General features: G+C 62.5%; 54 protein-coding genes and 2 riboswitches (2 of these 56 only partly in view). Of the genes, 19 read left to right on the top strand and 35 right to left on the bottom strand.

The window, feature by feature from the left end; translation table 11 throughout:
* The 3 genes in view from ACX80C_RS13440 to ACX80C_RS13450 are tightly spaced (at most 6 nt apart) and all read right to left on the bottom strand, a layout consistent with a single transcriptional unit that may run on beyond the window.
* On the bottom strand, window positions 1-15 hold the beginning of the coding sequence (locus tag ACX80C_RS13440; RefSeq protein ID WP_459326959.1) for a carbohydrate ABC transporter permease. The gene continues 816 nt to the left of window position 1, outside the view; the window shows 15 of its 831 coding nt (coding positions 1-15); its start codon is at window positions 13-15; the stop codon falls past the left edge of the window.
* The gene (locus ACX80C_RS13445) at window positions 12-962 is read right to left on the bottom strand and encodes a carbohydrate ABC transporter permease (protein WP_459326960.1); all 951 of its coding nucleotides are present in this window, start codon (window positions 960-962) and stop codon (window positions 12-14) included. The genes ACX80C_RS13440 and ACX80C_RS13445 overlap by 4 nt, the downstream gene beginning before the upstream one ends.
* Before the next feature lie 6 nt (window positions 963-968).
* Entirely contained in the window at window positions 969-2,231 is a 1,263-nt protein-coding gene (locus ACX80C_RS13450) for an ABC transporter substrate-binding protein (RefSeq protein WP_459326961.1), read from the bottom strand.
* 267 nt (window positions 2,232-2,498) lie between these two features.
* Between ACX80C_RS13450 and ACX80C_RS13455 the strand changes: the two genes are divergently transcribed.
* Entirely contained in the window at window positions 2,499-4,361 is a 1,863-nt protein-coding gene (locus ACX80C_RS13455) for a glycerophosphoryl diester phosphodiesterase membrane domain-containing protein (RefSeq protein ID WP_459326962.1), read from the top strand.
* Between the two features lie 7 nt (window positions 4,362-4,368).
* On the opposite strand, the gene ACX80C_RS13460 is transcribed toward ACX80C_RS13455, so the two are convergent.
* Window positions 4,369-4,596 (bottom strand): hypothetical protein, encoded by a 228-nt coding sequence (locus tag ACX80C_RS13460; RefSeq protein WP_459326963.1) that lies wholly within the window; start codon window positions 4,594-4,596, stop codon window positions 4,369-4,371.
* Between the two features lie 426 nt (window positions 4,597-5,022).
* Here ACX80C_RS13460 and ACX80C_RS13465 point away from each other — a divergent pair, with 426 nt between their 5' ends.
* From ACX80C_RS13465 to ACX80C_RS13475, 3 genes are all read left to right on the top strand, one after another.
* Entirely contained in the window at window positions 5,023-6,192 is a 1,170-nt protein-coding gene (locus ACX80C_RS13465) for an RtcB family protein (RefSeq protein ID WP_459326964.1), read from the top strand.
* Between the two features lie 185 nt (window positions 6,193-6,377).
* On the top strand, window positions 6,378-6,716 hold the full coding sequence (locus tag ACX80C_RS13470; protein ID WP_459327015.1) for an ATP-binding protein: 339 nt from the start codon (window positions 6,378-6,380) through the stop codon (window positions 6,714-6,716).
* A 44-nt stretch (window positions 6,717-6,760) separates the two neighbouring features.
* On the top strand, window positions 6,761-7,303 hold the full coding sequence (locus tag ACX80C_RS13475; RefSeq protein WP_459326965.1) for a hypothetical protein: 543 nt from the start codon (window positions 6,761-6,763) through the stop codon (window positions 7,301-7,303).
* A 116-nt stretch (window positions 7,304-7,419) separates the two neighbouring features.
* On the opposite strand, the gene ACX80C_RS13480 is transcribed toward ACX80C_RS13475, so the two are convergent.
* Window positions 7,420-7,647 (bottom strand): hypothetical protein, encoded by a 228-nt coding sequence (locus ACX80C_RS13480; protein ID WP_459326966.1) that lies wholly within the window; start codon window positions 7,645-7,647, stop codon window positions 7,420-7,422.
* Between ACX80C_RS13480 and ACX80C_RS13485 the strand changes: the two genes are divergently transcribed.
* Window positions 7,628-8,407 (top strand): SDR family oxidoreductase, encoded by a 780-nt coding sequence (locus ACX80C_RS13485; protein WP_459326967.1) that lies wholly within the window; start codon window positions 7,628-7,630, stop codon window positions 8,405-8,407. The two genes, ACX80C_RS13480 and ACX80C_RS13485, sit on opposite strands and share 20 nt — an antisense overlap.
* Here ACX80C_RS13485 and ACX80C_RS13490 read toward each other — a convergent pair.
* Both ACX80C_RS13490 and ACX80C_RS13495 read right to left on the bottom strand, forming a co-directional pair.
* Window positions 8,404-9,249 (bottom strand): NAD(P)H-binding protein, encoded by an 846-nt coding sequence (locus ACX80C_RS13490; protein WP_459326968.1) that lies wholly within the window; start codon window positions 9,247-9,249, stop codon window positions 8,404-8,406. The genes ACX80C_RS13485 and ACX80C_RS13490 overlap by 4 nt on opposite strands.
* 88 nt (window positions 9,250-9,337) lie before the next feature.
* Window positions 9,338-10,324 (bottom strand): AraC family transcriptional regulator, encoded by a 987-nt coding sequence (locus tag ACX80C_RS13495; RefSeq protein ID WP_459326969.1) that lies wholly within the window; start codon window positions 10,322-10,324, stop codon window positions 9,338-9,340.
* Window positions 10,325-10,430: 106 nt separating this feature from the next.
* Between ACX80C_RS13495 and ACX80C_RS13500 the strand changes: the two genes are divergently transcribed.
* Window positions 10,431-10,889 (top strand): anthrone oxygenase family protein, encoded by a 459-nt coding sequence (locus ACX80C_RS13500; RefSeq protein ID WP_459326970.1) that lies wholly within the window; start codon window positions 10,431-10,433, stop codon window positions 10,887-10,889.
* Here ACX80C_RS13500 and ACX80C_RS13505 read toward each other — a convergent pair.
* The 6 genes from ACX80C_RS13505 to ACX80C_RS13530 form a co-directional block, all read right to left on the bottom strand.
* Window positions 10,886-11,656, bottom strand: coding sequence for a methylenetetrahydrofolate reductase (locus tag ACX80C_RS13505; RefSeq protein ID WP_459326971.1), 771 nt, complete (start codon window positions 11,654-11,656; stop codon window positions 10,886-10,888). The genes ACX80C_RS13500 and ACX80C_RS13505 overlap by 4 nt on opposite strands.
* Entirely contained in the window at window positions 11,657-13,030 is a 1,374-nt protein-coding gene (locus ACX80C_RS13510; RefSeq protein ID WP_459326972.1) for an L-serine ammonia-lyase, read from the bottom strand.
* Entirely contained in the window at window positions 13,027-14,139 is a 1,113-nt protein-coding gene (gene gcvT, locus ACX80C_RS13515) for a glycine cleavage system aminomethyltransferase GcvT (RefSeq protein ID WP_459326973.1), read from the bottom strand. Before gcvT ends, ACX80C_RS13510 begins: the two co-directional genes overlap by 4 nt.
* 8 nt (window positions 14,140-14,147) lie before the next feature.
* The gene (gene gcvP, locus ACX80C_RS13520) at window positions 14,148-16,961 is read right to left on the bottom strand and encodes an aminomethyl-transferring glycine dehydrogenase (protein WP_459326974.1); all 2,814 of its coding nucleotides are present in this window, start codon (window positions 16,959-16,961) and stop codon (window positions 14,148-14,150) included.
* 50 nt (window positions 16,962-17,011) lie between these two features.
* A riboswitch (glycine riboswitch) is annotated at window positions 17,012-17,116 on the bottom strand.
* Between the two features lies 1 nt (window position 17,117).
* Window positions 17,118-17,220, bottom strand: a riboswitch (glycine riboswitch).
* A 69-nt stretch (window positions 17,221-17,289) separates the two neighbouring features.
* Window positions 17,290-17,577, bottom strand: coding sequence for a hypothetical protein (locus ACX80C_RS13525; RefSeq protein WP_459326975.1), 288 nt, complete (start codon window positions 17,575-17,577; stop codon window positions 17,290-17,292).
* Window positions 17,578-17,613: 36 nt separating this feature from the next.
* Window positions 17,614-18,675: an NAD(P)-binding domain-containing protein gene (locus ACX80C_RS13530; protein WP_459326976.1), complete on the bottom strand. Its 1,062-nt coding sequence runs from the start codon at window positions 18,673-18,675 to the stop codon at window positions 17,614-17,616.
* Between the two features lie 281 nt (window positions 18,676-18,956).
* Here ACX80C_RS13530 and ACX80C_RS13535 point away from each other — a divergent pair, with 281 nt between their 5' ends.
* Window positions 18,957-19,601 carry a hypothetical protein gene (locus ACX80C_RS13535; protein ID WP_459326977.1) on the top strand — a complete coding sequence of 215 codons (645 nt, stop codon included), beginning with the start codon at window positions 18,957-18,959 and terminating at the stop codon, window positions 19,599-19,601.
* A 16-nt stretch (window positions 19,602-19,617) separates the two neighbouring features.
* On the opposite strand, the gene ACX80C_RS13540 is transcribed toward ACX80C_RS13535, so the two are convergent.
* From ACX80C_RS13540 to ACX80C_RS13560, 5 genes are read right to left on the bottom strand one after another with little or no spacing between them, the layout of a single operon-like run.
* On the bottom strand, window positions 19,618-20,022 hold the full coding sequence (locus ACX80C_RS13540) for an NUDIX domain-containing protein (RefSeq protein ID WP_459326978.1): 405 nt from the start codon (window positions 20,020-20,022) through the stop codon (window positions 19,618-19,620).
* Window positions 20,023-20,032: 10 nt separating this feature from the next.
* The gene (locus tag ACX80C_RS13545) at window positions 20,033-20,929 is read right to left on the bottom strand and encodes an META domain-containing protein (protein ID WP_459326979.1); all 897 of its coding nucleotides are present in this window, start codon (window positions 20,927-20,929) and stop codon (window positions 20,033-20,035) included.
* Window positions 20,926-22,371, bottom strand: coding sequence for a phytoene desaturase family protein (locus tag ACX80C_RS13550; protein WP_459326980.1), 1,446 nt, complete (start codon window positions 22,369-22,371; stop codon window positions 20,926-20,928). Before ACX80C_RS13550 ends, ACX80C_RS13545 begins: the two co-directional genes overlap by 4 nt.
* Window positions 22,364-23,461, bottom strand: coding sequence for a lipid II:glycine glycyltransferase FemX (locus ACX80C_RS13555; protein ID WP_459326981.1), 1,098 nt, complete (start codon window positions 23,459-23,461; stop codon window positions 22,364-22,366). The genes ACX80C_RS13550 and ACX80C_RS13555 overlap by 8 nt, the downstream gene beginning before the upstream one ends.
* On the bottom strand, window positions 23,458-24,912 hold the full coding sequence (locus ACX80C_RS13560) for a hypothetical protein (RefSeq protein ID WP_459326982.1): 1,455 nt from the start codon (window positions 24,910-24,912) through the stop codon (window positions 23,458-23,460). Before ACX80C_RS13560 ends, ACX80C_RS13555 begins: the two co-directional genes overlap by 4 nt.
* Window positions 24,913-25,147: 235 nt before the next feature.
* On the opposite strand from ACX80C_RS13560, the gene ACX80C_RS13565 reads away from it, so the two are divergent.
* The gene (locus ACX80C_RS13565) at window positions 25,148-26,233 is read left to right on the top strand and encodes an inositol-3-phosphate synthase (protein WP_459326983.1); all 1,086 of its coding nucleotides are present in this window, start codon (window positions 25,148-25,150) and stop codon (window positions 26,231-26,233) included.
* A gap of 36 nt (window positions 26,234-26,269) precedes the next feature.
* Here the strand turns inward: ACX80C_RS13565 and ACX80C_RS13570 are convergent, their stop codons facing one another.
* Window positions 26,270-26,917 (bottom strand): MerR family transcriptional regulator, encoded by a 648-nt coding sequence (locus tag ACX80C_RS13570; protein WP_459326984.1) that lies wholly within the window; start codon window positions 26,915-26,917, stop codon window positions 26,270-26,272.
* 80 nt (window positions 26,918-26,997) lie between these two features.
* On the opposite strand from ACX80C_RS13570, the gene ACX80C_RS13575 reads away from it, so the two are divergent.
* Window positions 26,998-27,489, top strand: a complete 492-nt coding sequence (locus tag ACX80C_RS13575; protein ID WP_459326985.1) for a DUF2306 domain-containing protein — start codon at window positions 26,998-27,000, stop codon at window positions 27,487-27,489.
* Here ACX80C_RS13575 and ACX80C_RS13580 read toward each other — a convergent pair.
* The 6 genes from ACX80C_RS13580 to ACX80C_RS13605 form a co-directional block, all read right to left on the bottom strand.
* On the bottom strand, window positions 27,486-28,676 hold the full coding sequence (locus ACX80C_RS13580; RefSeq protein ID WP_459326986.1) for a glycine C-acetyltransferase: 1,191 nt from the start codon (window positions 28,674-28,676) through the stop codon (window positions 27,486-27,488). The genes ACX80C_RS13575 and ACX80C_RS13580 overlap by 4 nt on opposite strands.
* 11 nt (window positions 28,677-28,687) lie before the next feature.
* Complete coding sequence (gene tdh / locus ACX80C_RS13585; RefSeq protein ID WP_459326987.1) at window positions 28,688-29,731, bottom strand: L-threonine 3-dehydrogenase; 1,044 nt, start codon at window positions 29,729-29,731, stop codon at window positions 28,688-28,690.
* A gap of 74 nt (window positions 29,732-29,805) precedes the next feature.
* The gene (locus ACX80C_RS13590; RefSeq protein WP_459326988.1) at window positions 29,806-31,497 is read right to left on the bottom strand and encodes a formate--tetrahydrofolate ligase; all 1,692 of its coding nucleotides are present in this window, start codon (window positions 31,495-31,497) and stop codon (window positions 29,806-29,808) included.
* A gap of 110 nt (window positions 31,498-31,607) precedes the next feature.
* Entirely contained in the window at window positions 31,608-32,390 is a 783-nt protein-coding gene (locus tag ACX80C_RS13595) for a phosphatase (protein WP_459326989.1), read from the bottom strand.
* A 21-nt stretch (window positions 32,391-32,411) separates the two neighbouring features.
* Entirely contained in the window at window positions 32,412-33,659 is a 1,248-nt protein-coding gene (mshA, locus tag ACX80C_RS13600; protein WP_459326990.1) for a D-inositol-3-phosphate glycosyltransferase, read from the bottom strand.
* Between the two features lie 253 nt (window positions 33,660-33,912).
* Window positions 33,913-34,227: a hypothetical protein gene (locus tag ACX80C_RS13605; protein ID WP_459326991.1), complete on the bottom strand. Its 315-nt coding sequence runs from the start codon at window positions 34,225-34,227 to the stop codon at window positions 33,913-33,915.
* Between the two features lie 454 nt (window positions 34,228-34,681).
* On the opposite strand from ACX80C_RS13605, the gene ACX80C_RS13610 reads away from it, so the two are divergent.
* Complete coding sequence (locus tag ACX80C_RS13610; protein WP_459326992.1) at window positions 34,682-35,848, top strand: DUF418 domain-containing protein; 1,167 nt, start codon at window positions 34,682-34,684, stop codon at window positions 35,846-35,848.
* Here ACX80C_RS13610 and ACX80C_RS13615 read toward each other — a convergent pair.
* Window positions 35,826-36,464 carry a histidine phosphatase family protein gene (locus ACX80C_RS13615; RefSeq protein WP_459327016.1) on the bottom strand — a complete coding sequence of 213 codons (639 nt, stop codon included), beginning with the start codon at window positions 36,462-36,464 and terminating at the stop codon, window positions 35,826-35,828. The genes ACX80C_RS13610 and ACX80C_RS13615 overlap by 23 nt on opposite strands.
* A gap of 5 nt (window positions 36,465-36,469) precedes the next feature.
* On the bottom strand, window positions 36,470-37,918 hold the full coding sequence (locus ACX80C_RS13620) for a CCA tRNA nucleotidyltransferase (RefSeq protein WP_459326993.1): 1,449 nt from the start codon (window positions 37,916-37,918) through the stop codon (window positions 36,470-36,472).
* Window positions 37,919-38,162: 244 nt separating this feature from the next.
* On the opposite strand from ACX80C_RS13620, the gene ACX80C_RS13625 reads away from it, so the two are divergent.
* The 5 genes from ACX80C_RS13625 (at window position 38,163) to trxA (ending at window position 43,523) form a co-directional block, all read left to right on the top strand.
* Window positions 38,163-38,642, top strand: coding sequence for an NUDIX hydrolase (locus ACX80C_RS13625; RefSeq protein WP_167996071.1), 480 nt, complete (start codon window positions 38,163-38,165; stop codon window positions 38,640-38,642).
* 63 nt (window positions 38,643-38,705) lie between these two features.
* Window positions 38,706-40,430, top strand: coding sequence for a murein biosynthesis integral membrane protein MurJ (murJ, locus tag ACX80C_RS13630; RefSeq protein WP_459326994.1), 1,725 nt, complete (start codon window positions 38,706-38,708; stop codon window positions 40,428-40,430).
* A gap of 86 nt (window positions 40,431-40,516) precedes the next feature.
* The gene (locus ACX80C_RS13635; protein WP_459326995.1) at window positions 40,517-42,016 is read left to right on the top strand and encodes an ABC transporter substrate-binding protein; all 1,500 of its coding nucleotides are present in this window, start codon (window positions 40,517-40,519) and stop codon (window positions 42,014-42,016) included.
* Between the two features lie 128 nt (window positions 42,017-42,144).
* Entirely contained in the window at window positions 42,145-43,194 is a 1,050-nt protein-coding gene (gene trxB, locus ACX80C_RS13640) for a thioredoxin-disulfide reductase (protein ID WP_459326996.1), read from the top strand.
* A 5-nt stretch (window positions 43,195-43,199) separates the two neighbouring features.
* Window positions 43,200-43,523, top strand: a complete 324-nt coding sequence (gene trxA / locus ACX80C_RS13645) for a thioredoxin (protein WP_459326997.1) — start codon at window positions 43,200-43,202, stop codon at window positions 43,521-43,523.
* A gap of 2,630 nt (window positions 43,524-46,153) precedes the next feature.
* On the opposite strand, the gene ACX80C_RS13650 is transcribed toward trxA, so the two are convergent.
* The 8 genes from ACX80C_RS13650 to rpmH all read right to left on the bottom strand — a co-directional run bounded on the left by ACX80C_RS13650 (window position 46,154) and on the right by rpmH (window position 51,849).
* Window positions 46,154-47,428 (bottom strand): ParB/RepB/Spo0J family partition protein, encoded by a 1,275-nt coding sequence (locus tag ACX80C_RS13650; protein ID WP_459326998.1) that lies wholly within the window; start codon window positions 47,426-47,428, stop codon window positions 46,154-46,156.
* A gap of 91 nt (window positions 47,429-47,519) precedes the next feature.
* Window positions 47,520-48,617 (bottom strand): ParA family protein, encoded by a 1,098-nt coding sequence (locus ACX80C_RS13655; RefSeq protein WP_459327017.1) that lies wholly within the window; start codon window positions 48,615-48,617, stop codon window positions 47,520-47,522.
* A 114-nt stretch (window positions 48,618-48,731) separates the two neighbouring features.
* Window positions 48,732-49,370: a 16S rRNA (guanine(527)-N(7))-methyltransferase RsmG gene (gene rsmG / locus ACX80C_RS13660; RefSeq protein WP_459326999.1), complete on the bottom strand. Its 639-nt coding sequence runs from the start codon at window positions 49,368-49,370 to the stop codon at window positions 48,732-48,734.
* A gap of 38 nt (window positions 49,371-49,408) precedes the next feature.
* The gene (locus tag ACX80C_RS13665) at window positions 49,409-49,951 is read right to left on the bottom strand and encodes a Jag family protein (protein WP_459327000.1); all 543 of its coding nucleotides are present in this window, start codon (window positions 49,949-49,951) and stop codon (window positions 49,409-49,411) included.
* The gene (gene yidC, locus ACX80C_RS13670; protein ID WP_459327001.1) at window positions 49,948-50,910 is read right to left on the bottom strand and encodes a membrane protein insertase YidC; all 963 of its coding nucleotides are present in this window, start codon (window positions 50,908-50,910) and stop codon (window positions 49,948-49,950) included. Before yidC ends, ACX80C_RS13665 begins: the two co-directional genes overlap by 4 nt.
* A 13-nt stretch (window positions 50,911-50,923) precedes the next feature.
* The gene (gene yidD / locus ACX80C_RS13675; protein WP_459327002.1) at window positions 50,924-51,277 is read right to left on the bottom strand and encodes a membrane protein insertion efficiency factor YidD; all 354 of its coding nucleotides are present in this window, start codon (window positions 51,275-51,277) and stop codon (window positions 50,924-50,926) included.
* Entirely contained in the window at window positions 51,274-51,645 is a 372-nt protein-coding gene (gene rnpA, locus ACX80C_RS13680) for a ribonuclease P protein component (RefSeq protein WP_459327003.1), read from the bottom strand. Before rnpA ends, yidD begins: the two co-directional genes overlap by 4 nt.
* A gap of 66 nt (window positions 51,646-51,711) precedes the next feature.
* Window positions 51,712-51,849 (bottom strand): 50S ribosomal protein L34, encoded by a 138-nt coding sequence (rpmH, locus tag ACX80C_RS13685; RefSeq protein ID WP_022892375.1) that lies wholly within the window; start codon window positions 51,847-51,849, stop codon window positions 51,712-51,714.
* Between the two features lie 458 nt (window positions 51,850-52,307).
* On the opposite strand from rpmH, the gene dnaA reads away from it, so the two are divergent.
* From dnaA to recF, 4 genes are all read left to right on the top strand, one after another.
* Window positions 52,308-53,708 (top strand): chromosomal replication initiator protein DnaA, encoded by a 1,401-nt coding sequence (gene dnaA, locus ACX80C_RS13690; protein WP_459327004.1) that lies wholly within the window; start codon window positions 52,308-52,310, stop codon window positions 53,706-53,708.
* A gap of 463 nt (window positions 53,709-54,171) precedes the next feature.
* The gene (gene dnaN / locus ACX80C_RS13695) at window positions 54,172-55,296 is read left to right on the top strand and encodes a DNA polymerase III subunit beta (RefSeq protein WP_167995485.1); all 1,125 of its coding nucleotides are present in this window, start codon (window positions 54,172-54,174) and stop codon (window positions 55,294-55,296) included.
* A gap of 36 nt (window positions 55,297-55,332) precedes the next feature.
* Complete coding sequence (gnd, locus tag ACX80C_RS13700; RefSeq protein ID WP_459327005.1) at window positions 55,333-56,223, top strand: phosphogluconate dehydrogenase (NAD(+)-dependent, decarboxylating); 891 nt, start codon at window positions 55,333-55,335, stop codon at window positions 56,221-56,223.
* A 10-nt stretch (window positions 56,224-56,233) separates the two neighbouring features.
* A protein-coding gene (gene recF / locus ACX80C_RS13705) for a DNA replication/repair protein RecF (protein ID WP_459327006.1) crosses the window boundary here: on the top strand, window positions 56,234-57,237 show its 5' portion. Its footprint extends 175 nt past the window's final position; only the first 1,004 of its 1,179 coding nucleotides appear in the window; it begins with the start codon at window positions 56,234-56,236; the stop codon falls past the right edge of the window.

Here is a 57,237-nt window from a genome sequence, read left to right on the forward strand (position 1 = left end):
TTCGGCACGCATCATGACTCCTTCGTTGCGCGACGGAGCACGCGGATCTGGATCAGCCCGATGATGAGTACCAGGAGCAGCAGGAACACGGACGCCGCGGACGCGAGGGCGGGGCGGGCTTCACCTGTGAGCTTCCAGATGAGGAACTCGGGCAGGTAGCTTGATGCACCCGGACCGCCCGCCGTCATCGTGTACAGCAGGCCGAACAGACCGGTAAGCATGCCGATCGTGGTGGTCACGAAGACAAACTGGATGGTCTGGGACAGGCCTGGAATGATCACGTGCCAAATGGTCTGGGGAAGGTTGGCGCCGTCAATCTTTGCGGCGTCGAGCAACTGGCCGTCCAAGGTCGAATAACCGGCCAGGAAGATCACCAGAGCCATGCCGAACGTGGCCCAGATGTGTACGGCAAGGACGCTCGGCAGTGCCGTCTCCGGCCGGCCCAACCAGTCGACAACAGGCAGTCCCAGCGCCTCACCGATACCGTTCAGCGGGCCGTTGGCGCCGAGAACTATGTTGAACAGCGCGCCGATGATGATTGGTGAGAGGACAACGGGTAGGAAGTAGACGCTGCGGTAGAAGCGGTGGCCGGGGATCTTCAGGAAGATGAAGGTCGCCAGGATCCCCGCGACGAAGACTTCGATCGGCACGAACAGCAGCACAACCAGGACGTTCCGTGCCGAGGCCTGGAATCGTTCCATGTTCAGCAACTCGATGTAGTTGTCCAGTCCGATGAACACACCGTTCAGGGGCCCGTCACCTGTGAAGGAGAAGTTGACGCCCATCAGCAGGGGGTAGATGCGGAAGACAACCAGCACCAGCAGGGTGGGAATGATCAGGAGGAACGGTGTGACGCGTTCTGAGGTCCAGCGCTTCCTGCGCCGCGTCTGGACGGGTGGCTGTTTCCCGGAGACCGGGCCCGTGCGGACCCGGCTCTCTGCGATTGCGTGCTTCGTGCTCACTGTGGATCAGCCTTCCGATGCAGCCAACTGGCTCGCGGCGTCGTCGGGGGTAACTTCGCCGTTGAGCAGTTGCTGGCCCAGGCGGTGGAGGAGGTCCAGCGTCTCTCCGCTCAGAACAGTGTGAAGAAGCGGCTTTCCTTCGGGCAGTGCCTCGACAATGCTCTTGGCCGCTTCGATGTCGGTCTCGAGTTCAATGGTCGTGTCTGAGGCAATTTGGCCGCCGGCAACGGAATACTCGGCCAGCGCCTCGTTGTCCACGGTTGCCTTGATCCAGTCGGAGCCGACGTCGAGCTTGTCAGGGTTCAGCACGCTGTAGCCGGTACCGCCCTCGACAGGCAAGGCGGGTGTGGCGCCTTCGTTCACCGTGACCGGCATCATGAATCCGAGGTCCTCACCGAGGAACTCGTCGAACTGCGCCCAGTGCGCGGTGTCGGAGGAAAGTCCGATCACCATGGCGGCGTCACCGCCGGAGAAGATGTCGAAGGAATCATTGAACATTGCGGTGGAGTTGGCGCCGTCCTGGTACCAGCCCTGCTCCGCCGTTTCCTGCCACAACTGCAGAACCTGCTTGGCATGCTCGCTCTCCCAGTCACGCTCGCCGTTGATCCAGGCGTCGTATTCCTCGGGGGTGAAGATGCCCGAGCCGAAGCCCGAGAGGAAGAATTCAATGCCGAGGCCTTCCTTGTTGCCCATCGCGAAGCAGGAGGCTTCGGTGTTCCCGGCAATGGCGTCGCAGGCTGCGCTCAGATCTTCCCAGGTGGCGGGCGGGTTTTCCGGGTCCAGTCCGGCCTGCTCGAAGAGGGCCTTGTTGAAGTAGATGGGGAAGCCCTGGAGGAAGGTCGGCGCGGAGTAGGTTTCGCCGTCGGCCTCGAACGCCGGCCAGCCGGCGAGCCTGTCGCGCAGGTCCTGCAACTCGCCCGTGACAGGGGTCAGGAGGTCTGTGCGGGATTTCAGCTGGGTGCCGCCGTTGAACAGTGCGAGGTCGGGGCCCGTTCCGGCCTCGATGGCGCTGCCAAGGAGTGTGTAGTACTGGTCGAACGGCTGCGCGACAATCTCGACCTCAACGTCCGGGTGCGTTTCGGCGAAGGCCGCCTTCACGTTTTCGGTGTAGGCCTCGGCAGCGGCGTCTGCAGCGCCCCAATTCCAGATGACGAGCTTGTCGCTCACCGCGCCCCCGTCCGCGCCGCCGGTAGGGCTGGCCCCGCCGCAGCCGGAGAGTGCGATAACGGTTGCGATTCCTAGTGCGGCTGGTGCCATATACCGCTTCATTGCGATGCCTCTCGTAGAACTAGTTTCTATATTGGAACGTTTCGGCCCGTGCGATCCCACGAAATCCTTCGCATCATCGGGTTCAGCAAACATACTACGTATCATGTAAGCGTGTCAACGGTTTTATCAGTAAGGGATGGGAGGATGGACGGATGAGATAAAGGCAGCGACTGGACGACGCCGGACCCCACACATGGTGGGTCCCTCGACCAGCGGGGCCTAGAGTATTTGGAAGCATCGGCGACGCCGGTAAGTAACCATGGGGGCGTGGATTTGGCATTACATAAGGCACCTATTGGTGCGGCACGAGGGGGTCAAACCCGCATTCGCGTGCGGTCAAGCCTGTTGGTTGCGCTCCGTCACACCAGGGCGGGCCTCATCCCCCAATTCATTGCCGCCCTCGCAGTACAGGCGGTCACCGCGCTGGCGGTCGCGCCCGCTATCGCCGTCCTGTTCCAGCTGGTGCTGAGCAGTGCCGGCGTTGCAAGCATCACCGACCGGAACCTGACTGAGGTTCTAAGCCAACCTACCGCCGTCGTACTGCTTGTCCTTCTGGCGATGATCGCCCTGACGGCAGTAAGCCTTCAACTGATCACCGTCATTGTGATCGCAAACAGGCAACAATGCGGGAAACCCTTGCAGCTGCGGCCAGTGCTAGCTGATGTGGGGCGGGCTCTGAGGAGCGTGCTGCACTACCAGTCGCCGCTGCTGCTCATCTACGTGTTCCTCATCATGCCGCTCGGGGGTTTTGGGTGGTTCTCGAGCATCACGCGCGACATCGCAGTTCCGCTGTTCATCAGCGGCGAGATGATGAAGACTCCGGTCAGTGCGGTGCTCTACGGCGCAGCAATCGCGGTGGCGGTTTACCTGAACCTCCGGCTCATTTTCACTTTCCCGCTGATGGTAATCGAGGGCAAGACCGCGTTCCGCGCCGTCGCCGCCAGTGTCGCGGCCACCCGGGGACAGTCTGTTCGCGTGGCACTGTTGGTGCTGGGGGTAGCGGCCGTAGGGCTGATCGCTACTTCGGTTCTTGCTGGGGCTTTTCTCCTCGGGACGAGCTGGGCGGATCAGGCCTTCCCGGCGATTTCACCGATCCTGGCTTCTGTCGGCTATGGAGCGGTTGCTGTCGGGTCCGCCGTCATTCTCTGCATGGCCGTAGTGGTGATCGTGCACGCGCTCACCGCCGCCCACCGACAGGAAACAGCGCACGCAGGCCTTCCCGCAGCACCTACACCGCGCGACCGGCCCAAACGCGCTACCGGTTCAGCAATAGTCGGAGCGGGGTTGGTGAGCGTTCTTGTGCTCACGTCGGCGTCAGCATTCCCTTCGGCCGGCCCCACCGCCCCGGAAGCGGCCCTTGATGAGGGCGGCACTGCTGTGATCGCTCACCGCGGGTTCGTTGGCGGCGGGGTTGAGAACACGATAAGCGCTCTTGAGGCGGCAGCCGCCGTACAACCGGACTTCGTGGAGATCGACGTTCAGGAAACGCGCGACGGCGGCTTCATCCTCAGCCACGACACCAACCTGTGGCTGGTGTCCGGCCGGAACGTCAACACCTACGAACTGACACTCGAAGAAGCAACCAATACAACCGTCAGCGTGGGCGGCTTCAGCGACACGATGTCTTCCATGAGGTCGTACGTCGCGCGGGCCGAAGAGCTGGGTGTCACCCTGATGATCGAACTCAAGCTTCACGGGCACGAATCCCCCGGCTACGTGGACAACTTCCTTGCTGAGCTCGACGCCATGGGCTCAACCTCCAAGCACATCTATCACTCACTCAGCGTTGACGCGGTGCGGGAGCTGAAGACCAAGCGGCCGGACCTCACCGTTGGCCGGACCGTCGCGGCAAGCATCGGCAATGTGACCCACGTGCCGAGCGATTTCCTTCTGGTGGAGCAGTCATTCTTCAGGGAAGAATTCATTGAGTACACGCGGGCACACGATCAGCCGCTCCTTGTGTGGACGGTCAATGACACCGGGTCCATTCGCAACTTTCTTCGTCTCGGGGTAGACGGGATTGTCACCGATCATCCCGATGTGGCATTGCGTGAGCGGGAACAGATCTCCGAAGAGCGCGGGGCATCGCCGTGGCTGCGGGACGCGGTGGATGAGTTCACCCCGCTGTGAGCCCTGATCAGAACATGCCGCGATAGGCCTGTTCCCGCAGGGTTGCCCGTTGATGGTCCGTGAGCGCAAGCCACTGACCCCGCGTGAGGCTGAAGAACGGGAGCAAGCGTTGGTCTTCGAGGGATATCGATGACGGCGCGGGCGAGCGTCGTCGTCGTGATGGTGTAACGAAGCGAACACACAAGACCACCAGGGTGAGCAACAGGACCAGCGCACCGACGATTTCCACGTTCATGGTTCCTCCAGCGGACGTAGCGGCGTTCCCAGCCGCCGCTGGGAGACGCCTCATCGTCCCGCGTGCACCTTGGGGAAAGACTGTCGCCTTGGGAAGCGCACCCAGATGCTCACCCATTGGGAGTCTTCAACCACTGTGCTACGCTGGCCGGATGGAAATAGCGGGCAGGCTGGGTTCCAGCCTCGGTAACGAAAGCGAACGGTATTTCAAGCCGTCCGCCGCTTTCGTGTGCCCGCAACCATTTACCGGGCAACTCCTTAAGCGGCACAACTGCTGCAGCCCGAACTACGGCAAACGCTCGGACTTGCGACAGCGCTAAGCGCCGCACTAAAGAGCCCCGTTTTACCCGGCCGGCATCGGCCTCTCTTCGCCTCCATCAGGCAAAACTCAGCATTTCGCACACCCAGCACAACCATTGGATCAATCATGGAAAAGGTCAGCTCCACCTACATCAACTTCGCCAGCATCCTTGACGAGAAGACACGCGAACAGAACCTCAAGACGGCATCGATGCCGTTCATCTTCCCGCACCTGGCGAGCATGCCCGACGCGCACCTCGGAAAGGGTGCCGCCGTTGGCTCAGTCATTCCGACTCTCGGCGCGATCATTCCCGCCGCGGTGGGTGTGGACATCGGGTGCGGCATGACCGCGGTACGCACACAGTTCTCGGCGCGCGACCTTGATGGTCTTGACCGGAAGACGCTGCGCCAGTCGATCGAGCGGTCCATTCCCCTGTCCGCGGGACACAGCAACCGGAAGATCGTGGCTTCGGCTGAGCCGAGAGTCGAGCGGCTGACCCGTGAGGCGGAGCAGGCCGGGTTCGATCCCGCGTCCTACACCGGCCAGTGGGCGCATCAGCTCGGCACCCTGGGTTCGGGCAACCACTTCATCGAGGTGAGCCTGGACGAGGACGACGGCGTTTGGCTGTTCCTCCACAGTGGGTCACGTGGGGTGGGTAACAAGATCGCGCAGCGGCACATCAAGGTTGCGCTGGAACAGTGCCGCAAGCGGTACATCGACCTGCCCGACAACGATCTTGCGTACCTGGTTGAGGGCGATGACGAGTTCTGGCACTACATCCGCGAGCTGCGGTGGGCCCAGAACTTCGCGCTGCTGAACCGTGAGGAGATGATGGACCGGGTGATCAAGGACCTGTCCCACTGGACCGGCACCCAGGTGCAGGAGCAGGAAAGGATCAACTGCCACCACAACTACACCGCCCAGGAGACGCACTATGGCAGGAAGGTGTGGCTCAGCCGAAAGGGTGCGATCGATGCCTCACCGGGGCGTCCGGGCCTGATTCCCGGGTCGATGGGCACGGCGTCGTACGTTGTCGAGGGCCTGGGGTTCCCGCCCGCGCTCAACTCGGCACCGCACGGTGCCGGGCGCGAGTACAGCCGGACGGCAGCCCGGAAGGCCTTCACTCGTGACCAGCTGCGAGACGCGATGCACGGCATCGAGTACCGCGACACGGATGCCTTCATCGATGAGATCCCCGCGGCGTACAAGGACATCGACGTGGTCATGGAGGACGCCCACGACCTGGTCCGGATCCGGCACACCCTCCGCCAGATCGTGAACGTGAAGGGCGACTAAGGAACACAACAGCACGACGACGGCGGCCTGCGGCACCCAGCCGCAGCCCGCCGTCGTCGCGCCCCACTCGAGACGATCAGGAAATATGTGGTCGTATTTAGTTTTTACAATACAAACGTATAGTTCTCGATATGGACCGGACATCGAACCCATATGCCCCTGGATCAGGCCTGCGTCCACCGGCGATGGAGGGACGCGGTGCCGAGACCGAGACTTTCGCGGTTCTCTTGCAGCGCGCAAAGCACGGTCTCCACAATCGCGGAATGGTCCTTTCCGGTCTTCGTGGCGTGGGAAAGACGGTTCTCCTGAATCATTTTCGCGCTTCAGCGGAGGGAGCCGGTTGGGTTACCGTCTACCTCGAAGGCAAGACATCGGCGGCTGGGCAGGAGTCACTCAGATCCCGACTGGCGCGGGAGCTCGTAACCGCCGCACGTCGCTTGAACAACCATCGATGGGTCAGCGTTGGAAAGATGCCCTCGAAACGATCGCATCTTTTAGCGTCAGCGTCGGGGTCGCAGGCGTAACACTCGGTGTCGAAGCCCAGCCCGGACGTGCTGATACAGGTCAAATGTCCATTGACATCGAAGAGCTCGTAGAGGACATCTCGCTTGCCATGCGGGAAGAGAATGCCGGATTCGCGATGTTCATCGATGAGATGCAGGACCTCGACGATGACCTTCTATCGGCATTGATTGCCGCACAGCACGCGGCCGGGCAGAGGGATTGGCCGTTCTACGTCATCGGCGCAGGACTACCCAACCTTCCGTCCATCCTCAGCGCGTCCCGAAGCTACGCGGAACGCCTCTTCGATTACCGTCGGATCGGTCCTCTCTCCCCTGATGCGGCACGAGCCGCCCTCAGTCGACCCGCCCAGGCCTTCCGCGCCGGCTACACCTCCGATGCCCTCGACCTATTAGTGAACGCGGCGGACGGGTACCCCTACTTCCTCCAGGAGTATGGACGCTCCATTTGGGACTTGGCGCCCGAACCACTCTTCACCGCCACAGACGCGAACTGGCTGTCGATGCGGGAATGGCACACTTGGACACGGGGTTCTTCCCGTCCCGGTGGGATCGTGCAACCAAGAGCGAACGACTCTACCTGCGGGTGATGGCGGAAGATGACGCCAAAGAGTCATCAACCACCGAGATCGCTCGTCGCCTCAACACGAAACCAAGCAGCCTCGCCGCCGCACGCGCGCAACTCCTTGCCAAGGGCCTGATCTACTCACCCGACCATGGGAAAGTTGCCTTCACTGTGCCAGGGATGCCCGACTACATACGCCGCCAGCACAATCCATAACAGCATCTGCGGAATGCGATGGGCGGCATCGAGTACCGCGACACGGATGCCTTCATCGACGAGATCCCCGCGGCGTACAAGGACGCCGTCGTCGAGCTGTCTCGCCCGCTCAGGGCAGGCGTAGGCTGAGCCCATGTCTCGCGTACTTGTCATCGGTGCCACCGGGCTTGCCGGCCGCGAAGTGGTGAAGGAGTGCCTGCACCGCGGGCTCGGCACCCGCGGGCTGAGCCGCCGCCCGGACAAATCCAAGGCCCGGCACGACGGCGCCGAGTACCTTGCCGGGGATGCCTCCACCGGTGCGGGATTGGCTGAGGCAATGCACGGTGTCGATGTTGTAATCGACGCCATGGACGGCAAGTTCGGCACGACCCGGAAACAGCTGCCGGTCGCTGCCCGGCACATTGCCGAAGCGGCACGCTCGGCTCAGGTTCCGCGCGTCGTCGTTCTCTCAATCGTCAACGTGGATCAGGTGCGGTTCGCTTACTACCAGGCGAAGGCGGCTCAAGAGCAGGCGTACCGGGATTCCGATGGAGAATCTGTGGTTGTTCGGACAACCCAGTTCCACAACCTTGTCACCGGGATTTTCGACGGCGGCAGGAAGGTCGGCATCACACCCGTGCTTCGGGGCGCCCGCTTCCAGACCATTGCGACCGCCGACGCCGCAAAAGCCCTGGTGGACGCGGCACTGAACTCCGGGCCGAAGAACGTCACGGTCGGGGGACCCGAACAACTCGACATGGCCGTGATGGCGCGGATCTATCGACAGTTCACGGGCGTACGGGGGCCGAAAATTCCGCTTCCTGCCCCCGGTGCGCTCGGCCGCTACTGGCGCAACGGCGCGAATTTGGTCCAGGACGGGGCGGCGTGCGGAACCACCTATGCCGAATGGCTCGAAGAGCGCGAACGAGCCTAGCGGCCAGCCAGCCTGGAAGTGGCCCAAACGCCGGTGGCAGCAGCCTCACGGGCAAAGTCACTGAGATCCCTCGGCTCGCGGCCGAGCGCACGCCGAACACCGTCCGTGACGCTGGCGTTACGCCCGTCGAGGATCATAGTGAACAGCTCGAGGAAGTCACCGGGAAGTCCCGCTTCAGCGAGGATGGCCCGATACTCCTGCGGCGAGACCGGCGCGTACCGGATGGTCCGCCCGGTCGCTGCACTCAACTCTGCCGCGACGTGCGCGAAACTCAGCAGCCGGGGGCCGCTCAGCTCGTACACTTCGCCGTGGTGCCCCTGCTCAGTCAGGGCGGCCACAGCCACGTCGGCAATGTCGTTCGCGTCGACGAAGGGTTCAACTGCATCGCCGGCCGGTATGGCGATCTCTCCGGAGAGCACCGGTTCCAGGAAGAAGGACTCGTCGAAGTTCTGATTGAACCAGTTGCACCGGAGGATGGTCCACTCTGCGCCGGAGTCCTCCACGGACTTCTCGCTTGCCCTGGCGGCCGGTTCACCGCGGCCGGAGAGCAGGACGAGGCGCTGAACGCCATGCTCCACCGCAACCTGGCAGAATTCGGCAATGAGATCGGACGCCCCAGGGAAGGCAAGGTCCGGGTAGTAGGTGATGTAGGCAGCACGTGTTCCGGCTAGCGCATGCGCCCACGTCTCCTGGTGGTCCCAGTCGAACGGGATTTCAGCGTTCCGGGATCCGCTGCGGACGTTGAACCCCTTGGCCGTCAGCCGCTCTGCCACGCGGCGGCCGGTCTTGCCGGTCGAGCCGATAACGAGGATCGGTGAATTGTCTGTGCGTGAAGTTTCCATGGATTCATTCCAGTTCACGCCCGCCAGACCTTCCATGGTTCAGCGGCTCAGGTTCATGCGCGTCCGTCGCATGTTCCGTCGGCAGGGGCTATTCGGCGGCAGTGAGTGAGCCCGCCGTGACGCCGAGTGTCCGACGGCGGTGTTCCAGCGGACTCATCCCACGCTCGCGCTTGAAGGCCGCACTGAACGCGAAGGGGCTGCTGTAACCCACGCGGCGCGCAACGGCGCTGAGGGTGGAGTCCGGTTCCATCAGTAGATCCGCGCCGAGCGAGAGCCTCCGGCTGGTGAGGTAGTTCATGGGAGATTCGCCCAACAGGGTGGTGAATTTGCGGGCGAAGGTTGCCCGGGAGACCCCGGTTCGTTCCGCCAGGCGTGCCACCGTCCAGCCAAGCTCGGGGTTCTTGTGCATCACGCGCAGTGCCGCACCGACCACGGGATCGCTCTGGGCCAGGCACCACTGGGGCGCTCCGGATCGCGGTGACGACAGCCAGGAGCGTACGATCTTCACCAACAGGAGATCAAGTATGCGGTCGAGCACCAACTCCTGCCCTGGGCGGTCGAGGCCCATTTCCGCGGACAGGAGCCGTACCAGCGCGACGTCGTCGTCGGCGGGGGTGTGAACAAGGACGGGCGGCAGCGCCGCAAGCAGCCGCATCCCGATCTCGGTGCGCTGCTGGTAGGTTCCGCTGAGCATGACGGCGGAACCGCCGTCGGGCTTCTTGCCCCAACGCCGCGTACCCGGCGAGATATCACCTGCCATCGACTCCCCGGACACGTTCGTACACACCTGTCCCGGGCGGACAACTGCGTGCGGCGGCGTGTGCGGTGTGTCGGCGATCGTGTACGGGTGTGGCCCTCGAAGGACCGCAACGTCCTGCTCCCGGAGGAGGACGGGCTCTTCCGAATCCCGCAGGATCCACGCCTCGCCTGAAACCATGGTCACCAGGGACAGCGGCGCCTCGTCTTCGATCCGTAGCCCCCAGGGTGGATGGAGCACCGATTCAAGGAGGAACGCCCCGTGCGCCCTGGGGCCATCCATCAGGCTCGCCAGGGTGTCGTCCATCAGCGTGATCACGCCCTCACCTTAGACGATCGCGCATGGAGCAGCACCGCTGGAGCATGGAACCAATCGACGTTGCCCGGTTGGATGGAGAGGGAACCACTATTGAGGAGACACCACCATGCTGCAGCTGACGCTGAGCCTTGCAACGATCTGCACAGGGCTCATGACGGGCCTTTTCTTCGCCTTCTCGGTCGCCGTGATGCCTGGGCTGCGCCACGTCGATGATGCCGCGTTTGTCGGGTCGATGGTCGCCATCAACAGGGCCATTCAGAACCCGCTGTTTGCGCTGATTTTCTTCGGCGCATTCCTGTTTCCGGCGCTGGCTCTGCTGCTCGATCTTTCCGGCCCGCAGGTTGCGGCCCTCCCGATCGGGCTTGGCCTCGTGCTCTACTCGGTGGGTCTCGGAATCACGTTCGCGGTCAACATTCCTCTGAACCTGCGGCTTGAACGAGGGCACAATGATCAATCCGTTCGCCGCGGATTCGAAGCCAGGTGGGTCCGCTGGAACACCGTCCGCAGCGTGCTGTGTGCTGCGGCGTTTCTGGCCCTTGTGGTGAGCCTGAACGCAACAGCCTAGACCCCGAGCCGCTCCACGTCGTTGAAGCTGTACACGTGCAGCCCGGCAAAGCCGCCTGCCTCTTCAATCGAACGGACCAGTCGCGCAGGGTTGTACGACGACGGCGCCAGCACGTTGCGCAGCAACGATCCGCTGCGCTGTGCGAACTTCAGCGACGGCCCCACGCCGATCTTCCCCGCGAGGGAGATCAGGCGCGTCCTGCGCACACGCCCGGGTACGCCCGCCCACACGGGTAGGGTGACGCCGTCGGACCTCAAGCGGTTCAGGTAATCGCCAAGGACTGGCCCTGAGAAACACATCTGCGTCACAGCCCAGCCAGCCAGTTCCTGCTTCTTGAGCAACAGTTGCGTCAACTCAGGCCCTTGAACCGTGGGGTGGCCTTCGGGATAAGCCGCTACGCCGAGTTTGAACGAGCCCAGTCCGGCAATCTCCTCCATGAGAGGCAGGCTCCAGGCATAGGGACCCTCGGGCGTGCGCGCGTCACCGGCGATCACGAAGATGTCCTTCACTCCGGCCTCGTTCAGCCGCTGCGTGAACTCCCGCAACTGCTGGCGGGAAGCGATGGACCGGGCGGCGAGATGCGGCACCGCACGGTATCCCTGTTCAGCCAGTTCGACTGACTGCCGAACTGTCGCAGCAGGACCGTGGTGCGGCAGGCAGGTGACTGTAATGGTCGAGCCATCCGGAACGCACAGACGAAGACGGGCAACGATGTTGCTGCTCGGGATGATCTCAATGCGGGCGGGCAGCCCTGTGGAAGTCTTCAATCAGCATTCCACGACGTTCAGGGCGAGCCCGCCGCGTGCGGTTTCCTTGTACTTGTCCATCATGTCGGCGCCGGTCTCGCGCATGGTCTTGATGGCGGCGTCGAGTGAGACGAAGTGCTGGCCGTCGCCTCGCACGGCCATCCGCGCCGCGGTGATCGCCTTCATCGCCCCGACTGCATTCCGTTCGATGCATGGAATCTGCACCAGCCCACCGACCGGGTCGCATGTCAATCCGAGGTTGTGCTCGATGCCGATCTCGGCGGCATTCTCCACCTGCTCCGGTGTTCCGCCGAGCACCTCCGCGAGGCCGGCGGCCGCCATGGCGCACGCCGATCCGACTTCCCCCTGGCATCCGACCTCGGCGCCGGAAATAGAGGCGTTCTTCTTGAAGAGGGCGCCGACTGCGGTGGCGGCGAGCAGGAAGCGGATGACGCCGTCGTCGTCGGCTCCCGGCACAAAGTCTGTGTAGTACTTAAGGACAGACGGAATGATGCCGGCCGCTCCGTTGGTGGGCGCGGTAACCACCCGGCCACCAGCCGCGTTCTCCTCGTTCACTGCGAGCGCGAACAGCGTGACCCACTCCATGGTGCTGAGGTGGTCGTTGGGGTCGGCTTCCTTGCGGAGAAGTTCCAACTGGCGGGCGGCACGACGACGGACGTTCAGTCCACCGGGCAGCACACCACTGTTGGTGGAGCCCCTTCGGATGGTGTCCTGCATGACCTCCCAGATCTTCAGGAGGCTCTTCCGGACGTCTGCCTCCGATCGGGACACCAGCTCATTGGCCATCACGATCTCGGAGAAGGACTTGCCGGTGGCAGCCGCAATCCCGAGCAGCTGCTCACCGGATTCGAAGGGGTAGGGCACCGCCAGCGGCGCGTTGTCCGCAAGATCGGCACCGATCTGGTCCTCGTCCAGCACGAATCCACCGCCGACCGAGTAATATTCACGGGCGAACAGAAGCATGCCATCCTCGGCATATGCCTCAAAGCGCATGCCATTCGTGTGGTAGTCGAGCCGCTGCTTGCGGTGCAGAATCAGGTCCTCGTTGGGATCGAAGGCGACGTCCTGCGTACCCGCAAGCCGAAGCACCTTCGACTCCGAGATCTCTTCGACGCGGGGTTCTGCCCGTTCGGGATCGGTGAGGTGCGGCTGCTCACCCTCAAGCCCGAGGATGACAGCCTTAACCGTGCCGTGCCCGTGCCCGGTAACACCGAGGGAGCCGAACAATTCTGACCGCACCCGGCGGGTCTCACCGAGCAGCGCCTTGGCCTTGAGGATTTCTGTGAACAGGTAGGCAGCCGTCATCGGGCCGCCGGTATGCGAACTTGACGGACCTATCCCGATCTTGAAGAGGTCAAAGGCGCTGATTGTCATGCTTTGCCAGGGCGCTTGTAAAAGGGCAACTCGACAACGGTGAACCCTTCGGGGCGTCCGCGCAGGTCAACCTGCAACTCCGTGCCGGGCTCGGTGAGTTCGGTCTCGACGTAGGCCAGCGCGATCGGGTGGCCGAGGGTCGGGCTGGGCAGGCCGGAAGTCACGGTGCCGACAGTGCGTCCATCCAGGACGACGTCGTACCCGGCGCGTGCCGAGCGGCGGCCGGACGCGCGCAGGCCAACCAGTTTCCGTGCCAGCGTCTGTCCCTTCAGCGGCTCGAGTACGGACCGTCCAACAAAGTTGTCCGTCTTCTTCAGGCTGACGACACCGCCGAGGCCGGCTTCGAAAGGATTGGTGTCCAGTCCCAGCTCGTGCCCGTACAGGGGCATTCCCGCTTCGAGCCGGAGCGAGTCGCGCGAGGCAAGGCCACAGGGGGCGAGCCCGTGATCAGTTCCAGCCTCAGCCACGGCCTTCCACAGCTGTGCCGCCTGGCCGTTTTCGATGAAGAGTTCGAAGCCGTCCTCGCCGGTGTAGCCGGTGCGGGCCAACAGTACCCGCTGGCCGGCCAGCTCGACGTGGACTGCCGCGTAGTACTTCAGGGAGGTGATGGCCTCCTGGTCCCCGGCCGCTGCGATGCCAAGCAGGATCGCTTCAGCGTTGGGGCCCTGGACGGCGATGAGGGAGGTTTCCTCGGACTGGTCCTGCACAGTCACATCGAAGTTGGCGGCGCGCTGCTGGAGCTCGGCAGCGACGGTGTCGGCGTTCGACGCGTTGGGAACCACCAGGAACCGGTCATCTGCGAGGCGGTAGGTGATGAGGTCGTCAATCACGCCGCCGTCCTCATTGCAGATCAGCGAGTACTTGGCCTTGCCGACGGCGATGGCAGCCAGGTTGCCCACCAGCGCGTAGTTGAGGAACTCGGCCGCCTGCGGACCGGTAACGAGAACCTCGCCCATGTGCGAGAGGTCGAAGAGGCCTGCCGTGCGGCGAACGGTGTGGTGTTCCTCGAGTTCGCTGCGGTACTTCAGCGGCATCTGCCAGCCACCGAAGTCCGTGAAGGCTGCACCGAGCTCCTGGTGCTGGGCGTAAAGAGCGGTCTGCTTTGTCATGGCGATCCTTAGTCTTCAAACGCTTCGATTGGAGGGCACGAACACACAAGGTTCCGGTCACCGTGGGCGCCGTCGATCCGGCGTACCGGCGGAAAGTACTTGTCGTGGCGCAAGGTCCGAAGTGGGTACGCCGCCGTTTCACGCGGGTAGGCCTGCGACCAGCTGTCGCTGATGAGGGCCTGTGCCGTGTGGGGGGCCTGGCGGAGCGGGCTCTCCTCGAGTTCCCACTCGCCGTCACCGACGCGGTCGATCTCACCCTTGATCGCGATCATCGCGTCCACGAAGCGGTCCAGCTCGCCGAGGTCCTCTGACTCCGTAGGCTCCACCATCAGCGTGCCGGCGACCGGGAAGCTGAGGGTCGGTGCGTGGAAACCGTAGTCGATGAGGCGCTTGGCGACATCCTCGGCCGTAACGCCGGTCTTTGCGGTCAGCGCCCGCAGGTCGAGGATGCACTCGTGTGCAACCAGGCCGTTTTCACCGGAGTAGAGCACCGGGAAGTGCTCATTCAGGCGGGATGCGACATAGTTCGCGGCCAGCAGTGCGGACTTGGTCGCCGCCGTCAGGCCCTCGCTGCCCATCAGCGCCACATAAGCCCAGGAGATTGGCAGCACGCCGGCCGAACCGTAGCGCGAGGCGGAAATCGGCACGCCGGCCGGGTTGCCGTGTCCATTGTTCGCATCCCCCGGCAGGAACGGCGCGAGGTGCGCAGCAACCGCAACGGGCCCGACGCCGGGTCCGCCGCCGCCGTGCGGGATGCAGAAGGTCTTGTGCAGGTTCAGGTGCGACACGTCGCCTCCGAACTCGCCCGGCTTGGCGAGGCCGACCAGCGCGTTGAGGTTCGCGCCGTCGATGTAGACCTGTCCGCCTGCGCCGTGGACCTGGTCGCACACCCAGCGGACATCTTCCTCGAACACGCCGTGGGTGGAGGGGTAGGTGATCATGATGGCGGACAGGGTGTCCTTGTTGGCCTCGATCTTGGCCTTGAGGTCATCGTGGTCAATGTTGCCGTTTTCGGCGGTCTTGACCACCACCACTTTCATGCCGGCAAGCACTGCCGACGCCGCGTTGGTGCCGTGTGCCGACGAGGGGATGAGGCATACGGTGCGGGCTTCGTCGCCGCGGGAGAGGTGGTAGTTGCGGATGGCCAGCAGTCCGGCGAGCTCGCCCTGCGATCCGGCGTTCGGCTGGATCGAGACCGCGGCGTAGCCGGTGATTTCCGCGAGCCGGCCCTCGAGGTCCTCGATCAGCTGGCGCCAGCCCTCGGTCTGGTGCGTGGGAGCGAAGGGGTGGATGGTTGCGAACTCGGGCCACGAAATGGGTTCCATCTCCACTGTGGCGTTGAGCTTCATGGTGCATGAACCCAGCGGGATCATGGTCCGGTCCAGCGCCAGGTCGCGGTCGGAGAGGCGGCGCAGGTAGCGGAGCATCTGCGTCTCGGAACGGTGGAGCGAGAACACCGGGTGGGTCATGTACGACGACGTCCGCTGCAACTCGGCGGGAATCGTTCCCTCGGCGACGCCCGGCAGTTCGACGCCGAAAACCTCGGCGAGAGTCTGCAGGTGTGCGTCGGTGGTGGTTTCGTCGCAGGAAATGCCGATGAGGTTTTCACCGGCCGGCCGCAGGTTGATGCCCCGCTCTTCGGCTTTGGCGAGGACGTCAGCTGCGTTGTCCACCTTCACGAGGAGGGTGTCGAAGAACTGCTGGTGCACGGTACCGGGCAGCGCCTTCGCAAGCTTCGCAGCCTTGCCGTGTACCCGCTCGGCGATCGCCTTCAGGCCATCTGGGCCGTGGTAGACCCCGTACATGCTGGCCACAATCGCGAGGAGTGCCTGCGCGGTGCAGATGTTGGAGGTCGCCTTCTCGCGGCGGATGTGCTGTTCGCGGGTCTGCAGCGCGAGGCGGTAGGCGGCAGCGCCGCCGGAATCCTTGGAGACACCGACCAAGCGCCCGGGAAGCATGCGCTCAAGGCCCTTACGCACAGCCATGAAGGCCGCGTGCGGGCCGCCGAAGAACAGTGGAACGCCGAACCGCTGGGCGGAGCCGACAGCAATATCGGCGCCCTGCTCACCCGGAGGGGTAATGAGGGTGAGCGCAAGAAGGTCGGTTGCGACCGTGACCAGGGCGCCGCCGTCGTGCGCTTTCGCGATGATGTCGGCATGGTTGCGGATGGCACCGGACGTGCCGGGCTGCTGGAGGACGACGCCGTTGATGTCGCCCTCAGGCAGTCCGTCTGCGAGGTTCGCGACCTCGATCTCGAAGCCGAGCGCCTCTGCGCGGCCCTTCACGACGGCGACGGTCTGGGGCAGGCAATCAGCGTCGAGGACCGTGCGGCCCTTGTTCTTGCCGGAGCGGCGCATGAGGAGGACGGCTTCGGCAACTGCGGAGGCTTCGTCGAGCAGTGATGCGTTGGCGATTGGCAGGGCGGTGAGGTCCTGGACCATTGTCTGGAAGTTCAGCAGCGCTTCGAGCCGGCCCTGCGAAATTTCGGGCTGATACGGAGTGTAGGCGGTGTACCAGGCCGGCGATTCGAGGACGTTGCGGCGGATCACGGGAGGCGTCACCGTGTCGTAGTAGCCCTGTCCAATCATCTGGACGGCGGTCTTGTTCTTTGCGGCGATGCTGCGGAGTTCGGCCAGCACCTCGGACTCGCTGCGTGCAACGGGTAGGTCGAGTGCCTCGGCGGACCGGATGCTTGCCGGTACCGCCACGTCAACGAGCTTGTCCAGGCTCGGGTAGCCGAGGACCTTGAGCATCTGTTCGGCGTCGCTCGAGCGAGGGCCGATGTGGCGGTCGGAGAAAGTAGATTCCGTGGGCGAGGTCATGAGGAACTCCGTAGATCAGGCCCGCGGTTTATGCGGACTGTGGTCGAGTTCCTCCCCGCTCTGTATTGGACCTGAGAGATTCCGCGAATAGTGTTCTTCGCATTGCACCGTCGGTGAGTGCGGCTGTCATGCGGCCGGACTGCTTTCCAGAGTTGCCTTTCCGCTGCGGTGCTGGGCCTGAGAGATTCCTGGGGAGGATTTGCTCCTACGGCGCCTGCCGGATGTCTTGTCAACGGCAGATCTCTCCCGCTGCGGGTCAAAGGCTATGAAATTGTGGGTGGATCGTGACCAAGCTTACTCGCCGCCGGGTTGACGTGGCAAAGTTGGATTATCCGCGCATTCCGGCTGACGCGTCCTGGCGTCCCAACCTGACCAACAGCCAGATCAGGCCACCGAGAAATACTGGAACCCCCACTACGAGTGCCGCTCCCACAAGAAGGGCCAGCGGGAGGAAGATGCCCGCGGCGTTGGGATCGGTGCCCAGCGGCGTGGCAAGCAACACCGCATAGACAACCGCCAGAAGCACAATGACCGCTGCCGGTAGGGCCATCAGGATGATGGGGCCCTTAAGGCGTCGCGTCCTGGGCGGCGGCACTGCGTGGGGGTGATGCGTCATTCCCCTATTGTGGTCCATCGGCCCGCCCATGAATCCCTAGCCAGCCAGTCTCGCGTCCGCACCAAGCTGCCGAACGGCCTGCATCGCCGCCGCCCGACCTGCCCTGGTGGCTCCGAGGGTGGAGGCCGATGAACCGTAGCCGACCAGCAACACCCTGCTGTCCTTCAGCACCCGGACGCCATCCATCCGGATTCCGCCTCCGGGCTCACGCAATTTCAGCGGTGTCAGGTGATCCAGCGCCGGACGAAACCCGGTTGCCCAGAGGATTGCGTCAGCCGGGACTGCCGTGCCGTCGTCGAGCTCTATCCCTGTTTCGGTGATCCGCTTGAGCGGACCTGCGGAGCGCAGGGTCCCTGCCTCGATTCCGGCGCGGTACTGGTCCGTGAGCGGCAGTCCGGTGACGGAGACAACGCTCGACGGCGGCAGCCCGGCTTTCGTGCGCGCGCTCACCTGGCGTTCGACGTCGCGGCCCCACTCGGCGTCGAACGTCCGCTCGGTGAAGTTGGGCGGCTTTCGGGTTACCCAGGTGGTTCTGGCGCCGGCGTCGTTCAGTTGGAGGAGGAATTGCACCGCGGAAGTGCCCGCACCCACCACAACGACACTCTGATTCCGGAATTCGCCGGCGCTTGTGAAGTCACGGGTGTGCAGCTGTCTGCCGCGAAATATCTCACGGCCGGGGTAGTGGGGCCAGTATGGGCGATCCCAGGTACCGGTTGCGTTGATGAGCAGCCGGGTTGTGTAGGTGCCGTTGTCGGTGTGGATCTGAAGGGCGCCCTGCTGGTCCTTCACGGCATGGACTTTGACCGGGCGGAGGACCCTGAGCCTGAACTCCTGCTCGTAACGGCCGTAGTAGCGAGCAACGACTTTCGACGCCGGTTCCGTGGGATCGGGGATACCGAGCTCCATGCCGGGCAGGTCATGGATGTTGTGTGCCGTACCGAAGGTGAGCGAGTCCCAGCGGTGCCGCCACGCGCCGCCCGGGCCCTCGTTGGAGTCAAGGACGAGGAAGTCCCGCTCCGAATTTAGCCCTTGGCGCTGCAGATAGTAGGCAGCGGAGAGTCCGGCCTGTCCTGCTCCGATGACGATGACTTGTCGCATGTTCTACCTCCTCCTCATCGAACACCGGCCGGGGCGTTGCTGTTCCCTGGACCCCTCGGCCGGACGGGGCGACAGGAACTACCGGCCGCAGCGGTGAGTTAAACCCACCAGTTGCACCTCCTCCAAAGCGTCGAAAGGGTTGTGTCATCGCTGCTCTTACGACCACACATCGCGATACCGATCCGAGCGGGCGTCGTCCAGTCCGCCTGCTCTTTAGCCTTCTTCTGTTCGTAGTGCTCGCAACAGTATTGGTGCTCCTCGGTCCAGGCTTACTCAGGGGCGTGAGCGGTGCGGATGGTTTGCTGCCGGCGGCTGAGTGCGTGGTCGAGACCTCGGAGGGTGAAATAACCCTCGATCGTGACGAGGCGCAACTGGCTACTACCGCGGTTGCGCTGCGTGTCCGCGGGATGGAGGCACCGGACACCACGGGCATCGATGAGGCAGTATTGCAACGCCTGGCCAACGGGCCGCCCGATGACGCTGGTCCCAGTCTGTCGTGCCGGGGTTCAGCTGCCCAGGACCTGGAGGTTCAGCAGTTGACCGCTACCGGCTTGACCCCGCGCGCCGAACAGTTGCGTGAGGCGATGACCGAAGTGTTCGGCGAGCAGAGCCTGGGCGGGTTTGCTCCGGGCGGCGTCGACCAGGGACACGGTGGGGACTCGACGCACTACGACGGCCGGGCCATCGACGTCTTTTTCCGCCCGGTTAGCGAGGAGAACCGGCGCCAGGGGTGGATGCTGGCGCACTGGCTGGTCGCCCATGCCGGAGACCTCAACATCCAGTACGTGATCTTCGACGACCAATTCTGGAGCGCACACATCTCCCGAGGCCAATGGCATGACTACGACGCCCCTGACCCAAGCAACGAGATACTCCGTCACCTCGACCATGTGCACGTGGACGTGCTGGGCGGAGATGCTTCCTGAGTGCAAGTGCTCCTGCTCATTCCTGGCCCCTTTTGAGCGTGACTTCGATCAGGTGCAGCCACTCCGGATGAGCCAGGTCCATCGACGCGGCGTCGCCCGGCGAAACCCAGCGCAGTTCGTCATGCTCGTCGGGAGCAGCGTTGTGGAGTGTCCCTTTCCAACGCTCGACGACGTAGACGTGCGCCGTGAGCACGTCCGACGAGAACGTCCATCGCGCATCCGCCGGAACGACCGCCTCGATATCGAGTTCCTCGCGTAGCTCCCGGACAAGCGCACAGGATGGTGACTCGTTCGCCTCGACATGTCCGCCGGGAAAGTCCCACACGTTCGGATACCAGCGCTTCGCGGCACTGCGTCGACACAGGAGCACCTGCCCGGCGGAAGAAACCAGTATCCCCACCGCTACAACATGCGACGGCATTGGTGCCCCGCTAGCCCCGTTGGAGCGAACCGAGTTGCTCGCCATCGATGTTGAACAGGAGCAGGACAGCGCCGTCGAAACCTGCCGTCCGCGCGAGCCCAACCCATGACGGCACATTCACACCGTCACAACCAATCAGGGTCGATGCGCCCGAGGTTGTCAGCAGGCTGCCGCGCCCATCCGCCGTCCAGCGCCCTGTAGAGCCATTGCACCCATCCGTGCCGGTCCACGTTCCATCCGCATTCATCAGTAAATGTGGGTCAGTCGAAGAGCTCCCCTCTGCTGGTACCCAGCGGCCGGGCAATTCATCCGCAGTAGCCGGGCGCAGGTGCGGCGCGAGCGGGGCTGCCGGACGCATGGCCTCCCGCACTTCGGCAGTGATAACCGGGGGCTCCGCATAGAACTCGGCGGCGGTGGGCAGCGGTTCAGGGGCACCATCCACTGTGAGAGTCGCTACGACCTCGTCATTCGCACCCACGAGTTCAAAACCAGCCCCTTTGGCTTGAAACTGTGTGACGACTTCAAGCCAGTCGATTCCGGGAAGGCCGGGTCCAGTCACACATTCCCCGCTCGCGCCGCTCGTCGAAGCGAGAAATGCGCTGCCATCAGCCACCCAGGCGCCCGAAATCATCCCGCAGTCCCGCCACAGCTGAAACTCCTTCGCCTCTAACCGAAGCCATGTATCAACGTCTTCCCCTTCCGCTCCCGACACCCGCCACAGATTGACTAGGTCAAGCGGCACAGAGTTTCCCGTCGGCGTCGAATCGGCGCTTGAGCCCGGTTCCGTACTGCCGGGCGGTTCCACACCAGGGCCGCCTGGCCCATTCTGAGCCATCCCGCAGCCCGCAAGGATTGCCAGGCAGACGGCCGCCATAAGGGCGATACGTCCGCGCGTGTGTCGCTTCATTTTTCCCCTCCCAAGTCCGGTACACCCAGCCCGAATACGTCCTTCAACGCGAGCTTCGCCGCATGAAAGCCCCCCATGCCATGCACGCCGGGTCCGGGCGGAGTCGAAGCGGAGCACAGGTACACGCCCTTCAGCGGCGTCCGCCAAGGGCGTGGCCCAAACACAGGGCGGGCCAGCAACTGAGGAATAGTGACCGCGCCTCCGCTGAAGTCACCGCCCACATAGTTGGCGTTGTGGCGCTCCATTTCCGCCGCCGTCGTCGTATGTGAACGGACGACGACGTCACGGAAGCCGGGAGCGAAACGCTCGATCTGGCGCACCACCGCCTCGGTCATGTCGCGGTCCGACCCGTTGGGGACGTGGCAGTAGGACCAAAGAATTTGCCGGCCGTGCGGTGCGCGGGAGGGGTCGAACTGCGATGGCTGTGACACCAGCACATACGGGTTCTCGGGATGCCGCCCCGCCGCCACTTCAGCCTCGGAATTGGCCACTTCCGCCCGGGAACCGCCGGCATGCACCGTGCCGGCAGACCGCACCTCCGGATTCGCCCACGGCACGGGACCGGACAGGATGAAGTCCACCTTGCACGCCCCGTCACCGAACCGGAACCGCTCGAGCGCCGCTGCATAGCGTTGGGGCAACCGCCCGCCGGCCAAGGAGCGCAATACGGGTGGCGAGACATCGAGAAGCACCGCCCGCGTACCGTCGAACTCGGCGAGCGACTCAACCGGACGCCCAGTGTGAATCACCCCGCCGTGGGCTCGGATATCCTCCGCCATCGCCGCGACCAACGCCTGAGAACCCCCTACCGGGATCGGCCACCCGACAGCATGCGCCAGCGCACCAAGCGTCAGGCCGGCACCTGCGGAGGCCAGGGTCGGCAGCGGCGCAACCGCATGCGCGGCCACCCCGGTAAACAGTGCGGCGGCCTCCTCGGTTGAGAACCGGAGGTTCCACAGCGGCGTACCCTGCTCCACCGTGGCAAGGCCCAATAGCCCAGCAGCAACCGGATGCTCCGGAACCCGCAGGAACTGGTTGAGCCCGGTCGAAACAACGCCGTCGATGTGTTGAACCAGCGGCCGCATAAGCCGCCGCCACGCCGTTCCATCCCGGCCCAGGCCAAGCGCCGTTCGGCCAAGATCGCGGTACGCAAGCGCCGCCCGGCCGCCGTCGAGCGGATTGGCGTAGGACAGTTCGGGCACCACAAACGCAACCCGGTCCGCCAGGCCGAATTTCCGGAAGAAAGGCGAAGCCAACGCCATTGGGTGCACGGCGGAGCAGATGTCGTGCAGGTGATCGGGTTCGAGCAGCTCCATGGTGCGGGACCCGCCGCCAATGGTCCGTTCCGCCTCGAAGACTTCGACGCTCAGGCCCGCCCGGGCGATCACGACGCCGGCCGCCAACCCGTTGGGTCCGGCACCGACAATCGCGACGTCAGCCATTCTCAGCTGCCGATCGGCGGGCGCGCAGTTTCGACAGCGACGACGCCGCCCCCATCAGGATCCCTCGTCCCTTGTTGGACAGGGCCCGCCGGGCCGTAAGCGCACCGAGAACAAGGCGGTACTTCCGCGGGTCGAGCGGGATGTCGTATGTCGTTGGAACATGAACGACGTTCTTGGAGAAGTTCCGCTTGAAGGTGGTCACGTTCTGCAGCTGTGGGTAGTTCTCACTCACGATGCCGGTCAGTCCGCATGCAGTGTTTCCGTTCGCCTTCAGGAGCTTGAACGCCTCCCAGAGCAGCAGGTAGGGCGCAAAGGTCTTACGCGCATCATGGGTGCTGCCGGCGAAGTAATAGACGGAATAGCCGCGGTACTCCGTGGTGATGAGCCAGCTCACCGCCCTGTCCTGCGAGTACGCCACCATAACCCGCAGGTGATCGCCCAGGCTCGTCAGCAGCTCCTGGTAGTACTCAGGCGAGAAGCTTGAGAATCCGTCGCGCTCCGCGGTCTCCTGAAGAATCGGGTAAAGCTCGTCCTGGAAGACCCGGGCCCACTCACCGCGGTCTATGACGCGGATTTCCACACCGGCGCGTTCAGCCCGCCGGATACTGTTGCGCGCGTTCGGGCGGAAGGACTTGAAGATGGCGTCCTCGGACGGGGTCAGATCCACGACGATCTCCCGCTCGTACCAGCCGTGCTCGATCGGTCCATCCGCCGGCGGCTGCTGATGCTTCACCTGCATGCGCACATACAGCGGCTTTGCTTCGGTATCCGTTGAAAACTGCTCCTGCGCGGTTCGCATCAGGCGTACTTCCGCGTCGGGGGTGCGCTCCGCGATCCAGGCCGGCCCGTTGACCGCCACCAGCGATTCCCGAAACCGGCGCCGCACCCTCAGGAGGCTCATGACCGCGACGGGCGCCCCGCCGTCGTCGTAATAAGCCCACAACCCGTACGGCTCGCGTCCCAGCCGGCGCTCGAACTCGGCCCACTGCGGGGTCTGCTCGAGCGAAATAACGACGTCGGAATGCGCCGACGCCAACGCCTCGAAAGCCTCGGGGGTGAGGCGTTCGCTGCGGAAGACTGTTGAGGTCACGTGGGGTCTTTCGGGCCGGTATTCGATGGTGAAGCAGACGGCTCCAAGCCTACCGGAGCACTGCGCGCGTGATCAGGGGCGCCGTTGAAGGGGCCGCCCGCGGGATCGTCAATATCGAGCCTGCGGACCGGATCAAATGCCGGTTGAAGCATATGTTCCGCGACGCGATACATCAGGTACGCCGTGACCCCTACCCGGGCGAGGATCGCCGCTGCGTAGAAGGGCGAATCTATGTTGTTCTCAACAGCCCCCGAAGAAGTTTCCCTCGCTATGAACATCCAGTGAGCCCACCAGTGGAGCACTTCGACAACCTGCCAGCCGATGAACATTCTCCAATCGACATATGAGAGCGCAAGCAGCGGTAGGAGCCACAGGGTGAATGCCGGGCGGTAGTCGGGAAGCACCAGCACCAGGGCGCCAACCAGCAGAAAAGCCACCTGTGGAAGACGGGGGCGCCGGGGCGCGCGCAACACCAGCAATACAACCAGCACGGCAAGAACCAGGAAGCCGACGACGGCGGCCACCTCCACGGTTCCAGCCGTCAGCACCGGGGCTCCTACCCGTTCGGCCAGCAGGTTGTACGACGCCCACACCGACGATGAAACATCTATGCGGGCCGGATCATACTCCCAGCTCGGAGCACCAGTCCCGAGCGTCAGAGTGGCAACTATCCAGGTGATCGCAAGCCCAACCCCGGTGAGAAGCGAGGGCCGCCAGAGCCCTGTTCGTACGGTGAGGAGAACCACAGCACCGTAGATCAGCAGAACGTGGACACTGAATCCCGCACCGACGCCCAGTAGCACGCCCGCCAAAACGTACCGGTCCTTGGCGAACACCAGTAATGCCAGGACACCAAGCAGTACCGCGACCATCGTCCAACTGGAGGTGGCGGTGAAGATGGCTATTGGGGCCACCGCCACAATCACCGCGTCCCAGGGCCGGCGGCTTGCTAGCCGCAGAGTAGCGATGACGGCTCCAACCCACGCCGCCGCAATCAGAACAGCGTTGACGTCGAAGAACTGCACAACGGCCTCCGCGCGTACAGGATCCGACGCCGGAATCAGTAGGGACACAATCCCGGCGAAAAGCCCCTGGAGAGCTGGTCCGTCATAGGTGGACGCGTCATCGAAGATCGGGAACGAGCCACGTCCCAGCCCCTGAAACTGGAAGGCCTCGGACCAGTCCGAGTAGCAGGCCCGATAAAACTGTTCGGGCCTTATCCATCCGTCAACCCGGCATGGATTTTTCACGAGCACCGCGAGCAGGGCCGCCGTCGTCGTCAATAGAACGAGAACCCGGCCAACAGTCAAGGGGCCGGCGTGCACCCGGCCGGGAGCCGCGTGCTTCCCAAGTGGACCGCCCACGCCCTCCGTGAGGAGGCGTAATAGCGGGTCCATCCGCGACGGCACGGAGATGCTCGCCGGGCGGCGATCATTCTCCTCGTGCTCCATGCTGCACAGCCTACAACCGGAACTTGCTGAACTTTCGTGTAGATCAGGTGCCCTCGTCCGCCGGGAAGTCGCCTGTGCTGCACGACTGTTCCGCCGAATACGCCGCTCGAGGAATGCGGCGGCCTCCGCACGCGTTCCCAATTACAAGTAGACTGTGTTAGCTGTGAATTCGCCGGGGGCAAGGCTAACAAAACGTCAGTCCGAGCGGTTATAAATGCGCGTAAAGAGGAGAACAGTGGGAACTAACCCCATACGGGTAGCGATTGTCGGTGTCGGGAACTGTGCAGCGTCCCTGGTGCAGGGCGTCCAGTACTACAAGGATGCAGATCCGACGGCCACCATCCCCGGTCTGATGCACGTGAAATTCGGCAAGTATCACGTCAATGACGTGCAGTTTGTTGCCGCCTTCGATGTGGACGGCAAGAAGGTGGGGCTGGACCTCGCCGATGCCATCGGCGCCAGCGAGAACAACACCATCAAGATCGCCGATGTACCGCCCACCGGCATCAAGGTGCAGCGCGGCCACACCCTTGACGGCCTCGGTAAGTACTACCGCGAAACAATCGTCGAATCCGATGCTGAGCCCGTTGACATCGTCGCCGAGCTGAAGGCCGCGCAGGTCGACGTCATGGTCTGCTACCTCCCTGTAGGCTCCGACGACGCCGCGAAGTTCTACGCACAGTGCGCCATCGACGCCGGTGTCGCTTTTGTGAACGCACTGCCCGTCTTCATTGCCGGCACCAAAGAATGGGCTGACAAGTTCACTGCCGCCGGCGTCCCGATTGTCGGCGATGACATCAAGAGCCAGATCGGCGCCACCATCACCCACCGCGTCATGGCGAAGCTTTTCGAAGACCGCGGCGTCACGCTGGACCGCACCTACCAGCTCAACGTCGGCGGCAACATGGACTTCAAGAACATGCTCGAGCGTGAGCGCCTTGAATCCAAGAAGATCTCGAAGACCCAGGCGGTCACCTCCAACGTCGAGGCAAAGATGCACGCCGACGACGTCCATATTGGCCCGTCGGACTACGTCGCCTGGCTCGATGACCGCAAATGGGCCTTCGTCCGTCTCGAGGGCCGCAACTTCGGCGACGCCCCCGTCTCCCTGGAGTACAAGCTGGAAGTGTGGGACTCCCCGAACTCCGCAGGCGTGATCATCGACGCCATCCGGGCAGCCAAGATCGCTGCTGACCGGGGAATCGGCGGACCGATCCTCTCGGCATCGAGCTACTTCATGAAGTCGCCGCCGGAACAGTACAACGACGACATCGCCAAGGAGAAGGTCGAAGCCTTCATCCGCGGCGACATCGACCGGTAAAAATCGCTGTGCAGTTCAGACGGCGCGGCCAGGGAATCAGCCCCGGACCGCGTCGTCGTCGTTAAGCACCTGTTCAGCCCCGCCTAGCCGCCGGATGCTCTGCGACGCCTGCGCCAGCGCAACCAAGCTTGCCAGCAGCTTGCTGTATGCCCGTACGCCAACAGCTACCGCGAGTACCGTCCGGTCCCTGCTTTCAGCACGGAAGACCGCCCCGAGGTCCTGACTCGCCACCCGGTCTGCGGCGTCAGCATAGGCGAGTACGACGTCGGCACTCACCGAGAGTCCCATGGCCTCCATCTCGCGCAGTGTGCCGTTAAGCAGCATCCGCGCGTCCGACGGGTGATCGGGCCAATCCCGGGCGGTCATGAGTTCATGAACGAGGGGGTGGTCGGGAACCGTTTCCGATGGTGCTCCCAAGACCATGGCGTGCGTTCGCCTGAGTAGCTCGAGCCTCGCCACATCCGGATCATCGATCAGGTCCACGAGCGCCCGGATCTGGTCGATCCGGAGTCCCGCCACCGTGCGCAGCCCGGTGATGAGTTCGAGACGCTCGACGTGCCGCAAAGCGTACTCGGCGCGAGTGGCGTGTACCTGGTCGCCGCGTTGCAGAAGTCCCTCACGCAGATAAAACTTGATGCTGGCCGGGCTGACGCCGGTCGCATCGCTGAGCTCCTTCAGCTGCACGGGCCGCCCTTCATCGGATAGCAGATCAGCAGGAACTATCTTGATATACAGCAACAAGATAGTAGGACTATCTTATAGGCATGGACTGGAGCCCACTGCTAGCCGCCCACGTGATCGCCGCGCTGTATGTGTTGGTGCTGGGACCACTGAACATCCTTCGGCGACGCCGCGACCGCACCCACCGGATCATCGGCTACACATGGGTGACCGCCATGTACTTTGTCTGCGTCAGCAGCTTCTGGATTGTCACCGACGGGCACTTCAGCTGGCTCCACGGCCTCTCCGCGTTCACCATTGTCACGGTCACACTCGGGCTGGTCTCAGCAATCCGGCGCAATATCACGGCGCACCGCGCCAACATGATCGGCAGCTACATCGGCATCGCGATCGCGTTCGTCTTCGCAGCTACCGCGCCGGGACGCGCGATACCCAGGCTTCTCGCAAATGACCCGGGTACCGCCGTCGTCGTCAGTGTCCTTGTCCTGCTCACCGCGGGCGGGATTTATCTCGCGGTGAGGCCGCAGCGGAAGCCGGTAACCAGGACCGTCACCACGGGCAAGGCGCGGGTTTAGGCAGACTCCCGCGCCGCGATAAACGCCGCAACACAGGCTTCGATGTCCTCTGCGCTGTGCGCCGCGGACAACTGCACCCGGATACGCGCTGCTCCCTTTGGCACCACCGGGTAGCTGAACGCGATCACGTAGACGCCGTGTTCCAGCATGGAGTCGGCAACCCGTGCAGCAGTGACGGCGTCGCCGAACATTACGGGGATGATGGCGTGCTCGCCTTCGAGGAGGTCGAATCCTTCCTCGGTCATCCGGCGGCGGAACAGGGCTGCATTCTCACCGAGGCGGGCACGCAGGTCGGCGCTGTTCTGTACCAGGTCGAGGGCCGTCAGCGTCGCCGCGACAATGGAGGGGGCCAGCGAATTGGAGAACAGGTAGGGCCGGGCACGCTGCCGCAGCAGTTCGACGATCTCGCGGCGGCCCGCGACGTAGCCGCCCGAGGCTCCGCCGAGCGCCTTCCCGAAGGTTCCCGTGTAGATGTCGATGCGGTCGGATACTCCGGCGTGCTCGGGGGTGCCGGCTCCGGTATCACCCATGAACCCGACAGCATGTGAGTCGTCCACCATCACCATGGCGTCGTACTGCTCGGCGAGGTCGCAGATCTCCTTCAACGGAGCGAGGTACCCATCCATCGAGAAGACGCCGTCCGTGACTACCAGCCGTCGCCGTGCGCCGGATGCCTCTTTCAGTTTCGCTTCGAGGTCCGCCATGTCGCGGTTTGCGTAGCGGTAACGCTGTGCCTTGCTCAACCGGATGCCGTCGATGATGGAGGCGTGGTTGAGGGCGTCGGAGATGACGGCGTCTTCCGCCGTGAGTAAGGATTCAAACACCCCGCCGTTGGCGTCGAAGCACGAGGAGAACAGGATGGTGTCCTCAGTCCCAAGGAACTCCGACACTCGCCGCTCGAGCTGAAGGTGCAGGTCCTGGGTCCCGCAGATAAACCGCACGGACGCCATCCCGAAGCCGCGCTCATCCAGCGCACCCTTGGCAGCGTCGATGATCGACGGGTGGTCTGCCAGCCCAAGGTAGTTGTTGGCGCAGAAGTTGAGTACCTTCGCGCCCTCGGCATCGCCAACCGCGGCCTGGATTGAGTTGGACTGCGGGGACGAGATCGTCCTCTCGTGCTTGTAAAGCCCCGCATCGCGAATTTCCTGCAACTCGGACTGAAGCTGGTCCCGTACTGAAACAAACATCGGCTACTCCTCTAGATCGCAGTCCAGTCAAGGACAACTTTTCCGCTGCGCCCATTGCGCGCAATGTCGAAACCCTGCTGCCAGTCCGACGCCGGCAGGACGTCCGTGACCACGCTCGCCACGGCGTCGCGCAGGGCATGGTTGGACTGCAGCATCGCGCTCATGGCGTACCAGGTCTCAAACATCTCACGTCCATACACACCCTTCAGGGTAAGCATGTGGGTGACTACCTTGCCCCAGTCGATGGTGATGTCCTGCGACGGCAGGCCCAACATCGCTATCCGGCCGCCGTGGTTCATGTTGTCGATCATCTCGGGCAGCGCGGTGGGGTGGCCGGACATTTCCAGGCCGATGTCGAATCCCTCGCGCATCTCAAGCTCGCGCTGGGCTTCGTTGATGCGCATCTTGCTGACGTCCACCGCGAGATCGACGCCGATGGCCCGTGCCAGCTCAAGCCGCGGCTGGGAGACGTCCGTGATGGCGATGTTCCGTGCACCGGCATGGCGGGCGACGGCGATGGCGATCAGCCCAATCGGCCCGGCACCGGTGATCAATACATCCTCACCGACGAGCGGGAAGCTCAGCGCGGTGTGGACCGCGTTGCCGAACGGGTCGAAGATGGCACCGAGTTCCGGGGTGACCCCGTTATGGTGCACCCAGACGTTCGTCTCCGGAATCACCACGAACTCGGCAAACGCCCCATCCCGCTGCACGCCGACGCTGACGGTGCGGATGCACATCTGGCGGCGCCCGGCGCGGCAGTTTCGGCAGATTCCGCACACAATGTGGCCCTCGCCCGATACCCTGTCGCCAACCCGGACATCATGGACGCCGTCGCCGAGCTCAACGACTTCGCCGTAGAACTCGTGACCGGGAATGAGGGGCGCCTCGATGATCCCGGCAGCCCAGGCGTCCCAGGACTCAATGTGCAGGTCGGTTCCACAGATGCCGGTGGCCATGACCCTGATCTTCACTTCTCCCAGTCCCGGGTTCGGCTCCGGTCGATCGACCAGTTCGAAGCCGGGTTGTGGCCCGGGTTTGTAGAGCGCCTTCACTCAAAGTCCTTTCATTGGTGCAATGTCACACGTCAGCGTATCGAAGGTGGAGGATCTGGACGTAGGTGGACGACTCAGAACAGACCGACAATCCCGCCGTCGTCGTCTACGTCCATCCGCAGCGCGGCGGGTTCCTTCGGCAGGCCCGGCAAGGTCATCACCGCGCCGGTCAAGGCCACGATAAACCCGGCACCGGTCTTGGGGATGAGGTCGCGAACGTGGATGGTGAAGCCCTTCGGTGCACCCAGCTTCGTCGCGTCATCCGAGAACGAGTACTGCGTCTTCGCCATGCACACGGGCAGTCCGCCCCAGCCGTTGGCCTCAATCTCGGCCAGCCGGCGCAGGGCAGGTACCGAGAAATCGACGCCGTCCGCCCCGTAGATCTCCTGGACGATCGTGCGGATCTTCTCCTCCATGGAAAGTTCAAGGGAGTACAGGTGCCGGAAGGAGCGCGGCGCGTCGAGGGCGGCGAGAACCGCCGCAGCGAGGTCATCTCCGCCCGCACCGCCGCCGCCTTCGCCCCAGACATCCGCCACGGCCGCACTGATTCCCTCGGCGGCACACCACTGCAGCACCCACGCGAGTTCCTCATCGGTGTCCGTGGTGAACTTATTGATGGCGACCACCGGGGTGATGCCGAACTTCTCGACGTTGTGTACGTGGCGCCGCAGGTTTGCCGCACCGGCCTCGACTGCTGCGACATTTGGCTCGCCGAGATCCCCCTTCGCCACACCGCCGTGCATCTTGAGCGCGCGGATGGTCGCAACAACGACGACGGCGTCAGGCGCCACATCTGCGTATCTCGCCTTGATATCCATGAACTTCTCGGCACCCAGATCCGCTCCGAAACCGGCTTCGGTCACGACGACGTCGGCCAGCCTGCGCGCTGTCTGGGTAGCGATGACCGAGTTGCAGCCGTGCGCAATGTTCGCGAACGGGCCGCCGTGAACCAGCGCCGGGGTGCCGGCGATGCTCTGCACCAGGTTGGGCTTGATGGCGTCCTTGAGGAGCATGGTCAGGGCGCCTTCTACCCGTAGGTCGGCAACGGTCACCGGCTTCCGGTCATAGGTGTAACCAATGGTGATGGCAGCGAGGCGCTTCTTCAGGTCCTGAAGGCCGGTGGCGAGGCAGAAGACCGCCATCACCTCGGAGGCTACGGTGATGTCGAACCCGTCCTGGCGTGGGGTGCCCTGGGTGGGACCGCCCAGGCCAATGACCACTTCGCGCAGCGCCCGGTCGTTGACGTCAAGGACCCGTTTGACGGTAATCCGGCGCGGGTCTATGCCCAGTGCGTTGCCCTGGTAAATGTGGTTGTCCACAAGGGCCATAAGCGTGTTGTTCGCACTCGTGATGGCATGGAAGTCGCCCGTGAAGTGGAGGTTGATGTCCTCCATCGGCAGCACCTGCGAGTACCCGCCGCCGGTGGCGCCGCCCTTCATCCCAAGGATCGGGCCCAGCGAGGGCTCGCGCAGCGCGATCATCACCCGCTGCCCCGCCCGTGCCAGCGAATCAGCAAGGCCAACTGTGCACGTGGACTTTCCTTCGCCCGCCGGAGTGGGGCTCATGGCGCTGACCAGCACAACCTTGCCGAGGCTCGCACCGGCAGCAGAATCCAGTGCCGAGATGTCGATCTTCGCCTTGTAACGCCCGTAGAGTTCGAGGGCCCCGGCCGGGATGCCGGCCGCTGCCGCGATGTCCCCGATGGGGCGGATAGGTGCGGCGCGGGCAATGTCGAGATCGCTTGCTGGGGCATGGGTAGACGTCATCGTCTAAATCCCTCCGAAGGTGATGGCTGGACTGCAGGCGGCCCTGGTGAGGGCGCAGTCTCAATCTACCAGCGCTTCGGCTAGCCCAGCGGGCTTCCGCGGGCCGGCCCTCAGCCTAACCCTGCGCGTTCCAGGACGTACCGTGTCATCGGTTCGTACAGGCCGGGGCAAAGGTTGTCATCGAGGGGGACGGCAACTTCAAGTTGCCCCTGCGCTTCGGACACAAACAGGCCTGGGTCATTGCAGTCGGCGAATCCCAGAGTGGGAATCCCGGCCGATGCGGCATGCCCGGCCCAGCCGTGATCGGCCACCACCAGTTCGGGCAGCGGAGCCCCCCGTGAAGCCAGCAGCTCGAGACTGAGCCGCATGGGTTCGGGATAGTGCGTGTGGACAAGCCCGCCGTACTGATGCCAGACAAGAACCCCAAACAGTTGGCGGATATCGCCGTCACCGAAAGGCTGGCCTTCGGGGACGCGGACTACAGTCGCGCCGCCTCGCTCAGCCGCGGCAGCCAGCGCCGCATGGACGGGAAGGAGTCCGGCGGGATGGCCGGTCGCGAACAGGATCCGCTGTTCCTTCCGGACCGCTGTTCCGAACCTTTCAGCGAACCTGTCCAGCGACGCCACACACTTGCGCGAATCGATGGTGTCCTGGCCTTCGAGATGTTCCAGGTCAGAGCTCGTCCCGACACGCTCATGCATCAGCTCGAACACATCGTCAAGAGTCCACTCGCGGGTGAGGCGGACACCGAACTCCAGGTGCTCATTGCCCTCAAGGAAGAGGCGCATGTGGCGCAGGTTATCTTGGCGCGGCGTCGCGACCTTCCCGGTGATGCCTACTGAATCCAGGTAGTCGGCCAGCTCTGCGGCGGTCAGCGTTGAAGAGGAAGTCACCCGATCATCCTATGCAAGCGGCTACAGAGCGGGAGCGGCTTCGAACTGTTCGACGGCGGTGCGGTAGCTTTGCGCGGTAAACAGCGCTGTGCGCTGCCAACCGAAGGCCAGCGAATGCACTGCGGCGCTCGTGCCGAGCGTCCGGCGCATGCCGTCGTCGTCGTGCAGTGCTTCCAGGGCCGCTGACCAGAGCGCCGCTCCGTGCCCATCCACGAGGATTCCCGTGCGCCCGTTGCTGATGGCCTGCGGAAGGCCGCCGACGTTCGCGGCCAGAACCGGTGTGCCGCAAGCCTGCGCTTCGAGGGCCACAAGACCAAAGGACTCGCTGTAGGACGGCATGGCGACGACGTCGGCCGCCCGGAACCAGTGCGCGAGTTGCCGCGGCAGCACCGGCGGGTAAAGGCGTACGGCGTCCTGCAGGCCAAGGCTGTTGATCAGCGGCTGCAGTTCGAGTGCTTCCGGCCCGCTGCCGGAGCCGATGATGCTCACCTGCAGCGGAATGTCCGGACGCCGTGCGAGCAGATCGGCGGCCGCCTCGACGAGGACATGCGGTCCCTTGAGCTTCTGGATGCGTCCGGCGAATACAACATGGAAAGTGTCCTCGCTGAAGCCGAGCTTCCGGCGGGATCCGGCGCGGTCCGTCGCGTTGAACGTACCCAGGTCCACCCCGGGAGCGACGATGTCCACGCGTTCAGCGGCAGCACCATAGAGCGACTCCAGTTCGGCCGCCTCCGTGCTGGTATTGGCAATCAGCCGGGCAGCGCCGTTGACGATTTCCTGCTCACCGTCGACCCGCGTCTGAGGTTCCGGCACGCCGCCGGCGTGAAGGCGGAGATTCTTGACTTTTGCCATGGTGTGCATCGAATGCACCAGCGGCAGGTTCAGCGCTTGAGCGACCGTGAGCCCTACAATTCCCGACACCCAGTAGTGGGAATGAATGATGTCGAAGTGTCCGTCGGCGAGGAAGTCGGTGACGTCGGCAATAGCGTCAGCGATGTCGTCCGAAAGTTCCGGAAGCACTTCCTTCGGCACTTTGCGGGTTGGGCCGGCAACAATGTGGCGGACTATCACGCCCGGGCCAAGTTCTTCGGTGTGCGGCTGGTCATCGGCTGCGGCACGGGTGAAAACTTCGACGGCGATACCCACCTTGGCGAGCTCCAACGCAACGGAGCGCACATAGACGTTCATTCCGCCGGCGTCGCCGCCGCCGGGCTGATCGAAGGGGGACGTGTGGAGCGAGAGCATCGCCACACGCTTCACGGAGGTCACGTCCACTCCCTTCAGTTCGGTCAAGAGGTTTATGGATACTCGTTCTTAACCGGGTCGATAACCACGATTGACCATATAACGTCCAGAGGGAGCGCCACATTCCGCCGGCCGGGGCTAACCGTCCGGCGTTAAAGGCGGAAGCCCGCGCTGGGAAGCGCGGGCTTCTCTGGTGGTGGGCGTGATGACTTGCATCAGGTCCTCCTTCGCGGTTGATAGTGTGCGGCTCGGTTCGAACGCCGCGTAAACTTGCCTGTTACTTGATGAACAGGTGGTGTTGTGGCAAGGCGTACGACTGGGCGTTTTCCCAGGCACTATCGACGCGTGATTCCTGTATTCGCTTCCAGAAGGAAACGCTGTCCCGGAGTTTCTTGATCATTGTGTGCACCTCCTCTCGCTGCATGAAGTCAGGCATCACTGCTGCAGGATCAACGGGCTCCGATACGGTCCCGTCGAGGCGAGTGAGGTTGCCGGACATGATGAATTCCCCCCGCGAACGCGGCTCTGCATCGACCTGCGTCGTGGTGCGCTCGGTGGAAATGGGGGCGGAAAGTACCTGAGAAGCAGGCATGGATATCTCCTGGAATTGTGTTGATTGGTTGAAAAAACGCCGGGTATTGCCCGGAGATTTGTACGCGGGGCGCACAAATGAGAGGCGAATCCGCCTGGCACACAATGGGTGAAAGAGAGACTTCTCCCGAAGGAACTCTAGAGAGGAAGTGTCAGATTCAGCAGGAAATCAATGCGCAGCGATGACGGAGGCTGGGCGGGTTCGCGCGGCCATCTTGCCGCCAAGGAAATTAATCACCAATCCCACCTCCGTTTCTGTCTAGCGCTTACCTGGACCGTGCAAATTGGGTTCTCCCAATGGCACAAATCAAAGCTACCCCACGAAGAGCCGCTTCGCCTAGCCGATTGAAGAAAATTTCCTGAGAAAGTCTTTCAGCCGGGAATATCGTCCTTCCGAAGGACCTAAATCCGATGCATATCCGGCTACTCTTGCCGAGGTTCAAGGAGGAAGAACAATGAGCTTTCAGAGGCTTCAGGAACTCGATGCACTGCGCAGCTTTGCCCTCGGGGGAATCCTGCTGGTAAACATCTGGTTCTTCGCGGATCCGTTGACTCTCGGCGGCGGAATCAGTCCAGAGCACAGTTCCGCGGCGGACCTCGCCGTGCGCTTCACCATCGCGGCTCTCTTCGAGGCCAAGTTCTACCTGCTCTTCTCATTCCTCTTCGGATACAGCTTCGTGCTGCAATGGCACAGCGCCGCGGAAGCCGGTGCATCCGCCACCCACCGCACGCTCCGCCGCCTTGCCGCACTGTTTGTTCTGGGCCTGGCCCACGGGCTGCTGTTGTTCTTCGGCGACATTCTTCTGACGTACGCGCTGATGGGAATGATCCTCCTGGCCACGCGCGCCATCCGACCCTCGGCAGCGACGGTGACGGCAAGCGTACTAATCGGAGTCATCGGCTCGATGATCCTGCTCATCGGTGCGGTGGTGGCCGTTGCACCGTACGGCATCCCGCCCTTGGAGCAGGTTGTCCCGGCGGACGCCTTCACCGAGGATGCCGGCTCAGCCCTCGCAGCCAACGCCGCCACCTTCCTCGCCACCGTCCCCACCGTGGTCTTCTTCCAGGGACCGCTCTCCCTCGCCATGTTCTACCTCGGCATGGCCGCCGGAAAGGTGCGCCTCCTGGAGCGTGCTCCATCCGTCAAGAAGCTGACGACGACGGCGGCCACCTGCCTTCCGGTGGGCCTCGCCGCGGGTGTCCTCCAGGCGTATCTGGTCACCTACGTCGACCGGGACCGGTTCAGCATCCTTGCCGGGGGTATCTCTACACTCACGGCACCGCTGCTGACAACCGGGTACGTCTGTTTGCTCCTGCTGTTCTTTCGCACGCCGGCAGGTGCGCGGTTGAGGAACCTTCTTGCGCCGGCAGGGCGCATGGCCCTCACGAACTACCTGATGCAATCAGCGGTCATGGCGCTGATCTTCACCGGCTACGGGCTTGCCCTTTCCGACCAGCTGCCGGCGGCCGCCGTGGCGGGTGTCGCCGTCGTTATTTTCTTTACGCAACTGGTACTCAGCCGGCTGTGGCTGCATCGTTTCCGTCAGGGGCCGGTTGAGTGGCTGCTGCGCCGCGTCACTTACTGGAAAAGTGCGCCGGTTAGAGGTTCCAGCGCAGGATAGCGGGGGTGCGCTTGTCCCAGCCGAGCGCACAGACCGCCGCCGTGCCAAGGATGAACCGGCGGCCTTCCATAGCGTTGAACTCGAGCCACCTCGCGGTGAGAACCCGGAGGAAGTGGCCGTGCGCCACTAGCAGAGCGTTGCGGACCGGCGTGGCGTCCGGGTCCGGGTCTGCGGGCGTGCCGCAACCCGCCTGGACCCGTGCGATCACCCGGTCCGCCCGCGCTGCGACCTGATCGATGGTTTCACCGTTCGGCACTCCGTGCTGCCAGATAAGGTAACCGGGGTTCTCCTGGCGCACCAGGGAGCTGTTGCGCCCCTCGTTGTCTCCGTAGTCCCATTCGTGGGCGTAGGGAAGGACTTCCGCATCCGGGAAACCAGCAAGCTCAGCCGTGCGGCGTGCGCGCTGCAGCGGCGACGTGAGCACCAGGTCGAACTCAACGCCCGTAAGCCTCGCGGCGGCATCACGCGCCTGCTGTTCACCGATCCTGGTCAGCGGCAGGTCCGTCAGTCCGGTGTAGTTGCCGTCGCGGGACCATTCGGTCTCACCATGGCGGAGTAGCCAGAGCTGCGGCAGCGGCGTCCCCGCCGCCGTAAGGTCCGCAGCCGCTGTACCCAGCTGGCTCACGAAGCATCTCCCTCAGTCGACTCGGGCTGTTCACTCCACCAGGTGCGCAGTTTCGCCTCCGCTTCCTCGGACGTGTGGGGCCCGTGTTCCATCCGCTCCTCCAGGAGGTAGCGGTAAGCCCGGCCGACCACCGGCCCGGGTTTGATCCCCAGGAGGCCCATGATGCGTTCGCCGTCCAGGTCCGGCCGGATAGCCGCGAGTTCTTCCTGCTCGGCGAGCACGCTGATGCGGGACTCAAGGTCGTCATAGGCAAAGGCCAGCCGCTCGGCCTTGCGCCGGTTGCGGGTTGTGACGTCCGAGCGGGTGAGGCGGTGGAGCCGCTCAAGCAGCGGACCGGCGTCGTTGACATAGCGGCGGACCGCCGAATCCGTCCAGCCCGCCTCTCCGTAACCGTAGAAGCGCATGTGGAGCTCAACCAGGCGGGCAACGGCCTTGATCGTGTCGTTGTCGAAGCGCAGCGCCTTCATCCGCTTCGCCGTGAGCTTCGCTCCGACAACGTCGTGGTGCCGGAAACTCACCGCGCCGGTAGGTTCGAATTTGCGCGTGCCTGGCTTGCCGACGTCGTGCATCAGCGCCGCGAACCGAAGGACGAAATCGGGGGCCGGCACCGCGCCGTCGTCGTCCGTCTCCAGTTCGCATGCCTGTTCCAGCACCGTAAGGGAGTGCTGGTAGACGTCCTTGTGGCGGTGGTGCTCGTCGGTTTCGAGGCGCAACGCGGGAACTTCGGGCAGCACATGGTCGGCGAGTCCGGTTTCCACCATCAGGTCGATTCCACGCCGGGGCTGAGTGCCGTTGATGAGCTTCGTCAGCTCATCGCGGACGCGCTCGGCGGAGATGATGGTGATGCGCTCAGCCATCGCCGTCATTGCCTCACGCACTTCGGGCGCCACCTCGACGCCCAGTTGGGAGGCGAAGCGGGCGGCGCGCATCATGCGCAGCGGGTCATCAGAGAACGACGACGACGGCGTCCCGGGCGTGCGCAGTACACCGGCGTGGAGGTCCTTCACACCCCCGTAGGGATCGACGAGCTCCATCGAAGGAAGACGCAGCGCCATCGCGTTGATAGTGAAGTCACGCCGAAAAAGATCGTCCTCGAGGCTGTCCCCGAAAGCGACCACCGGTTTACGCGATGACGGGTCATAGGCCTCCGCGCGGTAGGTGGTGATTTCAATCGTGAAGGATCCCTTGCGCAGGCCGATGGTTCCGAACTCCCGACCGATCTCCCAGAATCCGTCCGCCCACTTCCTGATGATCGCGATGGTCCTGTCAGGGTCAGCGTCAGTTGTGAAGTCGAGGTCCGGCGAGGTGCGGCCAAGGAACAGGTCCCGGACCGGCCCTCCCACCAGGGAAAGTTCGGAGTTCGCGTCAGCGAAGAGCTGTCCAAGCTCGTTGACCACCGCGGGAAGAGGGGCGGTCAGGGGGGAATCTTGCAAAAGGCGCGCCATAGTTCTTTAAGCGTGCCAGAGATCGGGTGAAACACCATTACGGGCGCTCTGCTCCCTGGACGGTTGCCCTCGGGCGCCGGTTCGAGCCATCGATCGAGGGGACATATTCCTCAACACGCCGACGGTTTGCCATGGTGGCGCCGATGCCGTGGCCCGGTCATCATGGCGTAGGAAAGGTCGTTAGAGTGGGGATATGGACCGTCCCGTTCCAAGCGCACCCAAGCGCACCCCGTTGACAGCGTCAATGGGCAGAACAGGCGCGCCCCTAATCCACCAGGCACTGCCTACCGTCGAGGAAGTATCGGCCGGCGGGATTGTTGTCGATGCGTCCACCGACCTGCTCAACGTCGCGATCATCGCCCGCCTCAACCGTGGCGGCCGGCTTGAGTGGTGCCTGCCCAAGGGGCATCCGGAGAACCAGGAGAACAACGAGCAGGCGGCGGTCCGGGAAATCGAAGAAGAGACGGGTATCCGGGGGCGCGTTCTCGCAGCGTTGGGCAGCATTGACTACTGGTTCACCGTCAGCGGTCACCGCGTGCACAAAACCGTTCACCATTTCCTGCTCCTGTCCACCGGCGGGCACCTGACCATTGAGAATGATCCCGACCATGAGGCTGTGGACGTGGCATGGGTTCCGCTGGCTGACCTGGGCCGGAAGCTGTCCTTCCCCAATGAACGCCGGATTGCGGATCTGGCGCGGGAAGTGTTGCCGCAGTACCTGTAGGGCTGGTTATGGAGCGCTCCGCTTAGCCTGAACGGAACGTGATCGGTGAGACTATAGGGAACGATGTCTGATACCAACACCGCCTCCATCCCTGTTCAGGACGCGGGCGTACTGCCCCGCCGTCGTGATGCCCGGGCCGGCAACGTTCCCACTGATTCCACTGCACGGTCCAGCGCGATCATGGCCGCTGGGACGCTCGTTTCCCGGATCCTGGGCCTTGTCCGGGTTGCGCTGCTCGCCACGGCGATCGGCACTGCCGGCGCGGTGTCAGACCTCTTTCCGGCCGCCAACAACCTGCCGACCTACATCTTCCTGATGATCGCCGGCGGCGTCTTCAACGCCGTACTGGTGCCGCAGATCATCCGCGCCAGCCAGCAGCCGGACCGCGGCTCGGACTACGTGAGCCGGCTCATGACGCTCTCCATGACCGTCCTGCTGATCCTTACGGTGCTGATCACCCTCGCCGCGCCTTTCGTGGCGGACCTGCTGACCAATGTGGACGGCGATGCCCTCGCATTGACCACCGTGTTCGCCTACTGGTGCCTACCGCAGATCTTCTTCTACGGGATTTACTCGATCATCGGGCAGGTGCTGAACGCCAACGGGTCCTTCGGTCCATATATGTGGGCACCGGTCGTCAACAACATCGTGTCCATCGGCTTCCTGATCGCGTTCATCGCCATGATGGGCGCGCAACGGACCGTTGGCCACACCCCCGAGTCCTGGACCCCGACGCACACACTGCTCCTCGCAGGAGGCACCACCCTCGGAATCGTTGTGCAGGCGCTTGTGCTCATCATCCCGCTGCGCCGACTCGGTCTGGGACTACGGCCGAAATTCGGCTGGCGCGGCGTCGGGCTGGGTCAAACCGGGCGGCTGGCATCCATCACCATCGTGACCATGCTGGTGGGAAACGGTCTTTACATGATCAATCAGTGGGTTGCGACCATCGCGACAGATGCCCGCAGCGATCTGCCCGACGACTCCTACATCGCGGGCCTCAGCAACCTGGACATCGGAACCCTGGTGTATGTCCTGCCTCACTCGGTGATCGCGCTCTCACTTGCAACGGTGATGTTCAACCGCCTTGCCTCGGCCCACACCGGGAATGACCTTGAGACCACCAAGGAAACGCTCTCACTCGGGCTCCGGACCATCGGCGTGGCCACAGTCTTCGGAGCGGCGGCCCTGCTTGTCCTCGCGGCACCCCTGGGCATGCTTTTCTCCGGCGGAATCCGTCAGGGCGGCGCCCTCAACGCACTGATCATCGCGCTGCTCGCTGTCGGTGCACCCTTCCTCAGCGCGAACTTCTTCCTGAACCGGGTGTTCTACGCAGCCGAGGACGCCATTACCCCGCTGAAGATCCAACTGATTCTCTCGGTGACCGGCGTAGCCCTCGCGCTCGGATCCAGCCTGTTCGATCCGGACCTGATCGTCCCCATGCTCGCCTTGAGCTTCACCCTGGGCAACATAGTCGCCGTCGTTATCAGCCATGGGTTCCTGGTTCGCAAGATCGGCCGCTATGGCGCCACACGGATCTACGATGTCCACATCCGCCTGACTATCGCCGGCCTGGTGGCAGCGGGCGCGGGGGCCGCCATCGTGTGGTTCTTCGGTGGGTCCGAACCAACCGGATTCGTCTGGCAATCAGTGTTCAGCGCCGCCGTCGTCATCCTTGTCGTTGGGCCGGTCATGGCGGCCATCTATGTTCTGATGCTCAAGGTGCTCAGGGTGACCGAGTTGCGCGACTTCCTGGCACCGCTTCTGGCACGCTTCAGCCGCCGATAAGGCTCGCCGCTACCGCGTGTACAGGCAGGTCCGCCACTGTGCGACCGGTAGCATTGGTACAAACTATCCACATCCGGGAGGAACTCGTGCCACAAGCAGTAGACGTCGGTTCAGTACTTGGCGGCCGCTACAAGGTCACCGCATATGTGCTGGCCTCTGCTGAGAAGGACCTGGTGCTGGACGGCATGGATCAGGTGCTGAACCGGCCGGTCAGCATTCTGGTTGCATCAGCCTCCAACGCGAGCCAGGTTGCCACGAGCGCCCGGGAAGTTGCCACCGGTGAGCGCGCCGGGAACATTCAGGTCCTGGACCTCGGGATTACCGACGCCGGAACCTACCTGGTCACCAACCGCGCCCCCGCTGCGGACCTGCTGGATCTCGTTATCCAGCAGGAGGCTCCCTATATTGAGCCCTTCTTCACGGACACGCTCGGTTCGGAGATCTTCGGTGTGCCCCGCTCCACTGAGCCGGAAACGTACGACGACGACGAATACGACGATCACGAACACGAGGAACCCCGCCGCTCACGTCTGCCCAAGGCGCGAATGCCTCGCTTCGGACGAGGTGCGGTTGCCGGTGGTGCTGCCGCAGGTGCCGCTGCAGCGTCCGGGCAGGCCCAGCCAGGTACCGCACCGCAGAATATTTCCGCATCGCGGCCCGCGGACGGCAACGCCAGCGTTCCGCCGCCGCCAACCGCTCCGCCCCGGGTGGCCAGTGGTGACGCACCGTCCGAGCGGCCGAAGGTTTCCGTGTGGTCGGATGATGACTACGACCACGTTCAGAATGACGACCGGACCGAGCGTGCTGCCTCCCGTTTCCCGGCGGCGGCTGCAGGCACCGCCTCCATTCCGGATTCCAGGGATGAGGATGAGGAGCCTTACGAGGATTACGACGACGACGACGACCGCGAGAACAACCCCCGCTTCACCAGGCTGCTGGTAGGCGTGGTATTGGCACTGGTCATAGTGGGTGCGGTTGTCCTGGCCGTTACTCAGTTGCGGCCGATCTTCAGCCCTCCGGTAGCCGGTGAGGAAACCACCACCCAGGCCCCCACGGAGACGGAGGGGGAACAGCCCTCGCCCTCAGGCTCCGAATCCGTAGCCCCGCCCGGGCCGGAGCTCATTCCGCCGGTGGCCACCAACGTGACGCGTCTGGTTCCCGGGAACCCCGAACTGAACTCGCAGACCGACGGAGAGCTCGGGTCCATCATTGATGACAACCCGGCGAGCTTCTGGAGCAGCCTGGTGTACGCGAATGAGACCTTCGGCGGCCTGGCACAGAATCTGGCCCTCGTCGTCGAACTCGAAGAGCCTTCGAGTATTTCGGAGATCCAGATCGAACAGCTCAACAGCTCCGGCGGTAGCTTCACGGTGCTGCTCAACGATGAGCCCACGCTTGAGGGAGCTACTCAGGTGGCGCAATCAGGATTCACGGGTCCTTCCGTGACGTTCAATGTGCCACAGGTGGACGGAGCTCCACCGACAGCGCAGTATGTGATCGTCAACTTCACCCAGCTACCCCGGCTGTCCAACGTACAGGCACAGTACCCCTGGGGTATGCGGATCGCGGAGATCAACGTCTCCTGAACCGCCCGAATGGGTGGGAGCGCGCTGGAACGCGGAATAATGGCGCGGAGCGTGTCGTTATTGGAATTGATCGTCTTCGGGCCGCATGGCATGAAGGCCCTCATCGATAGAAAGGTTCATTCAAGCCCGTGAGCACCGATTCAGAAACAGGCCAGTCCCAGTCCGGCGACGTCCGGGATGTCATCATCGTCGGATCCGGCCCTGCAGGCTACACAGCAGCGGTCTACACGGCGAGGGCAAACCTTTCCCCGTTGCTGATCGCGAGTTCAGTGAAGGCCGGCGGTGAGCTGATGAACACCACCGACGTGGAGAATTATCCCGGTTTCCCGGACGGCATCATGGGCCCGGATCTCATGGAGAGCTTCGAGAAGCAGGCGGTTCGCTTCGGTACGGAGATTTTGTTCGAGGACGTGACCTCCGTTGACCTCTCAGGGGACGTCAAGAGCATCACGATCGGCAGCGGCGAAACCTTCCGCGCCCGCGCAGTGATCATCTCGACCGGGTCGGCATACCGTGAACTGGGGTTGGAGGACGAGAAGCGTTTATCCGGACATGGTGTGAGCTGGTGTGCAACGTGCGACGGCTTCTTCTTCAAGGATCAGGACATCGCTGTCATCGGCGGCGGTGACTCCGCGATGGAGGAGGCACTCTTCCTCACCAAGTTCGCCCGCTCAGTCACAGTGGTGCACCGTCGTGGTTCACTGCGCGCCTCCAAGATAATGCAGGACCGGGCGCTGAACCACGAGAAGATTCGCTTCGAATGGGACGCCGAGGTCGCCGCGATTCACGGGGCCGACAAAGTCACCGGGCTGACCCTTGCGAGCACTGTCGACGGCGCCACACGTGAACTGGCAGTGACTGGCGTCTTCGTGGCCATCGGGAACGATCCTCGGATCGACCTCGTGAAGGACCAGCTCGAGCTGACGCCAGAGGGCACCATCGCAGTCCTCGGCAGGACTTCCAAGACGTCACTTCCGGGTATCTTCGCTGCAGGCGACGTGATAGATCCAACGTACCGCCAGGCAATAACGGCGTCCGGTTCCGGCTGCGTTGCCGCAATCGACGTGGAACACTACCTGGCAGACCTCGGCGACTCTGCGCAGACGGCAGCTGAAGTACCGACGCCCGAAGCTGAGAAAGTTTCTGAAAACAGCAGCGGTCTAAACCCTAAGGAGTAGTTGTTATGAGCAGTGCGAAGGAAGTAACCGATGGCTCATTCGAAAGCGACGTTCTTCAGGCTTCAAAACCTGTGATGGTTGATTTTTGGGCTGAGTGGTGTGGGCCGTGCCGCAAACTCTCCCCGATCCTCGACGACATCGCATCGGAGCATTCCGACAAGATCGAGGTTGTGAAGCTAAACGTGGACGACAATCCCGCGACAGCAGCCAAGTACGGGATCACCTCTATTCCTGCTGTTTATGTCTTCAAGGATGGTGAGGTTGCGGCAACCTCGATCGGCGCAAAGCCCAAGCAGGTTCTTGAGCAGGAGTTCGCTCAGTTCCTCTGAGTCGGACTAGCTTACTTTGAGGGGAGTCGGACCAATGTGGTCCGGCTCCCTTTTTTATTGTGCTGTACCGAGGAGGAGTGTCCGTTCCACGTGAAACGGACAATGACTCCGGACAGCGGACAGCCGCGGGCGAGGTGTGTTCCCTCAAGCCCAAGTAGACAACGAATACTCAGCTTGCAACCACCCTCCGCATGATCCGCCCGACCTCTGTCCCCTGTATCCACACATCTCGTTAGCGGGTTGCGCCGGCGTATCCACACGCCTGGTTAGCCGGGTTTCGCCGGCGGTTGCGGCCGGGCATGTGTCGTTTCACGTAAACCCTGAGTATGCGAATCAAACACTCGTGTCCGCCTGTACCTTCGGTAGGCTGCGCAGACCTTCCACATTTTTCGGACCCCGCAGACTGCGGGTTGCTCTTCTCGTTCATAGCGGTTGATAGCGCCAGCTAAGGCCGAAGCGCAGCGGTTAGCTGGATCAGGCGTCAGACACTTGAGAACCCGGTGTTTTCCATAGTTTCCTTAATTTGGGCGTGGCATTCGAGCGGCGGCGCGCCAAATCATTCGGACTGCACGGTAGGAACTGCATTCAGTGCGCCGCGGCACCAGTCGGGGAGCGTTTCACGTGAAACGCACGCCGAACCGCAGCCACGATCTCGCCGCTGTCTACGGGCCCAAGTGCTGGCTGCTAATCACTCAAACAGGGAGCAGTCCTTGGCACCACGGCCCACACACCCTGAAGGGGCCCAAGCCAGCGGCGAATACGGCAGGGGTGTGCCTGGCTGTACAGCCCGCACTCCACCAGCACCAGAGCCAGGTCTCGCATCCGGGTCGTGCGACTACATTGACTGGACGGCCCGGATGCTCCTCGGTTCGTTGTCGAACGCAGGCTGCAAAACCGTCTCCTCGCTGACCCGCAAACGGTGGTGCAGGCATAACCTTCCACGTGAAACAGGCTACCTGAGCACCCATGCTGCTCCTCTAAGTCAATACTTGGACCAACGAATGGGGCTCTGGGCTTTCGCTCCGCAGCGGTTCATCCTTTGTACAGCGACAGCTCGCGGCATCGAAAGTACCGTCCACCGTTTAGCCGAGCGTGTGGTCATATCGCCAGAGCAAACTCCCGGCCGTGTGCGTGCAACTCAGTCTTCGCATTATCGCATTCCTAGAGCGGACGATCGGGGCGGACTGTCCTGTGTGACCACACGAAGTCGCGCAAAGACCTCCTCCTTCGCGCGCCTGCTGAGTGCTGTGTGAATGTCTCCCGGCAAGCCACGGCAGGGATCGTTCGCGCGGGAATATGGATGTAGATTACATGCAAATCGCGGATTCGGAGCGGGACGTGCCCCGCACTTGCCTGTTCCGTTTCACGTGAAACGGCGTAACCAATAGGTGTGCGTCAGCCGTGCGGGCGTTCACCCTTGGTCCGCACTCGCGGCTGTGTCATGCAGCCCTCCTCCAGCCCTAGCAGCTCTCCACGAACCGAGCCTCTGACCCCGTGTACCTGGGCCTTGTCTTCCGCTTCTGTTTCACGTGAAACAACCGGGTATATGAGCTGGCCGGTACACCGCCGGGCGAGTTGATCCCATCGGAGGAAGGGAAGTGGGAGGCCGTTGACCGCACGACGCCCTGCGAGGGTATTCATCCCTTACCGCTGTCGTGCTCCACGAGGGCATACTCAACGTAAGCGCCCGAACGCGATGGCGAGCTTGAGACCGGACTGCAAGCAAAGAGGGACGGACCGGCCCCGTGTTCGGGTTATGCCAGCCCTACTTGCAGTTCGAAAGCGGGCCGTTCTGGGCGCACAAAATGCCCAGCCAGAGCCAGCGATCGGACACAAAAAATTTCTGGCAAACCGTTCCACGTGAAACGACCGTGACCGTGTATCTGCTTCAGCTCCTTCCAGAACCGGAGTGAGGTTGGTGGAGGAAGAGGGTTGACGCCATCAGACCTCCTCATCGGACCTCGGCCCGAGCAACATAATCACCGCTCACTTGGTATGTATACGTGAATCGCGGCGGGCTAGAAAGGAGTGCGCTCTCACGCCGTACTGCAGATACTGAACCATGCCGCAGTGGTGCACGCCTAACCAAAGACCGCGGTACATTCACCCACCGCTGGTTCAGCAACTTCAGCCGGCTTTTACGTGGAAGCCAGCCTCTAATCACGCTTCATAGTCCATCAGGCACTGCGCCAGACAGATTGTGAGCAGTTTCTCAGCGACATCTGTCTCAGTGCGCAAGTGAAGGGTCACTACTGATTTCACGTGAAGCTACCCGTCCTCGGTCATCCAGATAGCTTCGTAGACCCACCTGCGTCGGAAAGCTGCGAACGCGGATCCTTACAGTGAGGGTCGAGCTTTCGACTCACAGTAAGTGGTTCTTTGGAATGGCATCCTAACCGCTATGCGCGGGGTGTTTCGCGTGAAACCAGGCGGATCCCCACACGCTGAACGATACCAAGACCGTGCAGGTGACCCCGCGAGAAGCCGACGAAAGCATTCTCAACGGTATCAAGGCAGCGCACCTCACCACTCTCGTTCGCGTTCCCAAACGCCTGACACCGCTGCGAACCCCGCGCAGACAAAGAGAGGGCCCCGTTTCACGTGAAACGGGGCCCTTCACTACGGCGGACTCAGCTCTGCGCCGGATTCAGAACCCCCATGATGCGATTCAAGTCATCAACGCTTGCGAACTCGATGCTAACCCGTCCCTTCTTGGCACCGAGAGTGATCTTGACGCTGGTGTCAAGACGGTCTGAGAGCGATGTCGCCAGGTAGTCGAGGCGCTCGTGTCTCGCGCCTGCACGAGGAGTGGAGGGCTTACTGGGACGACGAAGACCGTCACTCATCGCAACGATCTCCTCGGTCGACCGGACCGAGAGACCTTCGGCCACAATGCGCTGCGCAAGCTTCTCCATCTCAGCCTGGTCAGCCAGACCGAGTAGCGCTCGAGCGTGGCCGGCGCTGAGAACACCCGCGGCCAGGCGTCTCTGCACAAGCGGTGGAAGCTTCATCAGCCGCAGAGTGTTTGAGATCTGCGGCCGCGATCGGCCGATCCGGCTCGCCAGTTCTTCCTGAGAGCAACCGAAATCGTCGAGGAGTTGTTGATACGCGGCAGCTTCCTCAAGCGGATTCAGTTGGCTGCGGTGCAAATTCTCCAATAGCGCGTCTCGTAAAAGATCATCATCGGTGGTGTCCCGAATGATTGCGGGAACCGTTGCGAGTCCGGCTTCCTTCGTAGCGCGCCACCGACGCTCGCCCATGACGAGTTCATACTGCTGTTCTGCACCCTCGGAAGATGCGCGGACAACAATCGGCTGTAGGACTCCGATCTCCCGCACAGAATGTACAAGCTCCGCCATCTCGTCCTCATCGAAGACGGTACGGGGCTGCTTCCGGTTAGGATGGATCGCCTCTACAGGCAGTTCTGCAAACCGAGCTCCGGGGACCTTTTGCAGTGTTTCACGTGAAACGTCGCTTGTGCTTTCGCGTGCATCTGGCGTCGCCACGCGGGTTGTATCCGCTTCCTCAGGTGAAGACCCATTCGCCTTGCGTGCTGACGCGGCGTTGCCGACGCCCTTCCCCTTGGCACTCTTGCTGCTGGCGGCATCACGGGAAGGCGCTCCCTTCCGCCCGGATGACTGTGACCGGCTGCTCGCGCGCTCCGACGGTGCCGTCAAAGCATCCTTGTTGATTGAGGACTTACTTCGCGATCCATTCGTGGACTTCGCGATGGCAGGCTCCGGTGCAGCACCATTCTGGTTGCCGTTCGCGCCCGACGGGAAGAACAGGTCCACTGGGCGGCCGGTGCGCGAGGACGTTGGTTCGCCCAAGCTACCTTCCTGCTCTGCACTACTTGGAATGAGCGCCCCGAGCCCACGACCTAAGCCTCTACGCTTCTCAGGCATTCAAATATTCCTCTCCAATGAGAGCAGACAAACTGCACGAATTGATAATGCGTACAGTCTACTGCGAGCAGCGCACAGAACTGTGGAATGGCTACGCGCGCTCGGCGATTTCTGCGGCCGCCTCCAGGTACGAAAGCGCTCCGCTTGACGACGGGTCATAAGTCAACACCGTTTGTTGGTAGCTGGGAGCTTCCGAAATTCGCACGGAGCGGGGAACTACCGCCCGTAGTACCTGCTGCGGAAAGTGTTCCCTCACTTCGGCTGCAACCTGTGCGGCGAGGTTGGTACGTCCGTCATACATGGTCAGGAGAATCGTGGAGACAACCAGATCAGCATTGAGGTGTTTCTGAATCATCTCGATGTTCTTCAGGAGCTGGCTCAAGCCTTCCAACGCGTAGTACTCACACTGGATGGGGATGAGAACTTCGCGGGCAGCGACGAACGCATTTACCGTAAGCAGGCCAAGGCTGGGCGGACAATCAATAAAGATGTAATCCAGCCTGGCTTCACCGTTGTCCGCTCGTTCCTTGGCATAAAGATCAATCGCACGCCGCAGCCGCTGCTCACGTGCAACCAGTGAGACGAGTTCGATCTCCGCACCCGCGAGATGAATCGTCGCGGGCGCACAGATCAACTTTGGGATATCCGGGCACTGGGCAACCACACTTGCCAATGGGAGATCATCGATGAGCACGTCATAGATGCTGTTCACATCAGCGTGATGCTCGATACCCAATGCGGTTGACGCATTACCCTGAGGATCGATGTCTATGACAAGCACGTTCAGACCGGCGGAAGCCAATGCAGCGGCCAGGTTGACTGTCGTCGTCGTCTTCCCCACGCCACCCTTCTGATTACTCACCGTCAGGATACGGGTCTCAGAAGGTCTGGGGAGTTCACGGCCAAGAAGCTTCTCCCGCCGACGGGTTTCGCTGGCGAGCTCTCGGGCTAAGGGCGTGCTGTCGTCCATGACGTCCATGACGTTCCTTGAGCCTCCGTGGCTGTTCGATTCGGACGCTGGCGCGGGGTCACTCTGTCCGCTGCCAGATCTCGTTTCACGTGAAACGATGCCGGTGTTAATTGGATCTGAAAACACTTCCGGTTGAATATCGGCGATGCTGATCGCGAACGATGAACTCATCACCGACGGAGCGGGCTCGCGCCGAGTGGCTGAATCTTTCGTTGTCACAAGCGTCTCGCTCACTTCCAGGTACCAGGCGGGTTCACTCTAGGTTAGCCGGTCTCGGACTTATCACTGCGGTGACAATCCGCTGTGTTCACAAGTTCCGCTCGCAGCGGCGGATCAGCCGCCAACTACGATCCGGACCACAGTGGTGGGCTCGTCAAGAAAAGCACTTCCCGCAACTTCAACAGTGGTTTCTACACCACCAAGGCGTTTGATGATCTTGGAAGCCTTCGCAACCTCCTCTGCGGCGCTACGGCCCTTGATCGCGAGAACTTCGCCGGCGCCACCAAGGAGCGGCATAGTCATTGCAGCCAGTCCGGACAGCGCCGAAACTGCCCGAGCCGTCACTACGTCCACATTGACCTTGCCTACCGCCTGTTCGGCGCGGCCGCGGAACACCTCGACGTTGTCCAGTCCGAGATCTTCCGTTACCTCACGAAGCCAGTTCACCCTGCGTTCGAGAGGCTCAATGAGCACCAATTGTGCATCCGGGCGCGCTATGGCGAGGGCGAGACCAGGCAATCCAGCACCGCTGCCGACGTCGGCCACACGGGCACTCTCCCTAAGAAACTCCGCAACGACAGCGCAATTCAGGACGTGGCGATCCCACAGTCTGGGAACTTCACGCGGGCCAAGCAAACCGCGTTCAATTCCGGAGGTTGCCAGGTGCTCGACGAATCGTTCAGCTAGCGGTAGACGATCGCTGAAAATGCGCTGGGCCGCTTCGAGCTCTTTGGTTCCAATGGCAACTGCCATTGAGCATCCCACCTTCGAGAATGAACGGGCTAAAGGTCCTAGGAGCCGGCCGAGACTACGATGTGGCGGCTGGAGCCCTCGCCCTCCGACTCGCTGACCATTCCAAGGTCAGCGACAACGTCGTGAACGATCTTTCGCTCGTAGGCGGACATCGGATCAAGAGCGACATCATCGCCACTCTCCTTCACCTTACGCACTGCGCGTTCAGCGATTTCGTGGAGCTCCTTGTTTCTGGTCTCACGAAAGCCGTCTACGTCCAATACGAGCCTCGAACGGTTTTCAGTCGAGGTCAGGACCGATAGACGGGCAAGTTCCTGCAGTGCTTCCAGTACCTCGCCGTCCCGGCCTACCAGGGACTGAAGCCCTCGGGTGTTGCTACCCTCGGACACGATTGAAATGTAGGTGCGACCATTCCTGACCTCGATGTCGATGTCGCCGTCGATATCAGCGATGTCGAGAAGCTCCTCGAGATAGTCAGCGGCGACGTCCCCCTCATCCTCGACGGACTGCGCCGGACTCTCTTCTTCGGCCTCTTCATTCGCGGAATCTATGGTTTCATCCTGCATGTTGTCAGTGCTCATTTGCGTTTCCTGTTCTTGCGCTGAGGCTGTACTCGTTGGGCTCTGGGCTCTACCACTGCCTCAACGGCCGGCTCGGTCTTCTTCTCACCAAGCAGGGGAACCATTGGCAGTCCCTTCTTCGCACGGCGCTCGGCCAGTGCCTTTGCCGCGGGGGATCCCGGGGTAGGCATGCGCCGGATGACGTAGAACTGCTGCACCATGGTCCACAGGTTGGTGGTGGTCCAGTAGATGAGTACGCCGATCGGGAAGTTGATACCGCCGATACCGAACACCAGGGGAAGGATGTAAAGCATGATCTTCTGCTGCCGCATGAACGGGCTCTGCATGGCTTCTTCAGACATGTTCTTGGCCATGATCTGCTTCTGCGTGATGAACTGCGAAGCCGTCATCGCGAGAATCATGATGATTGAAAGAACTGCCACAGAACCGTGGCCTGGAGTACCCCAGCCGTGAAGCAGGGACGAAGAGAGGGGAGCACCGAAGATCTCGGCGGCATCGAATTGTTGAACGTCCTCAACGGTGAGGGCACCAATGCCCTCACCATCTCTACTAGCTGACGAGACACCGTTCAGCACCGTGAACAGCGCGAAGAAGAACGGCATCTGGATGAGGATCGGCAGACAGGCCGCGAAAGGATTGGTGCCATGTTTCTTGTACAGCGCCATCTGCTCCTGCGTCATCGCCTGACGCGAGAGCTGATCCGTCTTCCCCTTGTACTTCTGCTGCAGCTTGCGTAGATCAGGCTGCAGCGCCTGCATGCCACGCTGTGCCTTGATCTGCTTGACGAAGACCGGAATCAGCGCGGCGCGGATGACCACCACGAGGCCGACAATAGACAACGTCCAGGTCCATCCGGAGGCCGCGTCCATGCCGATGAAGGTGAATCCCTCGTGAAAGGCCTGCATGACCCAGGACACCAACCACCGGAACGGCAGGAGAATCGTCTCGAAGAAATCCATAATCTGTTGCTCCTCAGGCCGCTGGGCGGCTTTCCTCATCTGCCGGTATCACGGGGTGATTCAGCACTAGAATTCGCGGCTCGTGGCCCGTCGCGAAGGTACGTCCTCCGGACGGTACGTGGTCAACGCCGCCGTCGTTCCATGGGTGGCAGCGGCACAATCGTCGGGTCGCGAACCAGGAACCCTTCAGCGCGCCATGAACGGTGACTGCTTCAAGCGCGTATGCCGAGCAGGAAGGGAAAAAGCGGCAGACCGAGCCATACAGCGGCGAAACAAGACGACGGTAGGTGGTCAAAAGCCCGATCAGCACAGCTCGCGGTAGCTGGAAAACCCATGCCGGGTTGGACGGCGAATGAACCGTTGTCATTTGCCGTCTCCTTTTCTGCCGATCCTGGTTGACCGCCTGAGGCTTGCAGTCAGGCATCGCTCGAAATCTGAACTAATTTCCGCCCAGCCTGCAGCCGCCGACGACGGTAAGGCCCGGACAACGACATCTAACCCCATTGGCCTCCGACGAAGCGCTACGGCAGCCGCTTCTCTCAGTCTCCTCTTAACGAGGTTGCGGGCAACCGCGTTCCCCACACTCTTCGAAACAATGAAGCCGAATCGGGATGGCGATTCGTCATCGGTTCCCACCGTATATAACACCAAGTTCCGGCACCCTGAACGGGCACCGGAACGAACGGTGTGCGAAAAATCGGTGGCCGTCCGAACTCGGTGGGCGGTAGACAACACCTGGGGCGCTCCGGACGGTCAGGGCGTCGTCAGCGAACGCGACGCCGGCGGACGGGTTAAGCGCTGCTAAGCCGAAAGCTCGGTACGGCCTTTGCCACGGCGCGCAGACAGAATGGCGCGGCCGGCGCGGGTGCGCATGCGAAGGCGGAAGCCGTGCTTCTTGGCACGACGGCGGTTATTCGGCTGAAAGGTCCGCTTGCTCACTGTGATACTCCAGAACGTTCTTGGCATGCGCTGCCGTTGCAACAAGGGGGAAGAACGGATTGGCGCGATGAAGTTGTACATCCACTCTGCGTACCTTCCGTGGGCTGGTCAGCCAGGAGCTGGCAGCGCGGAGGCATGCGAAATGCAGACATATTGGACTACCTAACGTTAGGGCACCGGCGGTTGGCCGGTCAAACCGGCCAACCGTGCTCTTCACGGCTCTTATGTTGCACACCCCGAATTCCTGTGGACAACCACGCAGAATACGTGTTGGGGTGTGCTGGTTCTTACCTCGTGCGGACCTCTTATCCACAAGCGCGTTCCCGGCTATCTTCAGCACTTTTCATCGTCTAGTGTTGCCGGGTGGTGCATTTATCCACGAGCTGTGTATAACTCTGTGGATTCATCAACACCCGGGGCACAACGCAAGCCGTTTCGAACTTCCATTGAGGACGCGAGTGAGTACCGACGAGATCAACGATGTAGGCAGTTCCTGGCGCAAGGTCATCCGTACGCTCGAACAAGACGAGAGGATTTCCCCGCGTCAAAGGGGATTCGTGGTACTTGCCCAAGCCCAGGGACTCATCGGTACAACGCTGCTGGTAGCTGTGCCCAATGAGCTCACGCGCGAAGTTCTGCAGAGTCAGCTCAAAAGCCCACTGAATGACGCGTTACGCGATGTCTTCCGTGAAGAGATCCAGTGCGCCTTCGTCATCGACTCCGACCTCACGCCCGTCATCGAAGAGGAGACCGAGGAGAATTTGGAGGAGACCGCCCAGCGCGAACAGCCGCCGTCGCCCACTCCTCCCAGCAACTCACATGAGTTCGGAAGACTGAACCCCAAGTATATTTTCGACACCTTCGTCATCGGTTCCTCCAACCGCTTCGCCCATGCGGCCGCCGTCGCCGTTGCCGAAGCCCCGGCCAAGGCATACAACCCGCTCTTCATCTACGGAGATTCCGGGCTGGGCAAGACGCACCTCCTGCACGCCATCGGACACTATGCCAGGCACCTCTACACCGGCATTCGGGTGCGCTATGTGAATTCGGAAGAATTCACCAACGACTTCATCAACTCCATTCGTGATGATGAAGGAACCAGTTTCAAGCAGACCTACCGCAACGTCGACATACTGCTGATAGACGACATCCAGTTCCTCTCGGGCAAGGACCGTACCCAGGAAGAGTTCTTCCACACGTTCAACGCGTTACACAACCACAACAAGCAAGTGGTCATCACGTCGGACCTTCCTCCAAAGCAACTTTCCGGGTTCGAAGAGCGGATGCGCTCCAGGTTTGAGTGGGGCCTGCTGACCGATATTCAGCCGCCCGAGCTCGAAACGCGTATCGCCATCCTCCGGAAGAAAGCGATCAGTGAAGGCCTCAGCGCACCCGACGAAGTCCTTGAGTACATCGCTTCAAAGATCTCCACGAACATTCGCGAGCTTGAAGGAGCTCTGATTCGGGTCACCGCTTTCGCGAGTCTCAACCGGCAGGCGGTAGACGAGAACCTCGCCGAAATTGTCCTGAAGGACCTCATTACCGACGACGGCGCCCAAGAGATCACGTCATCGCTGATCATGGCGCAGACCGCCGAGTACTTCAACATCACCCTCGACGATCTCTGCAGCAAGTCGCGCACCCGCACCCTGGTGACCGCACGGCAAATTGCGATGTACCTCTGCCGCGAACTGACCGACATGTCACTCCCGAAGATTGGGCAGGAACTCGGCGGACGCGACCACACCACCGTGATCCACGCCGATCGGAAGATTCGTGAGTTGATGGCGGAGCGACGGGCCATCTACAACCAGGTCACTGAGCTGACCAACCGGATCAAGCACCACCGTAAGGACTGACAGTCCCAACACGGCCGATAAGTCTACGAACCACAGCCATGAAATTAACAGCTGTGGAAAGAACTGTGGATAAAGGGCCATACCCCGTGGACGTTAATGAGGACAACCACCGTAGTGGCTGTGGATCTGCTGAATCCCGACAATTTCATACACAGCCCATGACAGCCGAAGACAGAGCGCATGCACATTCTGTCAACAGGGCAGACCCGCCGGAATGAGCCTGAGCGACCGGTTATCCACAGAATCCACAGGAGTTATTAACACTACTGATCCTTAATCCATGGATCCCTTCCAAATAACATTCCCCCCTCGCCCGGACCACCCATCCGGGATCTACCACCGGGATGGCAGCACGCTAAGCTTTCACTCAGTAGAGTTGTCATTTGCTCACGCCTCCTTGCACCGACTGGAAGTCGAGGATGAGTAGCTTCCCCATGTACCTCGCGAAAGGCGGCACCCTTCAGTGAAATTCCGAGTCGAGCGCGATGTCCTGGCCGAAGCCGTGACCTGGACTGCGCGTTCACTGTCACCTCGTCCTCCTGTGCCGGTGCTATCCGGTCTCCTGATCAAGGCGGGCACCGGCTCGCTTAGCCTCGCCAGCTTTGACTATGAGATTTCGGCACGTCTGGAAATCCCTGCTGACGTTGCCGAAGAAGGCACCATACTCGTATCCGGGCGGCTGCTGGCCGATATCTGTCGAAGCCTGCCCTCGGCGCCGGTCGAGGTCGAAACAGACGGATCAAAAGTCACACTCACCTGCCGCAACAGCCGGTTCAACCTCGCCACAATGCCCGAGGCTGAATATCCTGAACTGCCGAGCCTCCCCGATGTCAGCGGTGTAGTCGACGGAGATGCCTTTGCGGAAGCTGTCTCACAGGTAATCATTGCTGCGAGCCGGGATGACACCCTTCCCATCCTCACCGGCGTCCGCATGGAGATCGAAGAGGATCTCATCACTTTCCTGGCTACGGACCGTTACCGGCTGGCGCTGCGCGAACTCTCTTGGAAGCCGACAAACCCCGGGATCTCCACGAGCGCCCTTGTCAAGGCAAAAACGCTCAGCGAAGTTGCCAAGACACTCGGTGGCTCGGGAGACCTGCAGATTGCACTGTCCGAAAACAGTGAACTCATCGGCTTTGAAAGCGGCGGCCGGCGCACCACGTCGCTGCTGGTTGACGGGGACTACCCGAAGATCCGCTCGCTCTTCCCTGAGAACACACCGATTCACGCCACTGTGGAGACCAGCCTGCTGGTGGAGGCAGTTCGCCGTGTTTCCCTCGTCGCCGAGCGCAATACACCCGTGCGGCTTGCCTTCAGTGCCGGACAAGTGGTGCTCGACGCAGGAACGGGTGAAGATGCGCAGGCCTCGGAAGCGATCGAAGCCAGTCTCGAAGGTGAGGACATCACAGTCGCGTTCAACCCCCACTACCTCAGCGAGGGATTGAGTGCCTTCAGCAGCCGTTTTGTTCGTTTCTCCTTCACCACGCCTCCCAAACCGGCCGTCATCTCGGCACAGGAGGAAGCTACCGGTGAGGACCGCGAGGATTACCGGTACCTGCTCATGCCGGTGAGGCTGCCCAACCAATAGCAGCCAAACCCATCCCACCGAAACCTGGAGGACAGTATGCACATCGGCCTAGTCGGACTCGGAAAAATGGGATACAACATGCGGGAACGGTTGCGTTCCCGCGGCATCGAGGTAACTGGATTCGACCGTAATCCGGAAGTTTCCGACGTCGCCACCCTGGAAGAACTGATTGCACAGGTTCCGGCACCGAGGGTTGTCTGGGTAATGGTCCCCGCCGGTCCGGTTACTGCGCATGTCATCGAGGAGCTCGGCAACAAGCTTTCCGCCGATGATCTGGTGATCGACGGCGGCAATACCAAGTTCAGTACCGATCGGGAACACAGTGAAATCCTGGCGTCGAAGGGTATCTCCTTCCTCGATTGTGGTGTGTCCGGCGGCGTCTGGGGCCTCGAAAACGGATACGGACTCATGGTGGGAGGCCCGGAGGAAGCCGTCGAACGTGTCATGCCGGTTTTTGATGCGCTTCGGCCGGAGGGCAACCGCGAGGAAAGTTTCGTTCACGTCGGTGAATCGGGTGCGGGGCACTATGCCAAAATGATCCACAACGGCATCGAATACGGCCTCATGCAGGCCTATGCGGAGGGGTATGAACTCCTCGAAGCGAAGGACATCATCAAGGATGTTCCAGGTACTTTCCGTGCCTGGCAGAAGGGCACCGTTGTGCGTTCGTGGCTGCTGGACCTGCTGGTGAAAGCCCTAGAGGAGGATCCGAAGCTAAGCAACGTCGGTGCATATGTGGAGGATTCCGGCGAGGGGCGCTGGACTGTTGAGCAGGCCATTGCCAATGAGGTCGCTGCGCCGGCTATCACCGCCGCGCTGTTTGCCCGCTTCAGTTCGCGGCAGGATGAGGCTCCCTCCCTGAAGATGGTTGCCGCGCTGCGTAACCAGTTCGGTGGACACGCGGTGCGTCCGCCGCGCAGTTCCTGATCGAGTTCCGGTGTACGTTCAGCATCTTTCACTGACCGATTTTCGTAGCTACTCCCAACTGGACGTGCCCCTGGAACCGGGTGTCACGGTCTTCATGGGCCCCAACGGCGTGGGTAAGACCAACATTGTTGAGGCGATCGGCTACCTGGCGTCTCTGTCTTCCCACCGGGTCAGTTCGGACAAGCCGCTGATCGCCTTCGATGCTGATCGGGCCCTGGTCCGCGGACGTCTCGTGCGGGGTACACAGGCCACCAGCGTCGAACTCGAAATTAATGGTGAGCGCGCCAACCGCGCACGCATCAACCGCGCCAATCCAGTGCGGGCGAGAGATGCCGCCGGGATTCTTCGTACGGTGCTGTTCGCGCCCGAAGATCTGGCCCTGGTCAAGGGGGATCCGTCCAATCGGCGCCGATTCCTGGATGAGTTGATGGTGCAGCTGGTTCCGCATCACGCCGGCATCCGTGCTGACTACGAGCGTGTCCTGAAACAGCGCAATGCCCTGCTGAAATCTCTGCGCGGCGGCCGGTTGACCGCTGCGCACGAGGCAACGCTCGAAGTGTGGGATCAGCACCTCGCTACCGTCGGGTCGCAACTCCTGCACGCCCGTCTCGGCGTCCTCACCCGCCTGCTGCCCCATATTCAGAAGGCATATGCCGAGCTCACCGATGGGTCGAAGAACGCTCAGGCCGCGTACCGTTCATCCCTCGCCGGCCCCGCGGCAGAGGACGACGGCGCGCCCACCCTTCCCGCGGAAGACTTCACCGGACTCAGCATCCCGGAACTGACGGAAAGGTTCCTCACGGCGATCAGCGAGAACCGACGTCGTGAAACGGAACGCGGAATTTCGCTGATCGGGCCACATCGGGACGAGGTCGAACTGATGCTCGGCCGCGCCCTGGTGAAGGGCTACGCATCGCATGGAGAAACGTGGTCCATGGCTCTGGCATTGCGCCTTGGCTCCTATTACCTACTTTCGGAGGACGATCCGACACCCGGCTCCACCCCGGTGCTGAT

Source organism: Arthrobacter tecti, assembly GCF_054511355.1.

What these genes read in the sequence shown, in the direction of transcription:
- ACX80C_RS13450 (WP_459326961.1), bottom strand. Translation starts at nt 2,231, where the DNA reads ATGAAGCGGTATATGGCACCAGCCGCACTAGGAATCGCAACCGTTATC.
- ACX80C_RS13480 (WP_459326966.1), bottom strand. Translation starts at nt 7,647, where the DNA reads ATGACAAGTACGCGAGACATGGGCTCAGCCTACGCCTGCCCTGAGCGG.
- ACX80C_RS13475 (WP_459326965.1), top strand. Translation starts at nt 6,761, where the DNA reads ATGTCCATTGACATCGAAGAGCTCGTAGAGGACATCTCGCTTGCCATG.
- ACX80C_RS13460 (WP_459326963.1), bottom strand. Translation starts at nt 4,596, where the DNA reads ATGAACGTGGAAATCGTCGGTGCGCTGGTCCTGTTGCTCACCCTGGTG.
- ACX80C_RS13545 (WP_459326979.1), bottom strand. Translation starts at nt 20,929, where the DNA reads ATGAAGCGACACACGCGCGGACGTATCGCCCTTATGGCGGCCGTCTGC.
- ACX80C_RS13465 (WP_459326964.1), top strand. Translation starts at nt 5,023, where the DNA reads ATGGAAAAGGTCAGCTCCACCTACATCAACTTCGCCAGCATCCTTGAC.
- ACX80C_RS13540 (WP_459326978.1), bottom strand. Translation starts at nt 20,022, where the DNA reads ATGCCGTCGCATGTTGTAGCGGTGGGGATACTGGTTTCTTCCGCCGGG.
- ACX80C_RS13625 (WP_167996071.1), top strand. Translation starts at nt 38,163, where the DNA reads ATGGGCAGAACAGGCGCGCCCCTAATCCACCAGGCACTGCCTACCGTC.
- murJ (WP_459326994.1), top strand. Translation starts at nt 38,706, where the DNA reads ATGTCTGATACCAACACCGCCTCCATCCCTGTTCAGGACGCGGGCGTA.
- ACX80C_RS13610 (WP_459326992.1), top strand. Translation starts at nt 34,682, where the DNA reads ATGAGCTTTCAGAGGCTTCAGGAACTCGATGCACTGCGCAGCTTTGCC.
- ACX80C_RS13500 (WP_459326970.1), top strand. Translation starts at nt 10,431, where the DNA reads ATGCTGCAGCTGACGCTGAGCCTTGCAACGATCTGCACAGGGCTCATG.
- ACX80C_RS13580 (WP_459326986.1), bottom strand. Translation starts at nt 28,676, where the DNA reads ATGTTTGTTTCAGTACGGGACCAGCTTCAGTCCGAGTTGCAGGAAATT.
- ACX80C_RS13620 (WP_459326993.1), bottom strand. Translation starts at nt 37,918, where the DNA reads ATGGCGCGCCTTTTGCAAGATTCCCCCCTGACCGCCCCTCTTCCCGCG.
- ACX80C_RS13550 (WP_459326980.1), bottom strand. Translation starts at nt 22,371, where the DNA reads ATGGCTGACGTCGCGATTGTCGGTGCCGGACCCAACGGGTTGGCGGCC.
- ACX80C_RS13575 (WP_459326985.1), top strand. Translation starts at nt 26,998, where the DNA reads ATGGACTGGAGCCCACTGCTAGCCGCCCACGTGATCGCCGCGCTGTAT.
- ACX80C_RS13470 (WP_459327015.1), top strand. Translation starts at nt 6,378, where the DNA reads ATGGAGGGACGCGGTGCCGAGACCGAGACTTTCGCGGTTCTCTTGCAG.
- trxA (WP_459326997.1), top strand. Translation starts at nt 43,200, where the DNA reads ATGAGCAGTGCGAAGGAAGTAACCGATGGCTCATTCGAAAGCGACGTT.
- yidD (WP_459327002.1), bottom strand. Translation starts at nt 51,277, where the DNA reads ATGACAACGGTTCATTCGCCGTCCAACCCGGCATGGGTTTTCCAGCTA.
- ACX80C_RS13605 (WP_459326991.1), bottom strand. Translation starts at nt 34,227, where the DNA reads ATGCCTGCTTCTCAGGTACTTTCCGCCCCCATTTCCACCGAGCGCACC.
- ACX80C_RS13530 (WP_459326976.1), bottom strand. Translation starts at nt 18,675, where the DNA reads ATGCGACAAGTCATCGTCATCGGAGCAGGACAGGCCGGACTCTCCGCT.
- ACX80C_RS13510 (WP_459326972.1), bottom strand. Translation starts at nt 13,030, where the DNA reads ATGACAATCAGCGCCTTTGACCTCTTCAAGATCGGGATAGGTCCGTCA.
- yidC (WP_459327001.1), bottom strand. Translation starts at nt 50,910, where the DNA reads ATGGATTTCTTCGAGACGATTCTCCTGCCGTTCCGGTGGTTGGTGTCC.
- ACX80C_RS13590 (WP_459326988.1), bottom strand. Translation starts at nt 31,497, where the DNA reads ATGACGTCTACCCATGCCCCAGCAAGCGATCTCGACATTGCCCGCGCC.
- gcvT (WP_459326973.1), bottom strand. Translation starts at nt 14,139, where the DNA reads ATGACAAAGCAGACCGCTCTTTACGCCCAGCACCAGGAGCTCGGTGCA.
- gcvP (WP_459326974.1), bottom strand. Translation starts at nt 16,961, where the DNA reads ATGACCTCGCCCACGGAATCTACTTTCTCCGACCGCCACATCGGCCCT.
- ACX80C_RS13490 (WP_459326968.1), bottom strand. Translation starts at nt 9,249, where the DNA reads ATGGAAACTTCACGCACAGACAATTCACCGATCCTCGTTATCGGCTCG.
- ACX80C_RS13560 (WP_459326982.1), bottom strand. Translation starts at nt 24,912, where the DNA reads ATGGAGCACGAGGAGAATGATCGCCGCCCGGCGAGCATCTCCGTGCCG.
- gnd (WP_459327005.1), top strand. Translation starts at nt 55,333, where the DNA reads ATGCACATCGGCCTAGTCGGACTCGGAAAAATGGGATACAACATGCGG.
- ACX80C_RS13665 (WP_459327000.1), bottom strand. Translation starts at nt 49,951, where the DNA reads ATGAGCACTGACAACATGCAGGATGAAACCATAGATTCCGCGAATGAA.
- rsmG (WP_459326999.1), bottom strand. Translation starts at nt 49,370, where the DNA reads ATGGCAGTTGCCATTGGAACCAAAGAGCTCGAAGCGGCCCAGCGCATT.
- ACX80C_RS13485 (WP_459326967.1), top strand. Translation starts at nt 7,628, where the DNA reads ATGTCTCGCGTACTTGTCATCGGTGCCACCGGGCTTGCCGGCCGCGAA.
- ACX80C_RS13650 (WP_459326998.1), bottom strand. Translation starts at nt 47,428, where the DNA reads ATGCCTGAGAAGCGTAGAGGCTTAGGTCGTGGGCTCGGGGCGCTCATT.
- ACX80C_RS13525 (WP_459326975.1), bottom strand. Translation starts at nt 17,577, where the DNA reads ATGACGCATCACCCCCACGCAGTGCCGCCGCCCAGGACGCGACGCCTT.